Here is a 57,233-nt window from a genome sequence, read left to right as displayed (position 1 = left end):
GTGACGACCAACCCTATCTTGCAACAACTGCACTGTTCCCGTTCCCACGGTGCCTAGTCCCAGTATTCCTAGTTTCACACCCACAATTTCTGCACCCAATTTCACAAATAACAATTGTAGGTAGAGCATTTGCCCTACCTACTGATTATCCTGCTTCCTTTGTCATTTGTCCTTCGTCTTTTGTCATTTGTCCTTTGTCATTGGTATTTACAAATGACTAATGACCAATGACTAATGACCAAAATGGCCAATGACTAACTTTAGTAAGTTTCTACGTGCCAGCGACCACCTTTCTTGAGTTGCTTCTGGTAATCACTCCAGGTTACGCCTTCCTTAGCAGCAGCAGCAGTTAAAGCTGCATCAATACCTTCTTCCATACCTCGCAAACCGCAGATGTAGGTGTGGGTTTTTTCATTTTTAATCAACTGCCACAATTCATCAGCATGTTCTGCTACGCGGTCTTGAATATACATTCTACCGCCTTGGGGATTTTTCTGTTCGCGGCTGATGGCAGCAGTGAGGCGGAAGTTATCAGGATATTTTTGTTGAATTTCTTCCAGTTCTTCCTTATATAACAGGTTTGGAGTTGTTGGTACGCCAAATATCAGCCAAGAGAATCCTTTAAATTGGTATTCTGGGTTAGCGGCTTTTTCAGCATCTTTAAACTGCCGCCACAGATAAGCCCGCATCGGCGCAATACCTGTTCCAGTTGCCATCATGATCACATTAGCTTCAGGATCTTGGGGTAACAACATTTCCTTACCCACTGGCCCTGTAATTTTCACATCTTCCCCTGGCTTGAGGAAACACAGGTGTGTAGAGCAAACACCGTAGACTGTTTCGCTAGTTTCTGGGTGCTTGTATTCCAACTGGCGGACACAGAGTGATACTGTCTTATCATCTACATCATCGCCATGACGAGTTGAGGCGATTGAATATAGTCTGAGTTTTTCTGGTTTACCGTTCTTATCTACTCCTGGTGGAATAATCCCAATACTTTGACCTTCTATATACTTCAAATCACTGCCAGATAGGTCAAATTTAAGGTGTTGAACAATACCAATACCGTCTTCTTTGACTAGCGGTTCATTAGATATTACCTTGCCAATAAACGGAGCATTGGGACGATAAGTGTTTACAGGAACGTCACCGTGGTCTTTTTTGGCTTTCGCTTGAGTCATGGTGTTGCCTTTCTTGTCCTTGTTCTTGAGCTGTTCTTCAGCTGGTGGTTTAGCAAAACCTTTGGTTTCACTATGAGTATTTACAGGTGTGGCTTTACCATTCCCTTCAGTGTTAGCAGTTTCCTCAGATGTAGCTAACTCGCTGACTTCGCTTGTAGCATTCCCAAGTGAGGCTTTACCATTAACTGGCCCTAGAGCAGTTACAGGCTGGATACTAACAATTGTGCCGCCTAGACGAGTGATACGTCGCATTTCTTGATTCATGCGGTTGTAAGGCACTCTGATGAACACACTGCCACTTTTGCGAATTGGGTAGGTAGTTTGATCGGTTTCTTCTCCCTGACGCAAACCCACCACTTCATAAACGAAGACGCGGCTACCTAATTCTATGTTGGCAGCACCCTCAACAGCACCTTGATTGTACATTCGTTCTACCACTCCGATAATTTACTTAACCGTTTTTCAAAAAAAACAATTCCCCTACCTTACCAGCTTTAGTTTACCGGATTTTCGTTTCACAAAACTGGCTCTGAAGGAAAAACGGCATCACTAAATTAATGCCTTGCTAAGTACACTCACCAAAGACATGCAGGCATAGCAAAAAACACACCTGTTCACCTTCTAAGGTAAAGGATAAGTCTTGTGGAGAATGTTAATAATGAGTCAATTTAATCTTTTTTTTGTTAACTACCATCTGCATCAGCGAGATAGTTTTTTACCTGACTACCCAACGAGTAACTCACGATAGCAGATATTCATAAAGAGGACTAGTTTGATTGGTGGAAGCTACCGCTCAATTTACCGCTAGAATTTGCCGTTGTGCTTGCCTACTTCAAGGGCTTAAATCGGAGAATGTCAATCTCGGAAGATTTTCTGACAATTGGTTTTACTTCACAAAATCTACTGCTCTCTCGAAATGTTGTTAGCTATATTTATGACCTGTCTATGGATAATTACATGAGTAGGACAACTTCAGCTACAAACATAATGGCAGAGATAATCGTGATTTAAGCAACTGTAATCAGTTTTACTTGATGTGAAAAATCTGTCAACCTCTATTCAGTAATTTGCTATAAACCAACGCTTCTATTTAAGCCTATCCATAACTTTACAGCCAATAATTTGACTAATGCAAGTTGTTGGCTCATTCGTTGGATAGATTTTTGCTTTGAATATCTTAAGCATTGTCAAACTGGAATTACAATTTAAGAACATCAATAAAATCGCTGCGATCCTAAATTATACCTTATAAACTTAGATTTGTAGAGTCATAAGTAGCAAAATGACAGAGGTGCAACACTCATGAGCAGTGTTGATCCCCATTTTTAAATTAACAACTAAATCACCAAAAAATGATTCATGAACCACGCTAATTCTTCTTGACAGCAATCTTGTATGGGATACCTCCTTCTGTTAAAATCAAATATACCACTAGGATTAAATACTTACCGGCACCAACATTCAGGCTAGTCCGACGAGTAGCAACTTAATTACTTTGTTGTTTACGCGCTTGGTGTCTTATAGATGTGCTAGGTAGCAAGAACGCAGGATAAACCAAAGGGGTAAACTCCTGGCTTCGGAATCTGCTGTGTGAAAAAATATTGACACAATTTTAGTATTTTAGAGGAGATTTATGACAAGTAAGCCGGAACGCGTGGTACTGATTGGAGTAGCCGGAGACTCTGGGTGCGGGAAGTCTACGTTTTTGCGTCGTTTGATAGATTTGTTTGGTGAAGATTTAATGACAGTCATCTGCTTGGATGATTATCACTCCTTAGATCGCAAACAGCGTAAAGAAACTGGGATAACTGCATTAGATCCTAGGGCGAACAATTTTGACCTGATGTATGAGCAAATTAAAGCGCTCAAAAGTGGTCAAGGGATTGATAAGCCGATTTACAACCATGAAACTGGCTTGCTCGATCCGCCAGAGCGGATCGAGCCGAATCGCATTATAGTTGTTGAAGGACTGCATCCTTTATATGATGAGCGGGTGCGATCGCTAATTGACTTCAGTGTTTATTTTGACATTAGTGATGAAGTTAAAATTGCCTGGAAAATCCAGCGAGATATGGCTGAACGCGGTCATCGCTACGAAGATGTCTTAGCGCAAATCAATTCCCGCAAACCTGACTTTGAAAAGTTTATCGAACCACAAAGAGAATTTGCCGATGTAGTTCTCCAAGTATTACCCACAAACTTGATCAAAAACGACACCGAGCGCAGAGTCTTACGGGTACGGATGCTTCAACGAGAAGGGAAGGAAGGCTTTGAACCAACCTACCTATTTGATGAAGGGTCAACAATTAATTGGACTCCTTGTGGACGTAAGCTGACCTGTTCTTACCCTGGTATGCAACTATACTATGGTTCGGATGTTTATTACGGTCGCTATGTCTCAGTGCTAGAGGTAGATGGTCAATTTGATAACTTGGAAGAAGTAATTTACATCGAAACCCATCTCAGCAATACATCCACCAAATATCAGGGTGAATTGACTCACTTGTTACTCCAGCACCGCGAGTATCCAGGTTCCAATAACGGTACTGGTTTCTTCCAAGTACTGACAGGTTTGAAAATGCGTGCTGCTTATGAGCGGTTGACAGCTACGGAAGCAAAGTTAGCGATTCAGGTTTAAAAGTAGCAGTGCTTGTGTCAAAGTTTGTGGGGGCGCTTCTGGGTGTCCCCCTTTTTTTTTGTGTTATTAAACACATTCACCCCAAAAAATAATTAGCATAAATTTATCTTATTTACACATACTTACCTTATGATTGGTGGTTTTTATCAATATCAACAAGATACTAACTACTGAAGTATAAATATTGTTATGATTTCATAAATTAACGTGAGTTCTACAGCTTATGTGGTGTTCGCCTAACAAGCTCAATCAAAAAACCTCTCAGAACCTAAAACTGTCTCTCTCCGAATCTGAGAGGGACGGACTTGAACTTTAGTTCAAGTCAGCTAGAGGTTTATAGAACTCACGTTAAATTTAGGTAGTTGAACTAAATACTCACATTTAGTCAGCGAAAAAACTCAAGTCAGGAGGAATTTGCTGTGTCTCGTCGATATTTATTTACCTCCGAGTCAGTCACTGAAGGTCATCCAGATAAAATCTGCGATCAGATTTCTGATACCATTCTGGATGCCTTACTGACACAAGACCCCACTAGCCGTGTCGCTGCTGAAGTAGTAGTTAATACTGGCTTGGTGCTAATCACTGGTGAAATAACCACCAAAGCCAATGTGAATTTCGTCAATCTCGCTCGTAAAAAAATTGCCGAAATTGGTTATACCAATGCTGATAATGGCTTTTCTGCTAACAGCACCAGCGTTCTGCTGGCTTTAGACGAACAATCACCTGATATTGCTCAAGGCGTTAACACCGCCCAAGAAACCCGCGAGCAAGATAGTGATGAACAATTCGACAAAATTGGTGCAGGCGATCAAGGTATAATGTTTGGCTTTGCCAGCAATGAAACACCAGAACTGATGCCATTACCCATCAGTCTCGCCCACCGCATTGCTCGCCGATTGGCAGCAGTCCGCAAAACAGGTGAATTGTCATACCTGCGTCCTGATGGTAAAACTCAAGTAACTGTAGTCTACGAAGATGGGCAACCAGTAGGTATTGATACTATTCTAATTTCCACCCAGCATACAGCCACTATTGGGGAAATTACGGATGAAGCGGCTGTACAAGCCAAGATTAAACAAGACCTCTGGTCAGCAGTGGTGGAACCTGTTTTTGGCGACATTGACGTTAAGCCTAACGAGCAGACACGTTTTTTAGTCAACCCCACTGGCAAATTTGTCGTTGGTGGCCCTCAAGGAGACTCTGGTCTAACAGGACGGAAAATAATCGTTGACACCTACGGTGGTTATTCACGACATGGTGGCGGCGCTTTTTCTGGTAAAGACCCCACAAAGGTAGACCGTTCTGCTGCTTATGCGGCTCGCTATGTAGCGAAAAATATTGTCGCTGCTGGGTTGGCAGAAAAAGTTGAAATCCAGCTATCCTATGCTATTGGTGTAGCGCGACCAACAAGCATTCTGGTGGACACCTTTGGCACAGGCAAAGTGGATGAAGAAACCTTATTGGAATTAATCAACCAACATTTTGAACTGCGTCCAGCAGGGATTATCCATACCTTCAACTTACGCAACTTACCAAGTGAACGAGGCGGACGTTTTTATCAGGACGTCGCGGCTTACGGTCATTTTGGGCGGACTGATTTAGACTTGCCTTGGGAACAGACCGATAAAGCCGAATTGTTGAAGCAAGCAGCAAAGGATTCACTTTCGGCAGTAGTTGCTCAAGCGTTAACTTAGACTTATACGCGACTGCAAAAACTTAGTTTATTAAAATGAGGATATAAGCAACTTCAAAAATTGCCTATACCCTCATTTATTTTTCAACTGTCACCCGTAAGGTTCAGTTAAGAATTATTAGTGGGAATTTGAGGTCTGTAGAGACGCGAAGTCAAGGCGATCGCACGCATATCGAGTAAAATCTAGAGAAATCCTGTTTAAAACATTAACCACGAACAATATTCTACTAGTTAGCGATCGCATCTTCATCCGCATAATAACATTGATCTCCATTTCTAAGCACAAAACTAGCTCCATCTGCCCCAGTCAACTCACGCGCAGACTTTCGCACAATCTCCATGATTTGCTCTAGCGTCCGTGCTAGTGATAATGCTTGAATAACCTCAATTAAATGCTCCATCCCCTGAACATAGGATATTTCAGCTTTGACATTGACACTATTAGAATCAGAAATGATGACAGGTAAAGCAGAGCTTTGAAAATTCATGTGCTTCCACCAAGAAAAAATGTTGAAGAGGAATTCAGAATAAGAGTATGCTATGGCGCAGACTTTACGCTGCGCTATCCGCTTTTTCGGTCAGAATACTCAACTGAATTCTGACTCCTGAATTCTGTTTGGATCAAAAATCAGTTGAGGTTGCGATCTCGATCGCAGTGTCTTCATTCTAAAAAATTTCCTATTTTTTATATTAGAGATATTACGGATTTATTTGAATATCTATCTAAAGAAAGATTGCAAAATCATCTTGATATCTTTTTTAGATAGCCAGTTAGATTGGCCGACAACTATTTCGAGAGGAAATTTGCAAGATTCTCTGATTTATCAAGATATCCTTCAAAGAGGAAGATAGCAGGAAGCACTAGCACTGACAAGATGCGAACAATTGCAGAAATTAACGAGAAAATTATCCGTCAACGTGCGGTAGTACTGACAACTGAAGAGTTAAAAGCACGAGTTATAGAAATCGGTGTTACTAAAGCTGCTAAAGAAGTTGATGTAATTACCACTGGTACGTTTGAGCCGATGGAATCAAGTGGTGCAATTATTAATCTCGGACACACCGATCCACCGATAAAAATTCGCCGTTGCTGGTTAGATGGCGTACCAGCATACTCTGGTTTTGGGGCAGTAGATTTATATTTGGGTGCGAGTTGTGCTGTGGAGACAACAGATGGCGAAGAAGTCCGAGAACGTGGGGGAGGTCATGTAATCGAAGATTTGATCGCTGGCAAAGCTATACACGTAAAAGCGCAAGGACAAGTAACTGATTGTTACCCCAGAGCAAGTTTTGAAACTACAGTTACTAGTGAAACGATTAATCAGTTTTATTTATTCAATCCGCGCAATCTTTATCAAAATTTTATTGTCGGTGTAAATGGTGGCGATCGCCCCCTCTTCACCTATCTCGGCCCTTTACAACCGCGTCTGGGGAATGCCGTTTACTCTAATCCCGGTGCTATTTCCCCCTTACTCAACGATCCCGATTTGCAACTCGTTGGTATCGGGACTCGAATTTTTTTAGGCGGCGGTGTTGGCTATGTCGCCTGGGAAGGCACTCAGCACTTCCCCTTACAAAAACGTTTAGCTAATCGTACACCGATTGGGCCTTCCGCCACTTTAGCTTTAATTGGTGATGCCAAGCAAATGGATGCTCATTGGGTGCGGGGTTGTTACTTCAAAAGTTATGGCCCCTCATTGATGTTAGGCGTTGGTGTCCCACTCCCTGTATTAAATGAACAAGTAGTTGAACACTGTGCCGTCCAGGATAAAGACTTAGTAGCCCCAATAGTGGATTTTTCTATTCCCCGGCGGGTTCGTCCCACCTTTGGTTTGGTGAGTTACGCCCAACTCAAATCTGGAAGGATCGCTATTGAAGGCAAAGCAGTACGCTCTGCCCCTTTAGCGAGTTTATTTTTTTCTAGACAAGTCGCCCTAGAGTTGAAAAAGTGGATTGAAGCAGGGACGTTTACCCTTACAGAACCAGTTTCGCCAATTCCGATGGAGCGATCTTTTCTACCCCAAGACCGTCGGACGGATTTTTGAGGTTGGGGAATGGGGACTGGGGATTAAAAAAATTAGTTTAACCCTAATATTTAATCTAATCCCCAATCTCCAATCCCCAATCCCTAATCCTACTCTTGAGTCGGTTTTGGTCGCTTGATAATAGGCTTAGGAGCAGGCGTTCTTGGTATAGGTTTTGACACCACAGAGATGTCGCTGCCTGCGCCTGTTTTCTTGATAGGACGAGGGGTTTCGCCACTGCGTCTGGGGGGGAATGGTTTTCTACCACCAGCACTAGCACCACCGCCACCGCCAGCACGAGGGCCACCTCTGAATGGTGGTTTGCGTTTTTTGGGCAAGTCAGCGATCGCTTCAGCTTTTTCTACTATCAAAACGTCAGCTTCTCGCTTGGCTTGAAAGTCCCAGAACTTTCCTACTGCTTTGGTCGTCAGGACACCCCTCAATTTCAATTTGAAATACTTGGGTTTGTCAGTTGGTTTGCGTGCAGCCTGCCTAATTTTGACTACTAAGCTCTTAGCATCAAAAGATTGGTATACTACCTCACCACGAACAGAAAAACCACCATCTGTTACTTCTGATGAGGGGATCGCGGGAATTGTGCTTAATTCAGAACTTTCGGATAAGCCATCATCGGGTGTCTGTGACTCTTGCAACTCTAAATCTAACTCGTCCTCATCTGTTGAGTTTTTAGCCAGATTTTCTGGCTCCCAAACTCCGACGATTTGGATGTGCAAGGTGTCATTTTCTTGTCTGGTACGTGGATATACTACCCACAAGTGTTCTTTTTCTAAATCTAGGTGATTCTTGACTAAGCTCATAATCCGGCCTAGGAGGACGGCATTGAGTTCTACACCATCTGTGGTTAGCAGCGTACCTTGAGTAAATTGTTCGCTGCTAGCATGATAGCGACCCCGGACTAATCCGATCGCTCGATACTGCATCGGTTCGCTGGGAGGCGGAATCGGTTGCTGTCGATTGGCTAAGTTGCCATTTGAGTCAGTCTCACTGGGGTTAACAGGCGAATTTTCAACTTCTTTAGAGGACTTGGCTGCTATGCGAACATTAGCGGCTGCCTCTATATTAGTTGGGCCCTGGTTAGAGGCAGAAGAATTGGAGGATTCAGGCAACGGCATCAGGTCGGAATTCATAAAAACTCCTTGCGGCGGAGACACATCCCATTGTGGGATTTTATAAAGGTAGCTGAAAAGAGCATTTGTGCGACTGATGAAAGTATATTTGCTTTTCACAAAGTCACACTAGGGTACTCTATACAATCCTAAAGGCGCTAAATTTAGTGTTTGTACATTAAACGTGTAATTTAGCGCCCTGACACTAGTTTCGGAAGCATATCATAGCTACAATTCTGACGGCTCCTCCTAAAGTCATCACTTACTTTAGCAGTGTAGATAGTTAATTGTTATAAAATTCACAGGCAATTGGCGGTATTCCGCAAAGTTTTGGAAATTTTTAACTTTACGATTTGTGTAAATGATAATGTCATTAGAGTTCAGGAGGAAGACAAAACTGTGTTTCAAACACGCAATCGCTGGATGGTTCAAGTTGTCTTGGCGCTGGCAGTTCTTGCTTTTGTGGGTGTTTCAGTGATTCCCATAATTGGAGCATTTAATAATACGCCACCCTCAAATCAGAATACCGCTAGCACCAGAGGCACTTTGCCCTCCTCTGACCAAAAATCAAAACTGGAAGACGAAGTACGGGGTTATGAACTGGTTTTGCAAAGGGAACCGGAAAATCAGACTGCACTTAAGGGCTTATTGCAGGCGCGGCTACAACTATTGAGTCAAAAAGAAAAAAGTGAAATTAAACCAGCTGATATCCAAGTTGTTATTGAACCCCTAGAAAAGCTAGCCAAGCTAAATCCCGAACAGTCAGAATATTCAGTGCTACTGGCTCAAGCGAAACAGCAAATAGGCGATCGCGAAGGAGCCGCTCAAGCTTATCGCACGATTTTGTCCACAAAACCGGGCGATTTGAAGGCTTTGCAAGGAATGGTGGCTCTGTTAATCAGTCAGCAACGCCCGGAAGCAGCTATTGGTTTGCTGCAAGAAAGCCTCTCTAAAGCAGCCCAAGCAAATACAATTCAGCCGGGAAGTGTAGATACAGTAGCCGTGCAAGTGCTGTTAGGTTCTGTTCATGCTTCCCAGAAACGCTATGCTCAAGCTAGCTCTGCTTATGACCAGGCAATTAAGAAAGATCCTAAAGATTTTCGCCCTGTTGTGGCAAAAGCGATGCTCCTGAAACAACAGGGCAAAAACGCAGAGGCAAAACCTTTATTTGATAGTGCCGCAGCTTTAGCACCTGCTCAGTACAAAGACGAAATTAAAAAGGCAGCAACTGCTTCCCCCATTCCTAATCGGGCTCCATCTCCCGCACCTTCATTGAAAAGTACTCCGAAGTAGGGAATTGGGAATTGGGAATGGGGAATTGGGAATTGAGTATAGTTATTCTCCTTGTCCCCTTGTCCCCCTGCCCCCTGCCTCTTCCCCTCACGCTCCCTCAATGGCAGCAACGACACCAAAGACTAAAAATAAGCATCCGCCAACAAAGGTGAGTTGACGCTCAGAAATGCGTCCGGCAATCATTTTGCCGCCGATAACTGCGATCGCTGCACAAATGGCATGTCCTAAAATTGCACCTATTGTCACTCCAATTGGATTATTACCTGCGGCTAGGGCAATGGTGGCAATTTGGGTGCGATCGCCCCACTCGGCCATAAATGTCAATATAAAGGCTTCTATGACAATTGCTAAGGGGGTCTTTTGTTTTGGTAACTCCAAATCTGCTTTCTTCACCGCAGCTTCGGCTTCTTCTACAACTTCTGGATTGGAAGTAGCAGACATTTTACTAGCGTCATATAACAGCTTGATACCAAAGGCTATAAATAAAGCTATTTCGGCGTAATGAATATAAACTTTTGGCAACAGAGATACTGCTTGTCCAAATAGCACCGAAAGGATTGTCATCGCAGCTAAAGCAGCTGTCACCCCGACAAACACCAGCCGCCGAGGATGGTGCATTGCCAAAATCACGGCAATAAAAAATGTTTTATCGCCTAGTTCGGAAACTGTAATTAATAATAAAGCTGCGGTAAAAGCTGTTAACACTCTCTCAAGCTCCTGAAGAATCGTTTACCGATGTGAAGCTTGATGAGAACCAAAAGACCTCACCAAGTTTACACTTTTCGGTGTGAACTTAGTGAAGGTCTCGCTTTCAAATATTTACTTGCCATCTGAACCAGGCTCATCGCCAGTATGTTGATTCAGATGTACTGGCTTTTTATGTTTTTTGCCAGCAGCTACTCCCCTTCAATTTGATTCTAATTGTACATCTGTTAAAGGTGCAAGTCAAGGAAACTAGCTACACAGCAAAGTTAGGGAATCAAAGTAATGTTTGCATTAGCAAGCATTACTTTGATTCGAGAAGTGGGCTATCTTAACTTGTGCTGTACCACCAACTCCATCTTTATCAAAGAATAGGTTTCCCGTACTTCGATCGTAGATGAAGCGATCGCCTGTTGTTGTCGCACTAGTCCCAAGTCGGAACAAACCCGAATCGAGTATCGTATCCTGAGATTGGCCCAGTCCGAATTCTGCCTTGGAAATGAAGATAGTACCATTTCCAATAGTAAGATTAGCGATGATATCATGACCTCTGGTGCAGGTATCAGTCAGCTTAAAGCTATCTCGCTCAGTTCCACCGAGGAGTACATCGTCAGCTACGCCACCGAATAAGGTGCCATTGCCCAAACCACCAATCAGATTGTCACTTCCTGTATCACCATTTAATTCGTTTGTAGTGATGCTGTCGTTAAAAGTGGTGGAAGCATCATTGTTATTAACCACTGTCAGGGCGAAAACATCGCTGACATCTGTCGTTCCATCACTAGCGATAACTTTGATGTTGAGGCTACCAACGCTGTCATTTGTGGGAGTACCGCTCAAAGTAGTGCTGTTCCAAGTCAACCAACTAGGAATTGGTTCGCCATTTTCCAGGGTGGCGCTGTAGGTGAGGTTATCTGCCGCATCCTCATCTACAAAGGTGTTTGCTGGTAGGCTGAAGTTGAAGGTGGTGTCTGTTGTCGCTGTTTGGTCAGCAATGGCATTTGCCAGTGTTGGGGCATCATTAATATTGTTAACTGCGATCGCGATCGCTTTCTCATAGAATAAGCCACCCCGATCTGTGGTACGTAAACGGATGTTGTAGCTATTTTTGGTTTCGTAGTCGGGTGAGACGTTGATGTGTAACTCGTTACCTACAATTGTGAAGGCGCTATTATCGGTGCTGTCTGCACCTGAAACTAGGGTGTAGGTGTGGGTGTTATCTGTATCAGCGTCAGTGGTGCTAAAGTTGCCAATTACTGTGTCGGCAGGAACATTCTCGTTAACACTAGTGGCACTCAGGCTCAGGTCAGTGGGAGTACTATTCAGGTCAAGCTTAAAAAGTTCTTGCCCAGTATTTCCGTTGTCTGCAAAAAAATAGAGTTTGTCATTGACATAAGTTAGGTTGTTAGGGTTGGAGCTAGCCGTACCAGAGAAGATATCTTTGACGCGGATAGTGCCAGCCTCAGTGCCATCACTCTTCCACAATTCATTACCCCCACTGCTATCAGTGGCACTGAAGTATAGCGTGCCGTTGACATTGGTCAGATTTTGCGGATTAGAGCTGCCTATGCCAGAGAAGATATCCTTGACGCGAACAGTGCCAGTTTCTGTACCGTCACTCTTCCATAGTTCATTGCCCCCACTACTGTCAGTGGCACTGAAGTACAGCGTGCCGTTGATATTGGTCAGATTTTGCGGATTAGAGCTACCTATACCAGAGAAGATATCCTTGACACGGATGGTTCCAGTTTCTGTGCCATCACTCTTCCAGAGTTCATTGTCTCCACTGCTGTCGGTGGCACTGAAGTACAACGTGCCGTTGACATTGGTCAGATTTTGCGGATTAGAGCTACTTGTACCAGAGAAGATATCCTTGACGCGGATAGTTCCAGTTTCTGTACCGTCACTCTTCCACAGTTCAGAGCCACTACTGCTGTCAGTGGCAACGAAGTACAGCGTGCCATTGACATTTGTCAGATTTTGCGGATAAGAGCTACCTATACCAGAGAAGATATCCTTGACGCGGACAGTGCCAGCATCAGTGCCATCACTCTTCCACAGTTCCCGACCCCCACTGCTGTCGCTAGCACTGAAGTACAGCGTGTTGTTGATATTGGTCAGATTTTGTGGATTAGAGCTACCCGTACCAGAGAAGATATCCTTGACGCGGATAGTACCAGTTTCGGTGCCATCACTCTTCCATAGTTCCCGACCCCCACTGCTGTCGGTGGCAACGAAGTACATCGTGCCGTTGACATTGGTCAGAAAGTTCGGGTCAGAATTACCAGTACCAGAGAAGATATCCTTGACGCGGACAGTACCAGTTTCTGTGCCATCACTCTTCCACAGTTCATTGCCCCCACTACTTTCATAGGCACTGAAGTACAGTGTGCCGTTGACATTGGTCAGGTTTTGCGGATTAGAGTTACCTGTACCGGAGAAGATATCCTTGACACGGACAGTTCCAGCTTCTGTACCGTCACTCTTCCACAATTCATTGCCCCCACTGCTGTCGGTGGCTCTAAAGTACAGCGTGTCGTTGACATTGGTTAGAAAGTACGGTTCAGAGGAAACTGTGGCAGTATTTATATCCTTGACGCGGACAGTACCAGTTTCTGTGCCATCACTCTTCCACAGTTCAGAGCCACTACTGCTGTCAGTAGCTCTGAAATACAGCGTGCCGTTGATATTGGCAAGAGAGTTAGGATTAGAGCTACCCGTACCAGAGAAGATATCCTTGACGCGGACAGTACCAGTTTCTGTGCCATCACTCTTCCACAGTTCATTGCCCCCACTGCTATCGCTAGCACTGAAGTACAGCGTGCCGTTGACATTGGTTAGATTTTGCGGATTAGAGCTACCTGTCCCAGAGAAGATATCCTTGACGCGGACAGTACCAGTTTCTGTGCCATCACTCTTCCACAGTTCATAGCCACCACTGCTATCGCTAGCACTGAAGTACAGCGTGCCGTTGATATTCGTTAGATAGTTAGGGTAAGAGCTACCTGTCCCAGAGAAGATGTCTTTGACGCGGACAGTACCAGTTTCTGTGCCATCACTCTTCCAAAGTTCAATGCCTCCACTGCTATCGGTAGCTCTGAAGTAGAGTATGCCGTTGACATTAGTCAGATTTTGCGGATTAGAACTACCCGTACCAGAGAAGATGTCTTTGACACGGACAGTACCAGCCTCGGTGCCATCACTCTTCCACAGTTCAGTCCCTCCAGTGCTGTCGCTGGCACTGAAGTACAGAGTGCCGTTGATATTCGTTAGATTTTGCGGATTAGAACTACCCGTACCAGAGAAGACATCTTTGACGCGAAAAGTGCCAGCCTCAGTGCCATCACTCTTCCAAAGTTCAGTGCCTCCAGTGCTGTCGCTGGCACTGAAGTACAGAGTGCCGTTGATATTCGTTAGATTTTGCGGATTAGAGCTACCTGTACCAGAGAAGATGTCTTTGACGCGAAAAGTGCCAGCCTCAGTGCCATCACTCTTCCACAGTTCAGTGCCTCCAGTGCTGTCGCTGGCACTGAAGTACAGAGTGCCGTTGATATTCGTTAGATTTTGCGGATTAGAGCTACCTGTACCAGAGAAGATGTCTTTGACGCGGACAGTACCAGCCTCGGTGCCATCACTCTTCCACAGTTCAGAGCCTCCACTGCTGTCGATCGCTCTAAAGTATAGTGTGCCATTGATATTGGTCAGATTTTGCGGATTAGAGCTACCTGTACCAGAGAAGATATCTTTTACAAAAACAGTACCAGTCTCTGTGCCATCACTTTTCCAAAGTTCATAGCCCTCACTGTTGTCGATAGCAACGAAGTACAGCGTGCCGTTGACATTGGTTAGATTTTGCGGGTTAGAGGAAACTCCACCAGTATTTATATCTTTTACCAGGCTAATCGATGCTTCTTCTGTTGCCATAATCGTTTTTCCTTAAACCTTTGGATAAGAATCACAAGCGAAATCAGGCGTTGGTTGATGCTCCAATCTTCTTGCTTGCAGAGATGCGATCGCTGAATGCCCTAGCTTCGCTTTTTTACAATTCAACAGCCTCAGTAAAGATGTTGAATTTTATCAAGAAAGAATTTAGGAGTCAGGAGCCAGAATTCACAAGAAGGTTAAGCAATTAGCAATTAATCAAGGGTTTAACATCCTCCATTAAATATTAAATTTAGTGGACTTTAATGGCGGATCTAAATCCTCACACTAATAGATTCTGAATTATTCCTGGAATTTTCTTTATATAAAAATATAAAGCCAATTTATGAGGTATGCATAGATGTGCCCTTGGGAAACCCGCCCACACGACTTGCTCTCCTACGGATCTTTTCATAAATCAAACCGGATTCCTAATAGTCATAATTCATATTTAATCTTCTCTGCTTTTCCTGAAGATTATTTCAGAGTTATGGCTTATACAAATAAGTTGAAATTAAATAAAGCTATCAATAAATTCAGAGGTGACTTAATAATCACCTCAACCATTTTTCACCAGGACATAATGCCGATTAATTCAAAAAAAGTGGATCGATGAATTAATGAATTATGCTCCAGGATAACGCTAAATCCTATGCCATTATGCAATTCCAACCAACTTGGCGCTTAGTTGCCATAAGCGATCGCCTTTGTCATCATCGCGGGCTTGAGGAGAAACCTTTTGAACAAAGGACTTACCATCTTCTTTCTGGCGATTTCCCCAACTCCAATACACACCAGATTGATTATACTCAGGATCGGCAACCACTGCCGCAACCCGTTCTCCTGCCAACTCCTGAGACACATATCCCTTAGTGATGTACTTCTGGAATAATGGAAAGATTTTCTGAAACAGGGGATAGTGGTTTCTAAATAGCGGTGTTTCTGCAACACATCCCGGATAGAGAGAGTTGAAGACGATACCTGTTGACTCGTGATAGCGCTGATGGAGTTCCCGCATGGTTAGCACGTTACAAACCTTGCTGTCTTTGTAAGCTTTGACTGGTTCAAATTTCTTGCCATCAATCATTGAGATTGGCTCTTTAAATCCTTCTGCAAAGCCCTGCAAATCGCCCAAGTCTGGACGCGGCGGAATCTTCCCACCTAGTTCGTCTGGATTGTGGGTGACAGTTCCCAAAATTACGAGCCTTGGATCTGAAGATGACTTCTTTAGATCCTCTAGCATCAGGTTGCACAAAAGGAAATGTCCCAGGTGATTTGTCGCAACACTTAACTCAAATCCTTCTGGGCTTCGCAGTGGCTCCTTTAGCAAAGGCATATAAATTGCGGCGTTGCACACTAAAGCGTCTAAAGAGTTTCCGCTTGCTCGGAAGTTCTTCACAAATTGTCGAACGCTATCCATTGAGCCAAGATCGATATGCATGATAGTGTAGCTGCCCTGGTGGGGGATTCCTACAGATTGGGCTGCAAGTTGAGCCTTCGCTACATCTCTACAGGCCATCACTACATACCATCCCCTTTCAGCAAGAGCCTTGGCAGCGTACAAACCGACACCTGAAGAAGCACCTGTGATTATAACCGTTGACTTCCTATCCAGTACCATTCTATTCTGACTCTGTTAATCGCCTTTTCCTATCTTCAGGATTTTACATCATTGAGTTATCACCTCTCAGAGGTGATTTTTAAACAGAGGTTACAGCACTCCTGATGGAAAAGTTATGCTTCGAGTGACACTGGTTGTAATTTCATCATAACTTTGCTATCACAGCAAAGTTATGATGAAAAAGGTTTAAGCCAACGGAGTTGAATAGCGATATCAAGAGCGATCGCAGCAAACGCAAACCACAATAAACTTTCTGCTGCTAATACCAAAAAAGGCCAAATTGTACTCTTAGAATTCCACCCAAGCTCTATCTGAGTTAATCCCCGCACCAAGCCAAAGGCTAAAACACCACCAGCTTTGAGTTGAGAATTTTTATCTGAGCGGATGATATAACGATAGGTAACACCAAATAATAAGCCAGTAAAAGTTGCAACTGCACCACCGATCGACCAATGCCAGTTAACATTACTTTGCAGACTTGCAAGGATCTCAAAATACTTTGCTAATCCAAAAGTATTCAAGAGACTGGTAAGTATAAAAGTAAAACACATAGATAAACCTCCAACTATTCCAGCCTTGAGGGATTCTATGCGTTCTACCATTAATTTAGGATCTAAAGTTGAATTCACTCTATATAAATATGAGGGATTGGTATTGGGAAAATACTTCCCCAATATCCAATATAGCGGTTATCGATTGGATGAGAACACCAAAGTCCTTGCTGTCAAATCATTTCAGCAAAGTTTTTGTATCTCACTGAACTGCACACCGCTATATGATAAATGCTACAGCAGCTTTGTAATTAATTAAATGCTGTTATTAGATGGGAATTTTGATGATAAACTCAGTTCCCATACCTGGTTGAGAATTTACATCTAATACACCTTTGTGTTTCTCTACAACTATTTCATAAGCTATCGACAAGCCGAGTCCAGTGCCTTTCCCTACGCTTTTTGTGGTAAACAACGGCTCAAACAAGCGTTTTTTAAGCCGTTCAGGAATACCAATCCCATTGTCAGCAATCCGAATTACAACCAATTTCTCATAATCTATTTCTGTTGCAATTTTAATTTGAGGAATTAGATTGCTCATTTTGCCTTCCATTATAGCTTCATCAAGAGCATCAATTGCATTTGCTAGAATGTTCATAAATACTTGATTCATCTGACCTAGATAGCAGTTTACCTCTGGTAGTACTCCATAACTTTTAATAATTTCAATGCCAGGACGAGCGCCATTAGCCTTGATCCGGTGTTGCAAAATCATTAGTGTACTATCAAGTCCTTGGTGCAAATTAGCAGAAATTTTGGTATCACTATCCGAGCGACAGAAGCTGCGGAGTGAATTAGAAAGGTTGCGAATTCGTTCGCTTCCTATCTGGAGTGAGTTCAAAATTTTTCCCATATCTTCGAGAACAAAATTCAGATCCAAGTTCTCAACAGCATTGGTAATTTTGGCTGTTGGGTAGGGATACTCTTGTTCGTACAGGAAAAGCAACTTGGTGATTCCAGCAATGTATTCTTCCAAGGGTGGAATATTGCTAGAAATAAAGTTAATGGGGTTGTTGATTTCATGGCCAATACCAGCGATTAACTCTCCGAGTGTTGATAGTTTTTCTTGCTGTACTAGTTGGACTTGAGCTTGTTGCAAAGCCTTAGTGCGATCGCTAACTTGTTGTTCCAAAGATTCAGTCAATTGTTTGAGTTGTAAATGCACGCGCACCCTAGCAATAACTTCCTCCTGTGCAAACGGTTTAGGGATATAGTCTACTGCACCGAGAGAAAATCCCTTAGTTTTGCTTTCCGTATCCGCCAAAGCAGTGGTGAAAATAATTGGAATGTTTTCGGTGAGAGGATTGGCTTTGAGGCGACGACAAGTCTCAAATCCGTCAATACCGGGCATTTGGACATCCAGCAAAATCAATTCTGGTTGATTGCGTTCAGCTTGGGCGATCGCAGTTTCTCCATCGACTGCAACACGGAAACGAAAACCCTCACTATTGAGAGCTGCACACAGGACAGATAAATTTGTCGGATTATCATCCACAATCAAAATAAATCCATTATTTTGGGGTTTTCTCATCTTCGGTTAAAAATGCAATTTGATTTAAATTAATTGATATATTCTTCAATAAAACTTTCCAACCGCTTGAGTTGGAAATTATTAGCAAGCTGGATTATCTTCTGGACAAAAGTGTTTAGCCGCTCATCAGATACAGAAAGTTGTTCAACTATTTCTAAAATATTTTGAATATCACCGTCTTGTGCTAGTTCGAGCAACTCTTGTAAAACCTCTTGGGCAGGATAAATCGTTTCAGTCTGTTCTTCAAAACTACCTGTAGAGGTTTTTGCGATCGCCTCTAACTTAACGTCAAAAATCCATTCTAACTGCAAAAATTGTCGTAGCATTTCTAGCAGCGTTTCAGCTTCTACAGGCTTTGGTAAAAATGCATCTGCACCGACATCAATACTTTTGTGCTGGTCGACTGCAAACACACTGGCTGAGGAAGCGATGACAGGAATCTCTTTAAATTGCCCAGACTGACGCAAACGACTTATAAACTCAAATCCATCTAATATCGGCATCACTAAATCAGTAACGATCGTGTCTGGTTTGTGGGTTAAAGACTGTGCCCATGCTTCCTGACCATTACTAGCTTCGACAACAGTAAACCCAACTGGTTCTAGTAAATTTACAATTACCGAGCGGTTTTCCCATTTATCATCCGCAATCAAAATAGTGCGCCTTTGTCCTTGATAACCAATAATAGTTCCTTCCTCAACTACTCTAGAAACCTTTGCCCAGTCTTTAGATTCTAATAATTTTGCCTCAAACCAAAAAGTGCTACCTTTGCCAAATTCACTTTGCACCTGAATTTGACCACCCATCAACAAAACAATTTTTTGGCTGATTGCTAATCCTAAGCCTGTACCTTCAGATTGTCGTTTCTGACTTCCCACTTGCTCAAAGGGCTGAAAGATTTTCTCGGCTTGTTCGGGGGTTATACCCGTGCCAGTATCTACTACCTGAAAGCGAATTTTGTAGTTAGTTTTGCCATTGGAATTTGATTCTTGACCAATGACCTGAACTTTGAAGGTGACACTGCCTTGATGAGTAAATTTCATGGCATTACTAAGCAAGTTAATCAGTACTTGCCGCAAGCGTTTTTCATCAGCATGAATACCCGTTGGTAAATTAGGATCGAGTTCGACGTGAAATGCTATGACTTTTTGTTCTGCCCTAATGCGGCAAATTTCAGTCACGCTATCTATAAAGGCAGGGAAGTAGAAATCAATAGGATATAATTCCAACTTCCGGGCTTCTATCTTGGAAAGATCCAAAACATCATTAATTAAGGTTAAAAGATGAGAACCACATTGATAAATAACGCCGAGTCCTTTGCGTCCTTTTTCACTCAAAGATTCTGTGCGTTGGATAATTTGTGTATAGCCCAGGATGCCGTTAAGGGGTGTGCGTAGTTCATGACTCATATTGGCGAGAAATTCACTCTTGGCTTGGTTGGAGTTTTGAGCTACTTCCTCTGCAAGGCGTAGTTCCTTCTCGATGCGCTTGCGCTCAACAATTTCAGTTGAAAGGATTCGATTAATAGCTTCTAACTGGGCTGGGCTAGGTAGTGTCAGAGCTTGAGGCATGAGGTAAAATAACGCAAATGCCGTATATATGGAAATAATGGCAGTTAGAGCTTTTAAAGCACCTGCAACCCAATAGTCTGGATGCCAAAGCGTCCAAATATCTATCAAGTGTCCAGTACCGCAGGCAATGATAAAAGCACCAAATAATAAAAAGACTCCATTAAAAGGAACGTCTTTACGCTTGGAAATAAAGTAAATTAGTAAGAAGGGAATAGAATAATAGGCAAAGGCAATCGTGGCATCAGAAATAATGTGGAGCCAAACTAATCCAGTTTGCCAGAGATAACAATGCCCGTGGGGAATAAAACCGTTAGATTGGAAAAAATAGCTGAAAAATGTCGGCATAATACTAGGGGTTGTTAGATTTGGAATATCCGTAACCCTAGTATTCCCAAAGTATCTAGTTAAGAAAGCGCGATCGCTATTTTTTCACATTAGTCTTGATTAATGCATGAAGTACTAGCCTACCAAGAAAAGATGGTGTCTGCTTTGCGACACCGAACAGCCCGTTGTAGACATCGCCCGCCAAAGTTACAATGTAATCTATAAAAAAAATCTCAGCCTGCCCAATCCCTGTATGATAAATATTAGAAACCTTTTGTAATTATTTGAAAAGCGGGACTATGGAGATTTTGACACTAGGTTGGGTATCGCTGTTAGTTGTGTTTACTTGGTCAATTGCAATGGTAGTTTGGGGACGTAACGGACTGTAGAAGCACTGTGGAAAGTCCATTTTTGAGTATTTTAACAATAGTTGCCATAGTGCTGCTCGTAGTAGTCACTGGTGGTATTGGTTATTTGACTGTGGCAGATTGGCGCGATCGCCGTCGCCGAGATGAAGAAAAACGCACCAGCCGCAGCGCCACTCCCAAGCGGCGATAATTTTCTCGTGGTTGAAAAATGTTTTTGTAGGGACACGATACTATCGTGTCCCTACAATGTTTTTTTGGTATTCCGAGAAAATACTGTTACCTTTGCGATCGCAACGGGAATCATGAGATAGAAGACTTTCAATATTTTAAAGTCCCACTGGGAATGGAAAACTCCTCTACTAATCAACCCATAGAACCAAATTCAGAACGGCAAGAATCTCATTCAGATGTGACATCCTCTTTGCATCAGAATGAGCAACAAAAAGCCTTGTCTGGAGTTATTGCCCGCATTCGCGAGTCTCTAGATATAGACGCGATCTTCAAAATTACAGTCACTGAAGTCCGCCAACTTCTGAAAAGCGATCGGGTTGGCGTGTTCCGTTTCTATCCTAATTTGGCATGGGAAGGGGAATTTATCTATGAAGATGTGGCAACAGAATGGGGTTCGGCGCTAGCAGCCAAACTGCGCGATCGCTGCTTTAGTGAAGAGTTCGCAGAACTATATCAGCAAGGTAGGATTAAAGCAATAGCTGATATTTATCAAGTTAATATCAGTGATTGCTACATCCAGATTCTAGAAAGATTCCAAGTACGTGCCAATATAACCGCCCCCTTAATCAAAGGTAAAGATTTATGGGGATTGTTGTGTATTCATCAGTGTTGTGGTTCTCGGCAATGGGAAGCATCAGAAATTGAGTTTGTGCAATTAATCGCCGAACATCTAGGAGTTGCTTTACAGCAAGCAGACTATCTGGAACAAGTAAAAATCCAATCGGCACAACTAGCACAAGCAGAAGCCAGAGAAAAAGCAGCCCAATGGCAGAAAACTATAGCGATAACCATTGAAAAAATTCGTCAGTCTCTAGACTTAGAAAGCATTTTCCACACAACCACCGGAGAACTGAGGCAGCTGTTAAATGCCGATCGCGTGGCTATTTATCGCTTCAATCCCAATTGGAGTGGTGAATTCGTGTTTGAATCAGTGGCAGAGGGTTGGATTTCCCTGATCGATGAACAATTGCATCGGCCAGAATTGAGTGAAAACGTTAGTGAATGTAGCGCCAAAGATTTAGCTAAACCCCCAGTTGCTGATACCTACTTACAAGATACGGAAGGTGGTAGCTTTAGCAGTTGTGAAGTATACCGGATTTGTAATGATATTTATAATTCAGGTTTTAGCAACTGCTACATTAAAATTTTAGAAATTTATCAGGCAAGAGCTTATGTAATCATTGCCATTTACCACGGTCAGAAACTCTGGGGCTTGCTAGCTGTGTACCAGAACACTGGAATCCGTGATTGGCAAAAAGATGAGGTTTACTTGCTAACCCAAGTGGGTACGCAATTAGGTGTGGCTTTGCAGCAAGCGGAATTTATCCAACAAATGCAAATCCAAGCAGCAGAGATTAGCAAAGCTGCGGAAAGACAAAGGGCGTTAGCGAACACCGTAGAAAAAATTCGTCAGTCTTTGGAAATTGAAGCCATTTTTAAAACTACAACTCAAGAAGTTCGTGGGCTATTAGAAGTGGAACGAGTCGCAATTTACCGCTTCTATCCAGATTGGAGTGGCGAATTTGTCGCGGATTCTATTGTTGATGGCTGGACACCAATGGTTAAGCCGCAGCCAGTGACAGAAGGCATTCTTGTGCAAGGAAAGCAAGCGGGTAAGTATGCACGGAATGAAGCTTTTGTACCAATTTCTCAAGGCGAGAAGTTGTGGGGATTGTTAGTAGCTTATCAAAACTCCCAGCCCCGTTATTGGCAAGATGAGGAAATCAACTTATTGGCACAAGTTGGCGTTCAATTGGGAGTAGCATTACAGCAAGCTGAGTCATTGAAACAGATGCAGGTGCAGACCCAAAAACTTGCTAAAGCCGCCGAACGAGAACGGAAAGCGGCCGAAAGAGAGAAGGCATTAGCCACAACAGTAGAGAAAATTCGCCAGTCTCTTGATATTCATACCATCTTTGCCACCAGTACAGAAGAAGTTCGGCGATTATTGGAAGTCGATCGAGTGACAATCTATCGATTTCGGGCTGATTGGAGTGGCGAATTTGTTGCTGAATCATTAGCCCAAGGTTGGACACCAGTAAGGGAAATTGTACCTGTAGTTGCAGATGATTACTTACAAGAAACCCAAGCCAGAAACTTTGCTAATGGTAACAATATTGTTATTAAAGATATTTACAGCGCCAATTATTCTATCTGTCATATTGCTCTACTCGAACTAATCGAAGTTAGGGCATATATGATTGTGCCGATTTTCCAAGGCGAGAAACTTTGGGGATTACTGGCAGCTTATCAAAATATCAAACCCCGTGATTGGCAAGAAGATGAGATCGATTTGCTGATGCAGATTGGTACTCAGTTAGGTGTAGGACTTCAGCAAGCAGAATTACTCGAACAAACTCAACGTCAGAAAGAAGAAATCACTCAGACTCTTAAAGAATTACAGCACACTCAGAGCCAGTTAATTCAAAGTGAAAAAATGGCAGGATTAGGGCAGTTAGTTGCTGGGGTAGCACATGAAATTAATAACCCAATTAGTTTCATTTATGGCAACATTACTTATGTTAATGAACATACCGAAAATTTATTTAAATTACTGCGCCTCTATCAAAAACAGTATCCTAAGACAACAGAAGAAATTAAAAAGCAAGTTGCAGCACTTGATTTAGATTTTATTAGTGATGACTTGCCCAAAATTCTTACTTCAATGCAGATTGGGGCAGATCGAATCTCTCAATTAGTCTTATCGTTGCGAAGTTTTTCTCGACTTGACGAAACCGGAATGAAGCCTGTCGATCTTCATGAAGGGATCGACAGTACTTTGTTGATTTTACAACATCGACTGCAACCACAGACTAATTCTTTAGCTATTGAGGTGGTTAAACAATATGGTGAATTGCCTCCAATAGTCTGCTATGCAGCCCAGATGAATCAGGTATTTATGAATATTCTCAGCAATGCGCTCGATGCACTGGAAAACTCAGCAACTAGTGGAAAAATAATTGACAATCCTAAAATTTTGATTCGTACAGAAGTTATTGAAGAGAATACTATTCTAATTTGCATCGCTGACAATGGTTGTGGGATTTCAGAGATGGTGCGATCGCACATTTTTGAACCTTTCTTTACCACCAAACAACCCGGACAAGGTACTGGCTTGGGGTTATCTATTAGTTACCAAATTATTGTAGAAAAACACGGTGGTAATATCAAGTGTGTTTCTGAACCCGGTAACGGCTGTGAGTTCTGGATAGAAATCCCAATGAAACGGATAGTTAGCTAAGAAAAAATCAGGCACTTATGTACAGAGGTTAGGAGGAGCGATCGCATTTCAATAAAAAGCAAGCGATCGCCTTTTTTAACGAACCTTTCTAGGCACAGAGGACACAGAGGAAGAAGGGGAGCGATGCCTACCTACGGCGGGCAACTCTTGGAGACGCTACGCGAACGCCTACGCACGATGGAGATTTCTGTAGGCGATCGCTTTTTTGTTTCGCGCAAAGTCGCAGCGAAGCGATCGCCTACTCCAAATCTTCTATACTTGTACTATGTAAAGGTAATCAAATTCTCTATGATTACAAACACTAATACCCAAATGAAAACCAATCAATATCCATTTGCGGAAGAATTAATCACAGATACTCAAGGTAACATTCGTAAAGTAATTATAGATTTTCAAGACTATCTACGCTTATTAGAAGTGATTGAAGATGAAGGATTGATATTAGCAATCAAGGAAGTACAACAAGAAACCCCATTAAATATTAATGAGGCATTAGCAGAATTAGAAAGAGAGTGATACCCAGTATCTATCCAGTTTTATTAAAGATTTAAAAGCGCTCCAAAGTACACCTTACTATGAGACGATTAAAGTACTTGCTTTTGAAGAAATACCACAAATAGCTAACTTTGAAGAAATTACTAATATCAAAAAGCTGCAAGGATATGATGATATTTATCGGATTCGTATAGGTGATTATCGGATCGGGATTATATTTGACGGTGAAACAGTAATCTTTCAGCGTGTGTTACATCGTAAAGATATTTATCGATATTTTCCAAAGTAAGTCAAATTAGTTATTTTGTGGAATTGTGCGATGCCTGCGGCGGGCTTTGCCTACGCACTGTGGAGTTTTGGCGATGCCTTCTCTACGAGACGCTACGCGAACGCCTACGCTCTTTTTAACAAACCTTTCTAGGCGCAGAGAACACAGAGGAAGGAGAGAGCGATCGCTTGGTAGAATACATATTTTATTGCTGATGTTGCAACGAAGCCACTAAATCAGCTTGCATTGAGAAATCTAGTAAGGCTTCGGCTAAATCCTCTAACAATGTTAAAATTATATATCCATAAAGGAGAAGATTATGAGCAATCAATCTGTTCCTAAAACAAATAGTCTCTATGCACAAGATTATCACTTGTGGTTAGAATACACTGTTGATTTATTAAAAAACAAAAAGTTTTTAGAATTAGAGTTAGAAAATTTAATTGAAGAAATTGAAAGTATGGGAAGAAGTGAGAAAAATGCTTTAAGGAGTAATCTTAGAGTGCTTTTAATGCACCTTCTCAAATACAAATTTCAACCCCAGAACCGATCTAATAGCTGGTTATATAGAATCTATGAACATCGTCAAAGATTACAAGAAGCATTTGTAGATAGTCCTAGCTTAAAATACTATTACACGGAAGTTTTTGAAAGTTATTACCAACACGCTAGAAAAGAAGCATCTATTGAAACAGGTCTTCCTCTGTCTATTTTTCCCAAAGACTATCCTTTTTCTGTTGATGAAACCCTAGATTCTGATTTTTTTCCAAATTAATCATAATCGCACACTGGAGATTTTGCAGGCGCTGAGTCAGCCCTGCAATTAGTTCTTCAAGAAAAACACTCACTTACCAAAGATGGGCAAAAACGCCAATTAACACTAGCGGCAGTGACAGCTATTGCAGATTATAGCGGTTCTCGTTTACGTGAGGTACACCCGTAGGGGCACGGCAGTGCCGTGCCCCTACACCTCGTGATGTAATGTTGTACCGCATCTGAATGGGAACCGCTATATGCACCTGGTAGTGAATTAGATATATTCTCTGACTTAGAGGGAGAAGACTTTTGCGACTATCCAGATTAAGACTTCCACAACTCAGGGAATTAGGATAGAACAAATGACCATACAGCTACAATTGAAACCAGAAATAGAAGCTCGTCTCATTGCTGAAGCTGCTGGACAAGGTTTATCGGTAGAAGCTTATCTTGCATCTCTGATTGAAAACAGTTTAACCAGCCATGAAGAAAGTTTTTTTTATCAAGTATCAACCCAGGAAGAATGGGAAGCTATATTAACAGATTTAATAAATAGTCCTGCTTTTTCATTAGCACCAGCACTTTCAGATGCAGCGATTAGTCGAGAGAGTATTTACACCAGAGAAGATGAAATGTTATGAGCTATTTGGTGGATACTAATATTTTGCTGCGTTTGGTACAGAAGAATAGCCCAATGCACTTTGATACTCAAGAGACAAGGGGAATTATCAGGGCAAACGCATCTAAATTACTCCTGATCACAACGAAGGTTAAGAACCAACGAAAAAATCAGGATTTTGCGTTTGATTATTTTTTAAGCCCCAAAGCGATCGCCTAAATCTCTGTCAATAAGCAGCAATTAATGCGACTATTATTGAGCTTATTGATAATCAGAATATCTTGTTGACATGATGCGGCCGCCCTGGGGGAATTATTATATATAATTCCACAGAATCTCATTGAGTTTTGGGCTGTTGCGACAAGACCAATTAATAGTAATGGTTTAGGGTTATCCACGGCTCAAGCATTAGAAGAAACTGAGAAACTCAAGAAGATATTTATACTACACCTTGATACACCTGCTATTTTTGTTGAGTGGGAATCTCTAATTGTTAAATACCAAGTCATGGGAAAACAGGTGCATGATGCACGTTTAGTTGCGGCGATGCTAACACACCAGATTACACATCTACTTACATTTAATATTGATGACTTTAAACGTTTTTCTGCGATTGTAGTTGTTGATCCGCGCAGTGTTACACCGCAGTCTTAATTATATTGCAGAGCGATCGCTTTTTATCTCACGCAAAGACGCAAAGGAAGAAGAGAGCGATCGCACACTAGAGATTTTGCAGGCGAGCGCTCTTTTTAACGAACCACAGAGGAAGGAGAGAGCGATGCCTTCTCTACGAGACGCTCCGCGAACGGCTGGCTTCGCCTACGCACGATGAAGATTTTGCAGGCGATCGCTTTTCAATGATTCAGTCACCCTGATGTTTATATTGAGTTTTCTTTAAAAATGTTTTCAAACGCTTACCATTTCGATTATATGTAACTACAATTTGTAGTTACAAGGGAATTATGGAGTTTTAATGGGATGAAAATAAAAGACTTGCCAATATCCGTAAGCATGGAATCGATTTTATTGATGTGGAAGAAGTATTTGAGGGTGACACGGTAACGGTTAAAGATGATCGTTTTAATTATGGAGAAGAGCGTTTTATTACATTTGGATTAATTGAGGGACGGGTTATTGCTGTTGTCCATACTGAACGAGACAACCTGATACGTATAATTTCTGCAAGGAAGTCAACAAAAAATGAAGAAATCAGATATTTCCAACAAATCGCAGACTGATTGGGAACGGTTGGATGCTATGAAGGATGAAGATATTAACCTTTCAGATTGCTCAGAAGTAACGCCGGAGATGTTTGCATCCGGTGTTGTGCGTCGTGGTTTAAAGTTTAATCCCAAGAAAGTACAAGTGACATTGCGAATTGATAGTGATGTTTTGGAATGGTTTAAAGCAAGAGGAAGCGGATATCAGACGCAGATGAACGCGCTACTTAGAGCATATATGGAAGCACATCAATAATTAACGCGATCGCATATCCGATAAAGTCAGGTTAGGCGATCGCTTTTTTGTCTCACGCAAAGACGCAAAGACGCGAAGCGGCTTCCCGAAGGGTAGGCGCAAAGGAAGAGAAGAGGGCGATGCCTACGGCGGGCAACTCTTGGAGAGGCTACGCCAACGCCTACGCACAATAGAGATTTTGCAGGCGATGCCTGCGGCGGACTTCGCCTACGCTGTTTTTAACGAACCAGAGAGGTGCAGAGGACACAGAGGAAAAAGAGAGCGATCGCTCACATTGTGGAATACATATCTTATTGCTGTTGTTGCAACCAAGCCACTAAATCAGCTTGCATTGAAAAATCTAGTAAGGCTTCCGCTAAATCCTCTAACTGAGTTAACGATAACCCGCGCAGCCGCTCTTGTAATTCAGCAGTAATTACACCAATTCGCTTTGTTAATTGACGCTGGATTATTTTCAATTCTCCTTGTTGTATCCCTTCCTCCATCCAACTGGTGACGATTTGCATAACTACCTGCTGTTGAGTTGGTTCAAATTGAGCAATTTCAGTCTGGAAAATTTCTTCTTCTTGAGCATTTAGCCGTAGATAGGTGTCAATAAACCCAGAAATCAATTGTGTCCGCGCTGGATCTAGCTGTAAGGTAGCTAATAGGCGCAGACACTCAGATTTTACTCTGGGACGGTCTTTTGGCGCTATGTTCATTTTAGCCATGAGCGCACTAGCTACGGGATTTTGCTGTTGCAGATATTCTCGCCAATTCAGACGATTTAACTGGATGACATCATAGTTGAACTGCAAAACAACTTTATTAGGAAATGCTACTTGATGAAAATTTGTTTCAGCTTTTTTGGGGCTATCGTAAGAAAACAACGCGATGGGATACACTGGTAGAGCGTATTTCTCATACAGTCTTGCAAAATAGCGATACATCCGCAAATCAAAAGCTTCTTGATAATAAGCTTGATGTTCTAGATGTACTAGGAAAAACGACTCTTGTCCTCTAAATCTCGCTTTTACTACTAAGTCAGTTTCATATTTTTCTCCAGCAGTAACATCGGTAAATACCTCTTTGTCAATGAAGGAGATCGTATCCCGTTCCAGATAAGCTGTTATCTCTGGAAAAAATAACTCAATGAATTCCGAGAAGAAGGTTGTTAAGAGTTCTTTGAATAGGCGATCGTGGTCTATCATCTCAAATTTATATCATGTTTTGATGAGCGATCGCCTACGCACTATGGAGATTTAGCGATCGCTTTTTTCTCTCACACGATCGCTCTTTTTAACGAACCACAGAGGCGCAGAGAACACAGAGGAAGGAGAGAGCGATCGCACTGATTTTGCAGGCGATGCCTTCGGCGGGCTTCGCCAACGCTTTTTCTAAACGAACCACAAACTAAGCAAATAATTATTTTTCCGCTATTTTAGCAGCTATTGATCTACCAATATTATGGAAATATTCACTTGTTATACCTCTAGTTACAGGATGTTTAGCTATAACAAACACAGTCTGACTATTTTGACAAATTAAGAAACCTTCTGAAGTTGGTGAAAACTCAACATCAGTTATTTTTTCAGTTATTCTTCTCCAAGAATATTCATATCCCTTACCATAGAAAACAACAGTTTTAGGTTGATGTTCTTTTATTCTTTGACTAATATGATTTATTCGCTTTTCAAGACAATAATTTTCATAAGTATCTCTATTAGATAAAAAAGTAAGCTTAGAATATTCACCATATATCCAATGTTTAAGAGATTGTGAGGGTAAAGGTAATAATTCTAATAAACAAGTCTCTTTATCTTTTCTACCTAGCTCGTTTGTTTGATATTCACGAACATCTTTTATATGAATATTCTCTGTTCCTTTGGCACTTAGTACAATGCGAATTATTGACCTCCATACCGGTACATCTAATTTTGCTTTTGCACCTGGTTGAAAACTCGCCCCATATCCGATAGCTTCATGATATTCTGCAACATCATCTATTTCACATCTGCCCCTGTTTGACCATATATTTATTCTTTTTTCAATATTTTGAAAATCTCCTCCTGCTTCTTCCATACCAATAAACCAATAATTTCCTTTATAATTACCATATCCATAAAATGTATCAACTCTTTCTTCTAGAAACTCATCATTAAAAAAATCTTGACTTAACATAACTCTGTTATTTTACTTGGAAAATTAAAAGTTGTTAGTCAAAAAGAATTGAGTATACATGGAATGTCAAGTAAAATAACCAACCTGAAAATTTTCCTAAATTATCAAGTCTATAATAAATAAACTTTCTATTCTTTGCGCCTTTGTATGAGGTAATTTTCCGACAAAAAAACTTGCCTCAGAAGCATCAAACCCCCAAGGCAAGCAAACTCTCTACATTCTTTCTTTACTCCGCGCTCTCTGCGCCTCTGCGGTTCGTTAAAGTTGCTTCACTTCCGAAACCAACTTCGCCACCATATCCTTAGCACTACCAAAAAGCATCGTAGTTTTATCCTTGTAGAACAACTCATTATCTACACCGGCAAAACCCGTACTCATCCCGCGCTTAATTACAATCGTCTGCTTCGCCCGATCTACTTCCAAAATCGGCATACCATAAATCGGGCTATTTGTATCACTCCGCGCCGCTGGATTTACCACATCATTTGCCCCAATTACTAAAGCCACATCCGCTTGATCAAACTGGGGATTAATATCATCCATGTCGTACAACTGGGTATAAGGCACATTTGCTTCTGCAAGTAACACATTCATGTGCCCCGGCATTCTCCCTGCAACAGGGTGAATGGCATACTTGACATCAACACCCATTTTTTCTAACTGATCTGACAATTCCCGGACGCTATGTTGCGCTTGCGCTACTGCCATACCATAACCAGGTACAATTACCACAGAACGGGCATAACCCAACATCATCGCCCCTTCTTCAGGATCGATACTGCGGACACTTTGATCGGTTGCACCACCACTAGCAGCAGCACCACCAGAACTAGAACCTGTACCAAAAGCGCTGAACAGCACACTAAATAAGGAGCGGTTCATCGCCTTACACATAATCTCGGTGAGGATCAACCCGGAGGCTCCCACCAAAGCACCAGCGATGATTAACATATTGTTCATCACTACGAAACCCGCCGCCGCCGCCGCCACTCCTGACAACGAGTTCAACAGCGAGATTACCACTGGCATATCACCGCCACCAATGGGGATGACGAACATCACGCCTAGCACCAATGAAACGCCAACCACTCCCAAGAATATGGGTAAACTATCTGGTGTGATGATTAAGTAGGCACTGCCTACTAGATAAGCACCCAGAAGCAAGAGGTTAAATGGTTGCTGGAATGGAAATGTAATCGGGGAACCGCTAATTAAACCTTGCAATTTGGCAAAGGCTAAAAAACTACCCGTGAAGGTAACACCACCGATTAACACATCCAATAGCATGGAAATATTGACATCTAGCGGTATCGCCTGAGAACTATCTAATAACCGCCAGAATTCGGCAACAGCTACTAATGCCGAAGCCGCACCGCCCAAACCGTTGAGTAAACCCACCATTTGGGGCATTTCAGTCATTTGGACTTTATAGGCTACGATCGCACCAATTCCCGATCCAATCGCCAAGCCCAACAATATCATCTCGTAGTTCAACACATGCTGATCCAGCATTGTTGCCACGATCGCCAGCAACATCCCCACAGCCGCTACAATATTACCGTTCCTCGCTGTAGCAGGCGATCCCAGCTTTTTCAAGCCCAGAATGAATAACGATGCAGCGACTAAGTACGTCAGCTGAATGCCAGTTGGTAAAAAGTCGCTCACGCCTTAATCTCCTTCTTCTTGAACATTTGCAACATTCTGTCTGTCACTAAAAATCCACCCACAACGTTGACTGTTGCCAATACCACAGCAATCAAACCAAGAATTACTGACACACTGGTGTCTCTCGCACCAGCAGCAACTATTGCTCCCAGTACCGAAATGCCAGAAATCGCGTTTGAGCCTGACATTAAGGGCGTGTGTAAAGTCGGTGGGATTTTATTGATGACTTCAAAGCCGATAAAAGATGCCAAAACAAATACAAACAAAGCAGCAAGTAATGCCTCTGTCATGAAATCAAAACTCCTTAATGTAAGTGGGAATTGGGCATTGGGCATTGGGCATTGGGCATAGTTATTTCTTCTTCATCTCCCCCTGCTTCCCCTGCTTCCCCTGCTCCCTCATCTCCCTCATCCCTAATTAACCGCCGATTGTTGAGTACTCAAAGCTTGTAGCGCATCCCGCACTCGTTGATTGCGAATTTCACCAGCGTGGGTAACGCAAGCTGCATCAACGATGTCGTCGCTAAAGTCTACTTGCAAAACTTTGTCTTTAATTAGCAGTTGCATCAATGATGTTACGTTCTTGGCATACAATTGGCTGGCATGAATTGGCATCGATGATGGGAGATTGATGGGGCCGATAATTGTCACGCCGTTCCACACAATATCTTTACCGGGTTCTGTGCAGGCGCAGTTACCACCTTGGTCAGCAGCCAAATCTACAATCACTGAACCGGGTTTCATTTGTGCTACCATTTCTTCTGTAACTAGCCGTGGTGCTTGTCTCCCAGGAACTTGGGCGGTGGTAATTACAACATCAGAATTTTTGACGTGTTCGGCGACAACTTCTTGAGTGCGTTGTTTGCTAGCTTCAGAAATTTCCTTGGCGTAACCACCAGCGGCGACGGTTTCTTCGTCTAATTTGACTTCAACGAATTTTGCCCCTAAGCTTTGCACTTCTTCTTTAACGGCGGGACGGATATCAAAGGCTTCTACCACTGCACCCAAACGTCTGGCGGTAGCGATCGCTTGCAATCCGGCTACACCAGCGCCCATAATAAATACTTTCGCTGGAGCGATCGTCCCTGCGGCTGTGGTTAACATTGGGAAATATTTTGGTAATGCAGCTGCCGCAATTAATACTGCTTTGTAACCTGCTAATGAAGCTTGCGAGGACAAAGCATCCATACTTTGCGCCCTGGTAGTACGGGGAATCATCTCCATACTCAAGGCTGTGATTTTCCGATTTGCTAGTTGCTGCGCCACAATAGGATTTCCCAAAGGATTAAGGAAACTTACTAATACAGCCCCTTCTTTTAACAAATCAACTTCTGAGCGTCCATCTTCTCGTTCTTGTGGTGGGCTGACTTTCAGCAGAATATCTGTTTCGCCCCATAATTTGGCAGTATCGCGGATTATTGTAGCTCCTGCGGCTTCATAGTCAGGATCGCTGAAAAAAGATCGCTCTCCTGCACCTGTTTCTACCCAAACTTCCAAACCTTGCTTTACCAATCGAGCAACGGTGTCAGGAATTAATGCCACACGACGTTCACAAACTTCAATTTCTTTAGCAACTGCTATTCTCATGAAATCTCCTGAAGATAAATACCTAATCTCTGCCAAGTAAGCGATTGTCTAGATGAGGGAATATCCCGCACTCATAGTACTTAGGCAGGAACATCAACCATGACTTTTACTTGTAGATGGAACCTTGAATCTTTCCTCTCCCACTCTTAGCTCTCCAGGCAAAGCCTGACTTTGCCGCTCGCAGATGTCATATTTTCAGATAGTTGCAAACAGGGTTACGTATTGCACATCCTAAGTTGATTCCCAAATTTTGCATCTTTATCTTTAGCTTGTTTTCGGGATTGAGAAATTTTGGTATTCCTTTCTTATAGAGTAATATTGACCGAATTTTTGAAGCTTGAGAATTTCCAAATCAAATTTTAATGATTACGAATTTCATTCCAACTTATCTTAATCAATTTATCTCAAGTTAACTGGCGATCGCTGATGGCATCCCTCAATTTTTATAACAAAACTCTCAAATTTAGATACACTTGTACATATTTAGAAACACAATCAAATCCCGACTGTATTTATATTTAGTTGAAAATTTGACCAACCTAGTCATCAAATCAGTACTCTGTAAGGGTAATGAAGTAAATTGATTATTGGTTAAATTTACTACTAAGGAATTTTACTGTCGCCCAAACATCAGGGAGAATGGCACTTTTTGTTGTTACGGAACGTCAATTGTCAGGAAGTGAGTAGTAAACTTTAGTAACGAATACTAACACACGGTTATTTTAGATAACAGATTTATTTTTTGGTAGAGGAAGCTCAATTATGCGACGTTTACTTTCCGCTTTAGCCGTGACTAGCTGTTTAGTGACTGCATTTCCAGCCCTGACTTGGGCAGATAGCTTACCAGGATTTACACTCTTTAGCGGTGTTAAAGCCGACAATCAACTGCCCTTTCGGTTAGATTTTGGCGGACAAGCCAATGGTTGGGATCGATACATATTAAAGATTCCAGCCAAAAGAATGAAATTGGCAGTTGGTCAATTTGCCATTACCTACCCCGATTATTACAAAGGAACTTTTGACCAGAAAGAAATTGAAGTCCGAGTCAAAGGCAAAGCAGTTCCACTTTCTGAGGTGAAGTGGGACAAAGAAGGTAAGCTGATTAATATTTATCCTCAAGAGCCGGTGCCAGCAGGTAGTGCAGTTGAGGTAGTCTTTTCTAACGTGAAAAACCCATCCTTCGGCGGAGTTTACTATTTTAATTGTCAAGTTCTCTCCCCTGGCGATGTACCACTACTGCGCTACCTGGGAACATGGATTTTGAGCATCAATTAAGACTGGGGAATGGTTACTGGAGACTGGGCAGATAAGGGAACAAGAGGAACAATCAATTCCCAATTCACTAAAAAAGGTGATACAGTTAGAGATTGTGAGTTTTTATAAAAATCACCTAAGAGGAGAAGAGTATGAAAAGAACACTAGGCGGCACTAGCCGTAAGAGAAAAAGAACCTCTGGTTTTCGCGCCAGGATGCGGACACCAGACGGTAGAAACGTGATTAGCGCTAGGAGAAGAAAGGGTCGTCACCGTTTGAGTGTTTAGGACATATTGAGCTAAAAGAGCATCTGTGGCTTTGCCTAAAGCAAATCGGCTAAAATACCGCAAGGATTTCCAGGCAGTTTTCCGGGAAGGAATTCGGCGTAATGGCTCTTACTTAACATTGAGAGCCTTAAAGCCGTTGTGTTCAAGAAAACCTTCTTTGGACACTGCCACCCAGACTACACCAGCAATTGACTCAGTAAATCTTGCCAGTACGCGAATTGGTATTTCCATAAGCACAAAAGTCAGTAAAAGGGCAGTGGTTCGCAACCGAATCAAACGGCAAATTACCTCTGCTTTATATAACTTGCTACCCAAATTATCACCAGGATGGCGGTTAGTGTTCATTGTCAAACCCACAGCAGCAGAATCTAAGTGCGTAAGCCCACAATTTCTGCAAGAATTAGAGCAGTTGTTGGCACAAGCTGAGGTGTTCGATGGGAATTCGTGAAGATGTTTATTATGAAGGTGGCCCCCATATTGGGGATTTAATTGTCAACCTGCTAATTGGGTTAACTGTTGTTGGAATACCATTAACAGTTGGAGCAATTGTTAGGGCATTGTGGCTGCGTTTCCGCATCACCGATCGCCGAGTTACCGTAATCGGAGGTTGGCAGGGGCGCGATCGCACTGACATAATTTACTCAGAAATTGTCAAAGTTGTTACGATCCCCCGTGGCATTGGTTTGTGGGGAGATATGGTACTAACCCTCAGAAATGGCAGTCGTCTCGAATTGCGTGCAATTCCCAAATTTCGGGAAGTCTATGACTACATTAATGAAAGAATTGCTGCGAAAAATCCCGAATATAGCGCTACTGCTAACAAGTGATCGAAGCAAGGGGAGGGAGAAGAACCAATGCTCAATTCCCAATGCCCTATTAGAATGTGCGGCTATCCGTAGCTAAGGGTAGTCGCACATAATTAATGATTTAGATAAATTAGATTCAGTCAGTTTACAGTACCTCAGGTTGAATTCAGAATAATGGATTTTGGTATCGGCTTTCTCTCGAACAACGTGATGCTGCCAATCATAGATTTCTTCTATGGTATAGTGCCTAGCTACGGATTGGCGATCGTTGCTTTGACATTGATAGTCCGCTTCGCGCTCTATCCCCTGAGTGCTGGCTCAATTCGCAACATGCGGAAGATGCGAATTGTACAACCTCTAATGCAGAAGCGGATAGCAGAAGTTAAAGAGCGTTATAAGGATGAACCGCAAAAGCAGCAGGAGGAAATGGTCAATGTCCAAAAAGAATTTGGCAACCCCTTGGCAGGCTGTTTTCCATTACTAGTACAAATGCCGGTCTTATTAGCGCTGTTTGCTACTTTGCGGGGTTCGCCTTTTGCAAGTGCGAACTACAGCGTTAACTTGCAAATCCTTCCCGCAGAACAAATCGAGCAAATTCAACCGCAAGCCTTTGCTACTGCTCCTCAAAATATTTATGTTGCGGATGGGGAACACGTTAAAGTAGCTGCAATCCTTCCCAGTGGCAACAAACTGGCGGTGGGAGAACAAACTAAGATCCAATATCAGACTGTTGAGGGCAAACCCTTTCAGGTACTTTTAGCAGAACACCCAGAAAATAAGCTAGTTCCTGATTGGAAAGTCACCAAAGGGGAAGAGCGGATAAAAATTGATGCTGATGGCAATGTAGAAGCCTTGCAACCGGGAGAAGTTAGCATTCAAGGAACAATTCCTGGACTAGCAGCAGAAAAAGGTTTTCTATTCATTGATGCTTTAGGCAGGGTTGGCGCACAAGATCCTGATGGCACAATCCACTGGGATATTGTCGCCATGATTGTCTTCTTTGGAATCAGCCTTTATGTTAGCCAAATGCTTTCTGGGCAAAATTCCAGTGGTGGTAATCCCCAGCAGGATACCGTTAACAAAATCACTCCAGTCATCTTCTCTGGGATGTTTTTGTTCTTTCCCCTACCAGCCGGGGTGCTGATGTATATGGTGATTGGTAATATTTTTCAAACCGCACAAACTTATCTTCTTTCCCGCGAACCTCTACCAGAAGAACTGCAAAAAATTGTAGAAACTCAGGAGAAAGAAGCAACAACATCTACTGGACAAAAAGCATTGCCATTTGAACCGAAAAGCTCTAAGAAAAAGGCCACAGGGGGATCATGAGTAACATTTCGATGCAGCGAGGTCAGCAGTGGTTAAAAACCCTGCTGGAACTCACTGGAGTCCCTGCTGAGATTCAGGGTCATTTAGAAACGGCCCAATCTCAAGAAGGCGATTCCCCAGAACCAGATAATTACTGGTTGACAATCGATCAAACTAATCTGACAACAGAACAAATCCAGGTATTAATTGGTACTGATGGTTCTGTGTTAGATGCGATTCAGTATCTAGCAAATTCGGTTTTAAATCTGAGCCAACCCCCAGAAGAACAAGCCTCTTACACTATTGAATTGAATGGCTACCGGGTCAAACGAGAAGCCGAAATTCGCGCATTAGCAGAAGCAGCGGCCGATGAAGTGCGCTTTTCTGGTAGAGAAGTAGAAATCAAATCCCTCAGTTCTGCTGAAAGGCGGCAAATCCATACCTTCTTGAAGGAATTTGGAGATTTGGAAACCTTCAGTCGCGGCAAAGAGCCACATCGTCATCTGGTTGTGCGACCAGTTTCTTCGGAAGAAGAGAGACGCGATTAATCGCGTCTGTACAAGGGTGAGGAGAGACGCGATTAATCGCGTCTGTACAAGGGTTAATTGAAAGCTCAATATAATTTCAAAATTTCTCTTGTTCCTAAAAGCTAAAATAAAGATGTAGTATCAGTATTATTGCTGATAATGACCATTAATTTTCGTGAGGATGTCTCACAAATCCTATGGACGCAATTTATATTCCGCAGCTAACCAAAGCCCCGGAGCGGACAGAGGAAGTTCAAGTTGAGGAATTTCTGCCTGGTCTGGAAACGTTGACACCAGTTCGCGGTCATGTGCGCGTGCAGCATCATGGCAGTTACCTGGAAGTATCCGCTCAGGCAGAAACAATTATTACTTGTACCTGCAATCGCTGCTTGCAGCAATACAATCGACGCTTAGGGCTTGATACAAAAGAAATCATCTGGTTAGACGAAACTGCAAATCAAGTAAATGACTTGCCCCTAGAAAGGGAAGTAGTTTTGGAAGAATTGCTTGAAACCCTACCACCCGATGGTTATTTTTATCCCAACGAATGGCTGTATGAGCAGATGTGCTTGGCAGTACCTCAGCGTCAATTGTGCGATCGCAATTGTCCAGGTATTCCTGTAAGTAGTACTGCTGAGATTTCTGATAGTCCTGATACTCCAGTTGATAACCGTTGGGCTTCTCTAGAAGCTTTGAAAAAGCAACTTCCGAACTAATAGCCTATTGCTTATGCCTAAAATTATATGATTTACCGCCCGTGCGTAGTTTACCGCCGTAGGCATCGCTTTCGGGAATATTAACTCGACAGAGACAGCATGGGTGGTAAATATACGAGGCTTGTAAGTAGTGGGAAAACTTATGGCAACAAATACCACTTTTACAAGGCATCACCGGAAAAATTAGGGTGACTGACCATCAATAACATTTAGAAAATCTTCAGCCGTGATAATCGGGCAAGAAAAATTATCTTTTAGACTGAGTAAATCGCGATCGCCGGTCACGAGATAATCAGCCTCACCGATCGCAGCCAAAAGTAAAAAAGGCACATCAAACGGATCGCGACATTCAGGAATTACAGGCAAGCGGTCGGGCATCGCTACAGCTTCACAAAAGAGTATGTAATCCGATAGTAAATCTTCTTGCTCAGTTGGCGTGAGCTTAAACTTTGGATAAGCCAGCACTCGGATTAACTCAGTTGTTGTCGCTTTAGAAACCAGGGGAGTGAAGAGATTGTCCTGCCATGCCAAACGAAGCCTAGATACTCTGCCCCCAAATATCAGCGCCGAGATGATGATATTAGTATCAATTACCACCCGTGGACAAACCATTACGATTGACGCGCCCAAGCCACTGCATCAGCCACATCCTGCTCACTCAGTCCTAAATCCGCCAGCTTAGATCGAACCGCATCAGCCCGATGAATTTTTACAGGAGTCAGAATAATTTGCCCCCCCTCCACCTTTACCTCAAAATACTCAGCCTCACCGATTTCACGAGTAATACTTTTAGGCAGCGTTAGTTGATTTTTAGAAGTTAACTTGGCGAGCATGACTTGCCTCCTAGTCTTTGCTATCAAATGTAAGGATTCCTTACTTGAGTATATAAATTCTACCTTACTAAATCTAAAACCTCCCAGGTTTGGTAACAGAACATTAAGAGCATCTTAACCAAGGTGATTTCCCGCCCGTGCATAATTTACCGCCGTAGGCATCGCAATTGTCCAGGTATTCCTGTAAGTAGTACTGTTGATAGTTCTGATAGTCCTGAAACGCCAGTTGATAACCGTTGGGCTTCTCTGGAAGCTTTGAAAAAGCAACTTCCGGGATAGTAATTTGATAATTCGTTAGACTGAAATCTGGACTTACAACAATAAGCCTGTGTAGACAAGCTTATTGTTTTGTATTTTATTAAATACTTTTGGTAAGATTTGATAGTCATATTTCTATCTAAAAGATAGCCAAAATTGTTGTATTTCATCAATTACTAAAACTAAGTTAATCATAATGTTCAGAAGCTCTTACTTCAACTAATATTAAATAATCTCCTTTTCAAAAATTACAAAAAATATTTATTTCTCTAAATTATTAGTTTTTTAATTAAGTAAACAATGTTTAACATAAAAATTTATCAATTAATACTATTAAAGCTTTTTTTGTTAAACTACTGATTAGTTAACTTTCAATAAAAAAATCATATAATGAAGACTTTTGACTGGAAAAGTCGTATTAGAGAATGGAGCCGTCAGCGAATAGAAGCACTTGAAGAGTATGAGCAGGAAGAGTTACCTCCAGAAATTATTGAATCTGGATCTCTAGGCTATCCAGGTGCAACTGAAGAGCAAATCTCTGCTGAGGAAGCTAGATTAGGTGTAACCTTTCCGTCTTCTTACAGAGAGTTTCTCAAAGTTTCCAATGGGTTGCATTCTACTTCAGAGTATGGCATCAAATTTTCTTCAGTTGAAGAAATTCAGTGGTATATTTTAGATAGAGAAAGCTATATAGATGAGTTAATAGAACTGCACCAGGATTTGGAACCAATACCAGACGAAGAATATTTTGTTTACGGTAATGAGCAATCTTATATTCGTGTAGAACATCTACAAACGTGTCTAGAAATTAGTAGTGAGGAATATTTTATGATTTTTTTACTTAATCCTAAAGTTATTAGAAGTGATGGTGAGTGGGAAACTTGGTACTTTGATTCTAAATATGGAGATGCACAAAGATATCCATCTTTTGGTCAAATGATGGAAGAAATATTAAACGATCCAGAATTTTTAGGATAAACTACGCGAAACACAACCCCCTGAACCACAAGAGGAGAAGTTTTCCAGATATCGTGAAAAGTCAGACCTATTATTCAGTTTGGTTATTTTCTTCTTTCATTTGTTCTAACAATGGACGAAATGAAGAATACGAAGTATAGCCATTTATATTTATTCCTCTTACTTTTAACGTCCGCAATAGTTTCAAACGAGTACAAAATTCTGCTGTTTTGTCTATATGAATTAAAGCGTCAATTATCTCTTTATTCCACTTAGCAAGATTTGTAAAAGCATCAACGCATAACTTGTAAGTATATTCATCGGAACTTTTATAGATTAAATCAATTAGAGCATTAACAGCCTCTCTATTACCTTTTGCAATAAATCCTAAACTATAAGCAACATACTGCCGAGTATGTTCTTCTTCAGTTATTTGTGCCAAACTTATTAGACTAGTAATTGCATATTGATTACCAACAGCAATTTTTGCCAAATTCTGAGCTGCTATCCTGCGGGTAGGTATACGAGCAGTGTTGATTTGCTCAATCAGAGTTTGGATAACATCATTATTATCAGTACCAATTTCGCTCAAACTTTGAATTACTGCCCAGCGTGTTGGTTCATCAATTGTGGTACGTACTACATGAATCAAGGCAGCTATTACATCCGGGTTATTAGCACCAATAAATCCCAAATGTTTAACAGTCTGTTTGAGAATAGCGTTATCTTGACTTGTGCATAGTTGCTGAACGAGAAAAGCAATATTGTATTGTTCTTGCTGGTTACTCATTGGCTTTCTGAACCAAGAAAGTTGTACATTGCGTTCAAGAGAAACTAACCAATAACAGCTATATATGAACTTCCGTGAAGAGTTTAAACTGCTGCTACGCGCCCGTTACCCCTTAATTTATATTCCCACTTATGAGGAAGAACGGGTAGAAGCAGCAATTCGGGAAGAAGCAACCAACCAGGGTAATCGCCCAGTCTATACTTGGGATTTTGTCGATGGCTACCAGGGAAACCCCAATGATGTTGGGTTTGGGCGACGTAACCCCCTACAAGCTTTAGAATTTATCGAAAAATTACCAGCTTCTGCGCCAGCTGTATTGATTCTCCGAGATTATCATCGCTTTTTAGATGATGTTGCGATCGCTCGCAAACTCCGCAATCTCTCCCGACTTCTAAAGTCGCAACCAAAAAATATTGTCCTATTGTCGCCACGCATCGCCATTCCTGACGATTTAACTGAAGTTTTGACAGTCGTCGAGTTTCCCTTACCCGCCGCCCCAGAAATTAAAACTGAGATAGAACGCTTACTACAAAGTACTGGTAACTCACTTTCTGTCCAAGTTTTAGATGATTTGGTGCGTTCTTGTCAAGGACTTTCGATGGAACGGATTCGCCGGGTTTTGGCAAAAGCGATCGCTACCCACGGCGAATTGCAACCAGAAGACGTGGATCTGGTTTTGGAAGAAAAGCGCCAAACTATCCGCCAAACCCAAATCCTGGACTTCTACCCCGCCACTGAGCAAATTTCTGATATCGGCGGATTGGATAACTTGAAAGACTGGCTAATCCGTCGGGGAGGCTCATTTACTGATAAAGCCCGACAGTACGGATTACCGCACCCCCGTGGTTTAATGTTGGTGGGTATTCAGGGAACTGGTAAATCGTTAACAGCAAAAGCGATCGCTCATCACTGGCATTTACCCTTACTACGTCTGGATGTAGGCAGATTATTTGGTGGTTTGGTGGGTGAATCAGAATCTCGAACTCGGCAAATGATTCAAGTAGCTGAAGCCCTCGCTCCCTGTATATTGTGGATTGATGAAATAGATAAAGCCTTTGCCGGAGTTGGTAGCAAAGGTGATGCTGGAACAGCCAGCCGGGTGTTTGGTACTTTTATTAACTGGCTAGCCGAAAAAAGCTCACCCGTTTTTGTCGTCGCTACCGCCAACGATATCCAAGCCTTACCGCCGGAAATGCTCCGCAAAGGGCGATTTGATGAAATTTTCTTTGTGGGTTTGCCCACCCAAGAAGAGAGAAAAGCAATTTATGATGTTCATTTATCCCGATTGCGCCCCCATAACTTGAAAAGTTATGACATTGAAAGGTTAGCTTATGAAACGCCCGATTTTTCGGGAGCAGAGATTGAGCAAACTTTAATTGAAGCGATGCATATTGGATTTAGCCAAAACCGTGACTTTGCTACTGACGATATTTTAGAAGCAGCGAGTCAGATTATCCCGTTGGCGCGAACTGCTGTAGAGCAAATTCAGCAACTCCAAGAATGGGCGGCGGCTGGGAGAGCGCGTTTAGCATCGAAACACAATCCTTTAAGCGATCGCCTCCGGCGCACTACGTGAACGCTTCAACAGTAGCTACAATAATTGATTAGTTAATAATTGCTAGTTAATAGCCAATAGTTAATCATGAATTACTATTGACTATTGACTATTTACTACTGGCAATCGGGTTTTAATTATGTTGTCTGGCTTAACAAAATTTATACTTGGGTTTTTCTTAGCGATCGCTGTATTGGTAGGTGGCGGCGTTGCAGTTGCACTCTATTTCATGAATCGCACCGGCATACCTCCTGCCAAACCCGTTTTTTCCAACGATAGCCCCTCGGTAAAAGCCCAAGCTCCAAAAGGAACTCAGCCTGGAGAAGGCAAACCCAGCCTTACGCCTGAGACATCGACTAAATCGTCTCCAACCTCCACTCCCACAGAATCGCCAAAGGCTACCCCATCACCAAAACCTTTGCCATCGGGAGCTTACCGAGGGCGTGTTAGTTGGGCTGAAGGCTTGAGTTTGCGATCGCAACCAAATCAAGAAGCTGAAAAAATTGGTGGGGTTGCTTTTAATCAAAAAATTATTATTTTGTCAAAAAGCGAGGACAAAGCTTGGCAAAAGATCCGTTTGGAAGGTAGCGAACAAGAAGGTTGGGTGAAAGCAGGTAATACTGAAAAAGTTGATGAACAACAGCCTGAAAAACCAGAGCAATAAAAATTCTATAAATAAATTTTGTTGCTCTGAAACTAGGATGGCTCTTTTAATTCTTTCTCCCTTCTAAGAGTAGATCCCCTCCCCCTGGCTATTCTGGTGAATTACTTGTAAAGAATCATACAAAAAGCAAGCATAACACAGAGAAACTGGTATAATCCTCCATAGCCATAACTTGAAAAAAGCAAGTGAAAACAGGGGTAAATAGTTATTTAACTAAGCTTGCCTCAGTCTATGAGGCATCCAAAAGTGTCAAGACTGTTCCTAGCGTAGCTAATTTCAAATTTTTGAATTGGAAAAAGTTATCTAGCGGTGCGTCAATGCGTCTTTTATCTGTGGCACTGATTACAGGGCTTCTGAGTATAGCTGGGCAAGCTTTAGCACTTCAGAAAATCGGAAGTAATGGGCCGGAAGTTAGCAGTAGCCAGAGATGTTTAAAAAAATTAGGCTACTTTAACGGCCCTGTTACAGGTAAGTTTGCTGGTTTTACTCAAAATGCTGCGATCAAATTTCAGCAAGCAAACAGAATACCTGCTGATGGGGTTATAGGTGTTAATACGCAACAGGCTTTACAACGAGCATGTCAAAGTAGAACTGCTGGTAGGAATAATAGTACCGCATCGCGTAGGCGCAGCCCACCGCAGGCATCGCCAAGTGGCCAATATCCTGTTCTCTCTCAAGGCAAAACTGGTGCAGCCGTGACAAGGTTACAACAGCGTCTGCGGCAGTTAGGTTACTTGAATGCTAATCCCACTGGAAATTTTGGCCCAAAGACTAGAGATGCTACGATCAAATTCCAGCGAAATTATGGGATAGCTGCTAACGGGATTGTGAATCAACAAACTTGGAACGCACTGCTAGGTTCGTCTCCAACTCAAGCCAGAACCAGTCTCTCTACCCAACAAGTCAGAGAACTACAAGTGCGGTTGCGGCAGTTAGGTTATTTTAATACTAATCCCACTGGGACTATTGGCCCGGTAACTAGAAATGCTGTGAGCAAATTCCAGCAAAATAATCGCCTACCTGTAGATGGCATTGCCAATGCTCAAGTTTTGGAGGCAGTGCGTAGAGTCTCTACAGGCGGATCTGTTACTCAACAACCGAGCAGAGATTATCTGACTGTAGGCGATCGCGGAGATAATGTCACATTAGTTCAAGAGCGTTTATCGCAGTTGGGTTTCTCTAATACCAATCCTGATGGATTTTTCAGCGATTACACCAGAGATACTGTGATTGCATTCCAGCAATATTCTCGAATTAATGCTACTGGAAATGTAGATTGGGCAACTTGGCAAGCATTAGGTTTGAATAGCTCAACTGGGGGCAATTATACTGAACCTAATAGTTATGCATCAACTCCTAATAATGACTATGTAGCACCTCAAACTTATCGCTCTGTATTACCTCCTAGTGGTGGTTATGTAGTACCTGTTACCAATGGCAACACATTAGTTGCTAGTAATCCTTACAGAGTAATAGTGCCAATTTCCAGTAATGATACTCTGATTAAAGTGCAACAATATATACCTGATGCTGTTACAGAGCAATCCCATCTAGGGGATTATGTGAATGCTGGAGCATTTAGCGATCGCGCCCAAGCCGAAACCCTAACGAAAAAGCTCCGCTCATTAGGTCTGGATGCACGGGTAAAATACAATTGAATTAGGGACTGGGGATTGGGGATTGGGGACTGGGAAGATTTGATTAAATTGACAAACTCAGCTGCGAACCTTCCTGAGTTTTATTCACCTCAATTCTGGCTTGGAAAGCTTCTTTGAGGTGGGGCATGTGGGTGACAGTGAGAATGCAGGCAAAATCAGAGGATATCGCATTAATCGCTGCAATCAAGCGATCGCATCCTTCGGCATCTTGTGTACCAAAACCTTCATCCACAATCAACAATTGCAATGCCGCCCCCGCCCGTTGTGCTAATAATTTCGCCAGTGCCAAACGGATGGCAAAGTTAATTCTAAAGGCTTCTCCACCAGAGTAAGTTTCATAAGATCGCGTTCCTCTAGAATCGGCAATTAAAATATCTAGGGTGTCTATCAACTTGGCATTTTTCTTGGTTGATTTAGCACTACGTCCAGCTTTTTGAGTAATAAATTGTACGTGAAACTGATTGCCGCTCAACCGCGAAAGTAGTTGATTTGTCTCGGCTTCCAGTTGTGGTAACACATTCTCAATCATCAGTGCTTGGATACCATTTTTACCAAAAGCCTGCGCTAATTCCTGATAAACACGATATTCTTGCTTGCAAGATTGTAATTGCTGCTGCTGTTGTTCATACTGAATTTGCAGCGTTTCCAGTTGATGCGCCAACTGTTCTAAACGCCCCAATTTTGCTATTTGCTCATCAAGTTGCCGTCTGCGGATTGCTAACTGCTGCTCTAAAGCTTGAATTTGGGCAGATGGGTTAGCTGTTGCTTGTAATTGCTGGATAATGCTTTCGATTTGTCCACCAAGTTTTTGCCGTTCCGTGACTCTGGCGCTTCTGGATTCCTCTAACTCTTGCAATCTCGTCTGGAGTTGGGGATACTGCTGCTGGGCTGATAAGAGTTGTTGATAGCGCAAATGCCAAGATTGAGCTTTCTTTACAGCTATCCGTAGATTATTGTGCTGCTCAGAACTGTAGCCGATTTCGGTAATGTGCCGCTCAAGAGCCGCGATTTGTTTAGCGCATTCAGAATCAGTCTGTTCCTGTTGGATTCTGGCTTGTAATTGGGCAATTTGGGATTGTAATTCTGGTTTTCGGACTAATAGTTGCCCTTGTCGCTTATTTGCATCTTTAATCTGCCCTTGTTTGATTTCTGCCCATCGCCACCGTTCAACTTCGCTGCGGGCGAGGGCGTGGTCTTGTTCATTATAATTAGCTTGTTGCAAATATTGGTCTAACTGCCGGAGTTCGGCTTGTTTATCGACAGCATAATCACCAGCTTGGAGCGATCGCTCTAAATGCTGTTTTTCGGCAGCAATTTGTTGTAACTGTTGTTGGACATCAGTTGTAGCTTCTAACTGTGCTGCCAACTGTCCCCGTTGTTCGCGTAAACCATCGTAGCCTGCCAATTGTTGGGATATATCGCGATATTCCTGCCTGAGTGTCTGAATTTCTTTGTCTGACACAGCCAATTGTTCCCGCAGTACCCAAGACTGCCCTTGAGTATCCTCTAATTCAGTCTGGGTTTTTTCCACCACCCGACTCCAGTGATGTTCGTCTAAAGGACGCTCACATAATGGACAAAGTGCTTCAGGATTTTGGAGCATTTGCAATTTTTGCTCTAATTCTCCCAGCTGTTTTTGATAATCCCGTTGATGAGCTTGTAGACGTTCGATAAAGTGCCGCCTTTCTTGCCCTTTTTCTTGCACTCGTTGCAGATAAACCCGCTTTTTCTCCAGTTCCTCAATCTGGATTCCCACATCCATCACCGCTTGTTGTAGTTGCGGTTGTCGTCGCTGCTGGCGTTGCAATTGATTCTCAGTACTTTGGAGTTGTTCGAGTCGCGCTAATAAACCAGCATGAGTGCGATCGAGTTGGTTTTGTAAAGTTGCTCGTTGTTGCAACAACGGAGTCACTTGCATTTGCAGTTCATCTAAGCGATTAACATAGTGACGGGCTGCGGCTAGTTGTGACAAAGCAGCTTCGACTTCACCTGATTTAGTTAGAGTTTGCTGAATATCTCGCTCTTGTTGCTGCAAAGCTTCGATTTGGGCTTGGGCTTGTTGCAGTTGCCGTTCAATTTCGTGAATTTGTTTGGTAAGCTGTTGTTGCTTTTGTTGGCGAGTCTGCCCAGCGCGGGTGTATTCTTCAAATTTGGCAGCAAAGGCTTCTTCTTGAGATTGGAGACTTTGATATTCGGCGTATCCAGCTTTAATCTCAGCTTCTTGGTGTAATATTTTTTCTAAATCTGATAGCTGAGAGCCAATAGCTGATTGTTCTTGTTGGAGGCGATCGCAATCTTGGGTAAGATTTTGGTATTGCTGCTTTACAAAACTGAGTTGTTGTTCCCAATTTTGGCGCTGGTGCTGGACAACTTGCAAACTTTGTAATTGAATATTATCAAAAGCTTGCACCTGTTGCAGCTGGTTGAGTTCGGCTTCTAACTCGACTCTTTGCGCTTGGGTTGTCTCGCGTTGTTGCAACTGAATTTTAATCGACTCCAAAGAACGCTCTAACTCTAATGCCCGTGCTTTGAACTGACGAGAAGATTCCTTTGCCCGTTCTTCCAAATCATCGTACTGATTGAGTTTCAACAACTCCGCTAAAATTTCTTTGCGTTCCGTCGGGCGCTTGAGCATGAATTCATCTGCACGACCTTGACGTAAGTATGCAGAATTAATAAATGTATCGTAATCGAGCTTGATATGTTCTAAAATCAAATCTTGAGTAGCCCTTACCCCTTTGCCAGTGAGTGAGCGAAACCCAGATGGGATTTCGATTTGAAATTCGAGGACGCTAGTGCCGCCCCGAATTCGGGTACGAATCACCCGATATTTTTGCTGGTTACTTTGGAAAGTAAAATCAACTCGAACTTCTTTTGCGCCAGAATAGATGACATCATCTTCAGCAGTGGCACGGCTTTCACCCCAAATTGCCCAAGTGATTGCTTCTAGAAGCGAAGATTTACCCGCACCATTGGAACCCGAAATACAAGCCGTATGCAAACCGCGAAAATCTAAAGTTGCATCACGGTAACTAAGAAAGTTTTTGAGGATGAGTTGTACTGGGATCATTCAGGCTATAGCGCCACATCTACTTTTAATAATTAACAGTACAGATGCACTGTTTGTTAGTTTAGCTATCTAGATATCAGGTTTCTAGTCTTGAAGACATCAATTTTACAAAATTTAACAATAGGATGAGTAAATTTTTCTTGTTGCCTGAATAACTTTTGCTGTCTTTGGAGAAAAATAAAACTTATGTGGAGGTTTCTTGTTATTTGTGCCTGTTATCTGAGAGAAAAACATTCATAGAAGAGTGGTTACAAGCATTGAGATTATTGGGCTAAATTTCGCGTCAAAGTCAGGACTTACGCAAACAATACCCGAAACCCTTATTTTAATGTAGGGGCAGCCCCTACAGCGTGTACTTTTGCGTAAGTCCTAAAGGTAAAAGAATCAAGGTGATAGGGGAAAAAGCGTTAATATACTCAGTAAAAATGTACATTTCTGAGATAGAGATCATAAACCAATGGATATAGCTCTAATCGTTAAATTTCTCGCTCCCTGTCTGCCATATCTGTTGAATGTGGGTAATAAAGCCGTAGAAGGGGCATCACAGAAAGTAGGTGAAGATGTGTGGAATAAAGCCAAGGCGATTTGGGGAAAGTTATATCCCAAAGTAGAGGCTAACGCAGACGCGAAAAAAGCAGCCGAAGCAGCAACGAAAAATCCAGGGGATGAAGATTACCAAGCAGCGTTCCGGGCGCAATTAAAAGATATTTTAAACTCTGATACAGCATTGGCACAAGAGATAGGCAAGATTTTGCAAGAAACAAAATCTGCTGATAGTTCTGTTAGTCTCAATGCTCAATCTTACGATGAAAGTATACAGATAAATACAGCAGGTAATGTTAATAATCCAAATTATGACTTGAGTAGGAATATCAACAGCCCAAAGTAACCATTACTGTTTTTGGTGCTGCACAGCAAGAAATATTGGAGTTGCTAGAACGCAGTACCAAAATAGAATCGCCGGGGGTTCTCAAAGCAGGGAATCCCGGTAAAAGTTTGGCTTACTGGCAAGGAAGAACAGCAGAAATCGCCCAAATACAGCAATGGTTAACTAATGAAAATACCTTTTTAATTGGTATAGAAGGCATTGGTGGCACAGGTAAATCGATGCTGGCTGCTAAAATTTATGATGAAATTGCGGGTTTCCCCAAACGATTTTGGGCTGATGTCAGTAACAGGGCAGGTTTTAGCGATTTAGCTCGCCAAGTCCTCACAGAGTTTGGCTTTCCCGTTCCAGAACAAGAAGCGCAGTTAGTAGAGGCGCTAATTAGGTGTTTACGTTCTGGGCAATTTTTACTGATTATTGACAACCTGGAGAGTTTATTACAATCTGATAGACTGTGGGGAAGTCTGTTTTACGGTGACTTTTTCAATGCTTGGGTGGAATCTGGCGGTAATAGTAAGATGCTAGTCACCACCAGGGAAAGACCAGAATTAAAAGGCTTTGAGTGGCTATCCTTGAAAGGTTTGCAACTAGATGAAGCAGTAGCAGTGTTAACTGTATTAGGCATTCGGGGAGATTTAACGCAGTTTGTGGAATTAGTAGATGGACATCCCCTACTGTTGAGATTGGTAGCAGACTTATTAAAAGAAGAATATCCCCAAGACCCAGACTTAAGCAGATTAGCAGATTTAGGCTTAGGGAATTTGCGGCAGTTGTTGACAGATTCCCAAGTGGTAGGTATCCATCGCCGGGAAAATGTGGGGATGGTGTTGGTATTGGATGCCAGTTTTAATCGGTTGAATGAGTTACAAAAGGTGTTGTTGCTGAATATTAGTGTTTATCGTGGTGCGATTGACAGTGCAGCAGCAGTGGCTATGTTGCCGGTAAGTTCAGCAGCCGAGATTGAGGGAGAATTGAGGAATCTGGTTAAGCGTTCTTTGTTGGTAGAAAAACTCAATGGTAGGCGGCGGTTTGAGTTTCAGGCAGTGGTGTTGGAGTATGTGCGGTATAAAGCTGGCGATCGGACGGAGGCGCATCAAAAAGCCATTGGTTATTATCGCTCAATCGCTAAACAACCACCTTGGACGACAAAAGACGATATTAAAGAATACTTGGAAATCTTCAATCACTTTTATCAGTTGCAAGATTATAACTCTGCCTTTGATAGCATTTGGGTTTGCGATGATTTTTTAACCTTACAGGGTTATTACATAGACCAAGTAGAATTATATGGGCAGTTGGTAAATAAATGGGAAGAAATTGACGATAGAGAAAATTGTAATTATCGGGCTTCTCTGACTTCATTAGGCAATGCTTACTTTTCCTTGGGGGAGTACCCACGAGCGATTGAGTTCTTCCAGCAGTCTTTGGATATATCCAGGGAGATAGGCGATCGCAATACTGAAAGCAAATCCTTAATGAATTTGGGTCTTGCTTACTTTTCCTTGGAAAAGTACCAACGGGCGATTGAGTTATTCCAGCAGTCTTTGGATATATCCAGGGAGATAGGCGATCGCAATACTGAAAGCAAATCCTTAATGAATTTGGGTCTTGCTTACTTTTCCTTGGAAAAGTACCAACGGGCGATTGAGTTCTTCCAGCAGTCTTTGGATATATCCAGGGAGATAGGCGATCGCAATGGCGAAGGTAATTCCTTGGGCAATTTGGGTAATGCTTACTTTTCCCTGAGACAGTACCAAGGGGCGATTGAGTTCTTCCAGCAGTCTTTGGAAATATTTAGGGAGATAAGCAATCGCAATGGCGAAGGTAATTCCTTAATGGGTTTGGGCAATGCTTACTTTTCCCTGAAACAGTACCAACAAGCGATTGAGTTCTACCAGCAGTCTTTGGAAATATTTAGGAAGATAGTCGATTACAATGGCGAAGGTGCTTCCTTAATCGGTTTGGGCAATACTTACTACTCCATGAGACAGTACCAACGGGCGATTGAATTCCACCAGCAGTCTTTGGAAATCAAAAGAGAGATAGGCGATATTCGAGGGCAAGCAATTGCCTGGTGTAACTTAGGTTTGGAATTGGAAAAAGTTGGCCAAGAATCAAATGCGCTGGGTGCTTATCGTAATGCCAGCGAACTATATAAGACTATGAGACTCGATGCTGATGTGCAAGATTGCAACAACGCAATTGAGCGTCTTTCGCAATCAAAAACGCCAGTAGTTTCTCGCCGTGGGTTTTGGGCGTGGTTGTATCGGTTGTGGCGTTGGGTACGCGCTTGGTTCCGGCAGTGATTTTGTTTTACGCACAGAAGAGGCTTTATAGAGTGCGATATTGTAGGATATCTTAATGAAATGTAACGCACTAACCACACCTAAATCTCTATCAACCCACAACTAAGCTACTTGCAGAGGCTTTGTAGGTAGCATTCTTGGTTCTGGCAATGGTTTATTCTCTTCAGAAAGCATTTCCACAAAAGCCTCGATTACTTCCTGACCATTTTTGGCAGCTTCCTCGTAAGTTCTACCATGTGTATGAAATTGTTGCCAAGGGAACTCAGGCAAGTGAACTAAGAAAAGTTGATCCTCTTGTGACCATTGAATCACCATACTGTAGTGATAGATCATTCTTCACCTTCCTCGTTTACAAGTTTTTCGAGTTCTTCCAGCTTTTTCAGCACCCGTTGAATGCCTCTTTCTAAATATAGCGGAGCATCATCACCATCTTTACCAGGAATAGTAAGGGGTTCTTCCGGTAGTATTGGATGTTTCCAAAATGTATGGCTTCCTTTGCCTCGTCCTGGCTGAAGGATATACCCAACTTTTGCTACCATTGCTTTCAATTCTCTTACTTTCTTTGGCATTGCTCCTTAGTTACCAACTTCTTAATTTATTATAATCATTGGAATATAGTGCGATCGCAAGTTCAACAACCCGTCAGAGCATCAGCATAGTACACAGTAGTTTCTCGCCGTGGGTTTTGGGCGTGGTTGCGTCGGTTGTGGCGTTGGGTTTGCTCTTGGTTTCGGCAATCGCTCTTGTCGATTCCCATCTTAATGATACACTCATCACCTGACCCAACAGCGATCGCAATTGACCAATGCGGTGGGTAACTGAAATAGGGTATTCTGATGCTAAAGAAAAAACTTGCTCCAAACCCATAGCCGCAAACTATATCTGGAAAAATCTGGAAGACCGCTCTTATGGGTTCCTATCAATGATAATTTTAAGTATTGGGAACCCCTAAAAATCAAAGTTTATGAACGTAGCCGACGACAAAACGATTGTTCGCGAATATTTCAATTCCACAGGGTTTGACCGTTGGAAGCGAATCTATGGCGATGGCGAAGTCAACAAAGTTCAACTAGACATCCGCAATGGACACCAGCAAACGGTGGATACAGTTCTCGGTTGGCTGAAGGCTGATAACAATTTACCAGAGCTATCAATCTGTGATGCTGGGTGTGGTGTCGGTGTGCGATTCGTTTAACCTAAATGAGTAGAAATACTCAGGGACGGTTAGCTTGGTTCATAGAACCATGACAACTGAATGACCATGTAGGTGTAAGTCCTACCCTGCAAGTGCAGCAGTGACAGCATCTTCCCTACGGTAGCGACTAGCCATCAATCCGTAAAGCGGGAAAAAAAGGAGTTCTTACTGGCAGCCTAAAGCTGGTATTCCTCCAAGCAAGAATCTATGAGTAGCGCAAGCGAAGATACGTCTGAACCATCGTCACGCATACCCAGCGAAATAAGGCTACACACGCTGGAGCCAAAAGGCAAAGGATAAGGGACTGGCAATACCGATTTGACCAGTATGCACTCCCAACAAACCCGGTGGATAGTATCAACTCTAAAGATTCAACCAATGGTCATTCGGAACGAAGTAACCTATTGTTCTCTCTCAGGCAGGTCGATAACTGAGTAGGTGCTAACCGCATGAGGCAATAGGCAGGATTGAGTCAGAAGCGAAAGCCTCGCTGTAATGGCGAGGATATGCTGACGGACTCACGATGAATTGGATTGTAAAGTCACAAGTAGCAATGAATATGTCTAAAACGCGACGAATCAATCTTAAGCCAGCAGAAAAAGCAATCCGCCCGGATACGCCAATTCCAACGGTAAAGGATGACCAATCGACGGTGGAATGGAAACACATTAACTGGCGAAAACTAGAAAAACGTGTTTACAAGTTGCAAAAAAGAATTTACAGAGCCTCATCTCGTGGTGATGTCAAAGCAATACGCAGACTCCAGAAGACACTGATGAAGTCCTGGTCAGCAAAGGTCTTAGCGGTCAGAAGGGTAACACAAGACAATCAAGGCAAGAAGACTCAGGGTGTAGACGGCATAAAATCGCTGACTCCAAAGCAACGTTTCGCCTTAGTTGCCAAATTAAAACCAAAATCAAAATGTCGCCCAACTAGGCGGGTATGGATTCCCAAACCCGGAGAAGAAGAGAAGCGACCACTGGGTATCCCTACAATGTATGACCGAGCCTTGCAAGCACTTGTCAAGATGGCATTAGAGCCAGAATGGGAAGCGCGATTTGAACCCAACAGTTATGGATTCAGACCAGGACGCTCATGCCATGATGCGATTGAAGCAGTATTTACAGCAATTTGCAATAAGCCAAAATATGTACTGGATGCTGACATTGCAAAATGCTTCGACCGTATCAACCATAAGGCACTGCTAGAAAAAATAAATACATTCCCCACCATTCGCCGTCAAATACGTGCGTGGTTGCAAGCGGGAGTGATGGACAAATTGCAGTACCAACAGACATCTGATAGCGAAGCGGGCGCACGTACCCGTGCGACGGGAACGCCGCAAGGCGGGGTCATTTCTCCACTACTTGCCAACATTGCCCTCCACGGAATGGAAAATCAGATAAAGCAGTATGCTGAAACACTGCCAACCAGAGCCGGCTACGGTAAAAAAGTTAACCGTGCAAGCCTAAGCCTAATCCGATATGCCGACGACTTCGTAATTCTCCACGAAGATGTAACCGTTGTCCAAAGATGCCAGAGTATTATCTCTGAATGGTTAAAAGGCATGGGTCTTGAACTAAAGCCAAGCAAAACACGCCTAACCCACACCTTAAATCAGTGTGAAAATGAAAAACCTGGATTTGAATTTCTTGGTTTTAATATTAGGCAGTTCCATGTGGGTAAAAACCACTCAAAACTAGGCTTTAAGACAATCATCACCCCAAGCAAACAAAAGCAAAAGATACATTACAAACGAATAGCTAGTATCATCGATGACCATAAGGCAACGCCACATACGGCGCTAATCAGCCGACTAAACCCGGTAATCAGAGGATGGTCAAACTACTACTCGACAACGGTAAGCAAGAAAACCTTTGCCGCAATAGATAACTTAATGTATCCAAAGCTAAAAGCTTGGGCAAATCACCGCCACCCCAACCAATCAGCAGAATGGGTGTCAAAGAAATATTGGCAAAGTATTGGCGGAGATAATTGGGTATTCGCAACTAACCAAAAAGGTGAAAATCCAATGCGGTTACATTCACACACGGAAACAAAAATTGTCTGTCATGTGAAAGTTAAAGGCGATGCCAGTCCTTATGATGGCAACCTAATTTACTGGAGTTAAAGAATGAGTAAACACCCTGAATTAAGTACAAGGATGTCCTTACTACTTAAAAAGCAAAAAGGGAAATGTACTCACTGCGGATTGTATTTTCGAGAGTTAGATTTACTGGAGATTGACCACATAATCCTTTTAAGTAAAAAGGGAAAAGACGAATACAAAAATCTCCAGATTCTACACAAACACTGCCACGATACCAAAACAACCGAAGATGATTCGGTTGGAGGTACGCACGACAAGCGCCAAGTCATTGAGGAGCCGGATGAGGTGAAAGTCTCACGTCCGGTTTTGAAGACGAGCGGTACCCGTGAGGGAGTCGCTTAGTTTAACAGTCTCAGCATTCCCCTAGCGGTAGATGGTGCCAAGGTCTATGCCGCCGATATTTCTGAGAAAATGGTGGAAGAAGGCAAGGATAGAGCCAAACAAACCTTGGGAAATGATGAAAATCCCACTTTTGCCGTGCAGGATTTGGAATCGTTAAGTGGGAGTTACCATACCGTTATTTGCTTGGATGTTCTCATCCACTACCCCCAAGAAAAAGCCGATGAGATGATTTCTCATCTCTGTTCTTTGGCACAGTCGCGGATAATTCTCAGTTTTGCGCCCAAGACCTGCGCTCTGACTATACTCAAGAAAATTGGTAGTTTTTTTCCCGGGCCAAGTAAAGCGACTCGTGCATATTTGCATCGTGAGGCTGATGTGGTGAAAATTTTAGAAACTAATGGTTTTTCATTGCAACGAAAGGCGATGACGAAGACTCGCTTCTATTTTTCCCGCCTGCTGGAAGCTACACGCAACTAAGGTGAAAATCGCAGCAAGAGGTCTATTTACCTTTGCTGCGATTTGACAATTTCAAGGCTTAACACTGGCAGGTATTGTAGTTAGCGCTAAGTTCTGATTTTGCTTATCGCTCTGATTGGGAGCATCAGTAAATATTATAAAATAAGCTGATGGCGATCGCCGATGATCCTAAGAAAATAATTCCAGGAAGTAACCAGATTTCCCTTGTATTCCGATAAATTTTATCCTTAGAAGCTTTGATAGAGGATACAGCTGGTTCAAAATTCTGGGATGCTGATTTAAATGGTTGCAGGAATTGTTCAATTTCGGTGTTATCAAATGGTTTAATTTGTCGAAATATTGCATGATTACTGGGTATGTTGTATGTATTTAATACCCTTGCTTCTTCAAGAAAGGCAGGCAAAAAATTTGATGCAAAAGCTAAAAAATCGTCGCTGGGAGTAAATTGATATATTGGAAGCTTTGCGAAAGTAAGGTTAAAATCGCTAGCAAAGTGTAAATCTGAAGTGAAGCTATGAAAACTGCTGAAAAATTGGCTGCTGGTTGGCTACTGACACTCGGATTCATGTTTCTCACGCTATCAGCAACAGCTATAGTGGAAAAAGTTGCTACAGGTAAAGCCATCTTAATACCCACAGACAAGTATGATTTTACTGCGCCAAATGCTACTTACGAAGATGATAATACTGCTGTTGGCGGTCTAATTTTTGGTGTGCCAACTTTAACATTGGGGACATGGTTAGCATTGGGATTGTATCGTCAAAGTCGGCAAGAGAAAAAGGCGCTTAATCAACAAGTTAGCGATCGCCTGCAATCGATTTTTTATGAGATGCTAGAAGAAAATCATGGGCGCGTAACTGTTTTAGGCTTTGCAATGCACTCACAACTGCCCGCAACCCACGCCAGACAATATTTAGATGAAAAAGCTAAAGAATTCAATGCAAACTTTAAGGTGAACGAAGAAGGGGCTGTATCATATCATTTTGATGTCTAATTGTCATTTGTCCTTTATTCTTTCTTATTCACTAATGACCAATGACCAATGACCAATGACCAATGACCAATGACCAATGACTAATAATCAACTTACGGCTAGGTCTAATGACGCAGATTTTTTTGAGCGTAGCTGCCATTTTAGGCGGTTTGTCAGTTGCTGCTGGTGCTTTTGCTTCCCATGCCTTACGGGAAAAAATTAGTGAGCGATCGCTAGAAATTTTTGAAACTGGCGCTCGCTATCAAATGTATCATGCTCTTGCACTTTTTTTAGTAGCAATACTAATTAGTTGTACCGAGTCCCCTCAACCCACTCTCGTAGCCAGTGGATGGCTGTTTCTCGTTGGTATTGCTATTTTTTCAGGTAGCTTGTACGCCCTTAGTTTAACTGGTATTAAATCCTTGGGAGCGATCGCACCACTCGGCGGTGCAGCTTTTCTTGCTGGTTGGGGTACTTTAGCTTTTGCTGCTTGGAATCCCCAGTGAAGTATAAAGGGGAAAATTAGTCACTGAGGCAATATGAAATTTTTAGAATGCGGGAATTCCAATACCTGGTCTACCGTTGCTACCATTTCTACCAGGCTCGCCCTTATCGCCCTTTGCACCTGGGAGGGTGACAACCGTTGTAACGCCGTTCAATCCTGGTAGTCCCCTTTCACCTTTATCGCCCTTGTCACCCTTAATGCCCGGTATTCCTCGTATTCCCGGTATACCTTGCAACCCGCGCAGTGACTTAATCCCCTGATAAAGTGCGATCGCTGTCAGTGCGGTAGTCAGCGCAGTACCTGCTTTCCCTAAAGCATCTCCCGCAATACGTTTTGCCTGTTCTCCAATACTTTCGGCTTCTGTTGCCTTTTTATAAGCAGTAGTGGCAATGTTGTAGAGCGTGCTTCCATCGCTATCCTTAATCACCAAACCTGTAACACCGTCACTAACAAATACGTTGTTAATGACGGTTAGTGCGCCAGAGTTAATTGAGAAGCCAGATTGGATTAGTCGCTCCGTACCGTGACAGTTGCCGTACAGGTAGGGTGTTGACTTTGGGTGTTTTAAGGTGATATTTTTTCATACATATAGCGGTATGCATTTGAATGAGATACGAACTTGTGTACTATAGGTTTGATTTACTGAATTTAAGAGTTACTTGGAAGACTTGATACTGGTTCTACGTATTCAGTGATGCAATAGCAACAATGAGT

At 42.5% G+C, this 57,233-nt stretch carries 57 protein-coding genes and 3 pseudogenes (1 of these 60 running past the window's edge); 36 read left to right on the top strand and 24 right to left on the bottom strand.

Translation table 11 applies throughout. From position 1 onward, the window contains the following. Together CDG79_RS08745 and petH are read right to left on the bottom strand one after the other, a co-directional pair. Positions 1-84 carry the start of a homoserine dehydrogenase gene (locus tag CDG79_RS08745; RefSeq protein ID WP_094341804.1) on the bottom strand. 1,203 nt of this gene lie to the left of the window's left edge, so only the first 84 of its 1,287 coding nucleotides appear in the window; the start codon lies at positions 82-84; its stop codon lies beyond the left edge, outside the window. A gap of 176 nt (positions 85-260) precedes the next feature. Next, a complete protein-coding gene (gene petH, locus CDG79_RS08740) occupies positions 261-1,607 on the bottom strand; it encodes a ferredoxin--NADP reductase (protein WP_094341781.1) in 1,347 nt (448 codons plus the stop codon). A gap of 1,207 nt (positions 1,608-2,814) precedes the next feature. Here petH and CDG79_RS08735 point away from each other — a divergent pair. Beyond that, entirely contained in the window at positions 2,815-3,819 is a 1,005-nt protein-coding gene (locus CDG79_RS08735) for a phosphoribulokinase (protein ID WP_094327608.1), read from the top strand. 419 nt (positions 3,820-4,238) lie between these two features. Then, positions 4,239-5,513 carry a methionine adenosyltransferase gene (metK, locus tag CDG79_RS08730; protein WP_094341780.1) on the top strand — a complete coding sequence of 425 codons (1,275 nt, stop codon included), beginning with the start codon at positions 4,239-4,241 and terminating at the stop codon, positions 5,511-5,513. 226 nt (positions 5,514-5,739) lie between these two features. On the opposite strand, the gene CDG79_RS08725 is transcribed toward metK, so the two are convergent. After that, the gene (locus CDG79_RS08725) at positions 5,740-6,000 is read right to left on the bottom strand and encodes a hypothetical protein (protein ID WP_223278065.1); all 261 of its coding nucleotides are present in this window, start codon (positions 5,998-6,000) and stop codon (positions 5,740-5,742) included. Between the two features lie 387 nt (positions 6,001-6,387). Here CDG79_RS08725 and CDG79_RS08720 point away from each other — a divergent pair, with 387 nt between their 5' ends. Beyond that, positions 6,388-7,557 (top strand): homocysteine biosynthesis protein, encoded by a 1,170-nt coding sequence (locus tag CDG79_RS08720; RefSeq protein ID WP_094341779.1) that lies wholly within the window; start codon positions 6,388-6,390, stop codon positions 7,555-7,557. A gap of 89 nt (positions 7,558-7,646) precedes the next feature. Here the strand turns inward: CDG79_RS08720 and CDG79_RS08715 are convergent, their stop codons facing one another. Then, positions 7,647-8,684, bottom strand: coding sequence for a hypothetical protein (locus CDG79_RS08715; protein WP_094341778.1), 1,038 nt, complete (start codon positions 8,682-8,684; stop codon positions 7,647-7,649). Positions 8,685-9,062: 378 nt separating this feature from the next. On the opposite strand from CDG79_RS08715, the gene CDG79_RS08710 reads away from it, so the two are divergent. Further along, on the top strand, positions 9,063-9,956 hold the full coding sequence (locus CDG79_RS08710; RefSeq protein ID WP_094341803.1) for a tetratricopeptide repeat protein: 894 nt from the start codon (positions 9,063-9,065) through the stop codon (positions 9,954-9,956). 87 nt (positions 9,957-10,043) lie between these two features. Here the strand turns inward: CDG79_RS08710 and CDG79_RS08705 are convergent, their stop codons facing one another. The 6 genes from CDG79_RS08705 to CDG79_RS08675 all read right to left on the bottom strand — a co-directional run bounded on the left by CDG79_RS08705 (position 10,044) and on the right by CDG79_RS08675 (position 20,198). Beyond that, positions 10,044-10,661, bottom strand: coding sequence for a TMEM165/GDT1 family protein (locus tag CDG79_RS08705; RefSeq protein WP_094341777.1), 618 nt, complete (start codon positions 10,659-10,661; stop codon positions 10,044-10,046). 291 nt (positions 10,662-10,952) lie between these two features. Continuing rightward, positions 10,953-14,582, bottom strand: coding sequence for an ELWxxDGT repeat protein (locus CDG79_RS42180; protein ID WP_189524928.1), 3,630 nt, complete (start codon positions 14,580-14,582; stop codon positions 10,953-10,955). A 655-nt stretch (positions 14,583-15,237) separates the two neighbouring features. After that, the gene (locus CDG79_RS08690) at positions 15,238-16,200 is read right to left on the bottom strand and encodes a protochlorophyllide reductase (protein WP_094341776.1); all 963 of its coding nucleotides are present in this window, start codon (positions 16,198-16,200) and stop codon (positions 15,238-15,240) included. Positions 16,201-16,370: 170 nt separating this feature from the next. Continuing rightward, a complete protein-coding gene (locus CDG79_RS08685; protein WP_094341775.1) occupies positions 16,371-16,802 on the bottom strand; it encodes a hypothetical protein in 432 nt (143 codons plus the stop codon). A gap of 217 nt (positions 16,803-17,019) precedes the next feature. Beyond that, positions 17,020-18,282, bottom strand: a complete 1,263-nt coding sequence (locus tag CDG79_RS08680) for a hybrid sensor histidine kinase/response regulator (protein ID WP_094341774.1) — start codon at positions 18,280-18,282, stop codon at positions 17,020-17,022. A gap of 29 nt (positions 18,283-18,311) precedes the next feature. Continuing rightward, entirely contained in the window at positions 18,312-20,198 is a 1,887-nt protein-coding gene (locus CDG79_RS08675; protein ID WP_094341773.1) for an ATP-binding protein, read from the bottom strand. Positions 20,199-20,476: 278 nt separating this feature from the next. Here CDG79_RS08675 and petN point away from each other — a divergent pair, with 278 nt between their 5' ends. The 11 genes from petN (at position 20,477) to CDG79_RS08620 (ending at position 27,631) form a co-directional block, all read left to right on the top strand. Continuing rightward, on the top strand, positions 20,477-20,566 hold the full coding sequence (gene petN, locus CDG79_RS08670) for a cytochrome b6-f complex subunit PetN (protein ID WP_012408302.1): 90 nt from the start codon (positions 20,477-20,479) through the stop codon (positions 20,564-20,566). Between the two features lie 22 nt (positions 20,567-20,588). Continuing rightward, positions 20,589-20,735 (top strand): hypothetical protein, encoded by a 147-nt coding sequence (locus tag CDG79_RS42175; protein ID WP_189524930.1) that lies wholly within the window; start codon positions 20,589-20,591, stop codon positions 20,733-20,735. 153 nt (positions 20,736-20,888) lie between these two features. Further along, positions 20,889-24,017: a GAF domain-containing protein gene (locus tag CDG79_RS08660; RefSeq protein ID WP_094341771.1), complete on the top strand. Its 3,129-nt coding sequence runs from the start codon at positions 20,889-20,891 to the stop codon at positions 24,015-24,017. Positions 24,018-24,140: 123 nt separating this feature from the next. Continuing rightward, on the top strand, positions 24,141-24,533 hold the full coding sequence (locus tag CDG79_RS43550; protein ID WP_223278063.1) for a hypothetical protein: 393 nt from the start codon (positions 24,141-24,143) through the stop codon (positions 24,531-24,533). A gap of 22 nt (positions 24,534-24,555) precedes the next feature. Beyond that, positions 24,556-24,801: a type II toxin-antitoxin system RelE family toxin gene (locus tag CDG79_RS08650; RefSeq protein WP_094341801.1), complete on the top strand. Its 246-nt coding sequence runs from the start codon at positions 24,556-24,558 to the stop codon at positions 24,799-24,801. 298 nt (positions 24,802-25,099) lie between these two features. Next, positions 25,100-25,555 (top strand): DUF29 domain-containing protein, encoded by a 456-nt coding sequence (locus tag CDG79_RS08645; protein ID WP_189524927.1) that lies wholly within the window; start codon positions 25,100-25,102, stop codon positions 25,553-25,555. A gap of 343 nt (positions 25,556-25,898) precedes the next feature. Next, entirely contained in the window at positions 25,899-26,177 is a 279-nt protein-coding gene (locus CDG79_RS08640) for a hypothetical protein (protein ID WP_094341769.1), read from the top strand. Then, complete coding sequence (locus CDG79_RS43545; RefSeq protein ID WP_094341768.1) at positions 26,174-26,374, top strand: hypothetical protein; 201 nt, start codon at positions 26,174-26,176, stop codon at positions 26,372-26,374. The genes CDG79_RS08640 and CDG79_RS43545 overlap by 4 nt, the downstream gene beginning before the upstream one ends. Before the next feature lie 400 nt (positions 26,375-26,774). Beyond that, positions 26,775-26,987 (top strand): hypothetical protein, encoded by a 213-nt coding sequence (locus CDG79_RS40865; protein WP_143855448.1) that lies wholly within the window; start codon positions 26,775-26,777, stop codon positions 26,985-26,987. Between the two features lie 199 nt (positions 26,988-27,186). Continuing rightward, positions 27,187-27,393 carry a BrnT family toxin gene (locus CDG79_RS08625; protein ID WP_262985784.1) on the top strand — a complete coding sequence of 69 codons (207 nt, stop codon included), beginning with the start codon at positions 27,187-27,189 and terminating at the stop codon, positions 27,391-27,393. Next, complete coding sequence (locus CDG79_RS08620) at positions 27,356-27,631, top strand: BrnA antitoxin family protein (RefSeq protein WP_223278062.1); 276 nt, start codon at positions 27,356-27,358, stop codon at positions 27,629-27,631. Before CDG79_RS08625 ends, CDG79_RS08620 begins: the two co-directional genes overlap by 38 nt. 290 nt (positions 27,632-27,921) lie before the next feature. Here CDG79_RS08620 and CDG79_RS08615 read toward each other — a convergent pair whose 3' ends face one another. Continuing rightward, positions 27,922-28,821 carry a DUF4351 domain-containing protein gene (locus CDG79_RS08615; RefSeq protein ID WP_094341767.1) on the bottom strand — a complete coding sequence of 300 codons (900 nt, stop codon included), beginning with the start codon at positions 28,819-28,821 and terminating at the stop codon, positions 27,922-27,924. Here CDG79_RS08615 and CDG79_RS42170 point away from each other — a divergent pair. Beyond that, positions 28,810-28,965, top strand: a complete 156-nt coding sequence (locus tag CDG79_RS42170; protein WP_189524926.1) for a hypothetical protein — start codon at positions 28,810-28,812, stop codon at positions 28,963-28,965. The genes CDG79_RS08615 and CDG79_RS42170 overlap by 12 nt on opposite strands. 70 nt (positions 28,966-29,035) lie before the next feature. Here the strand turns inward: CDG79_RS42170 and CDG79_RS08610 are convergent, their stop codons facing one another. The 4 genes from CDG79_RS08610 to CDG79_RS08595 all read right to left on the bottom strand — a co-directional run bounded on the left by CDG79_RS08610 (position 29,036) and on the right by CDG79_RS08595 (position 33,042). After that, the gene (locus tag CDG79_RS08610) at positions 29,036-29,791 is read right to left on the bottom strand and encodes a hypothetical protein (protein WP_094341766.1); all 756 of its coding nucleotides are present in this window, start codon (positions 29,789-29,791) and stop codon (positions 29,036-29,038) included. 258 nt (positions 29,792-30,049) lie between these two features. Further along, on the bottom strand, positions 30,050-31,456 hold the full coding sequence (locus CDG79_RS08605) for an NAD(P)(+) transhydrogenase (Re/Si-specific) subunit beta (protein ID WP_094341765.1): 1,407 nt from the start codon (positions 31,454-31,456) through the stop codon (positions 30,050-30,052). Further along, the gene (locus CDG79_RS08600) at positions 31,453-31,746 is read right to left on the bottom strand and encodes an NAD(P) transhydrogenase subunit alpha (protein WP_094327626.1); all 294 of its coding nucleotides are present in this window, start codon (positions 31,744-31,746) and stop codon (positions 31,453-31,455) included. The genes CDG79_RS08605 and CDG79_RS08600 overlap by 4 nt, the downstream gene beginning before the upstream one ends. Positions 31,747-31,869: 123 nt before the next feature. Continuing rightward, positions 31,870-33,042, bottom strand: a complete 1,173-nt coding sequence (locus CDG79_RS08595) for a Re/Si-specific NAD(P)(+) transhydrogenase subunit alpha (protein ID WP_094341764.1) — start codon at positions 33,040-33,042, stop codon at positions 31,870-31,872. Between the two features lie 762 nt (positions 33,043-33,804). Here CDG79_RS08595 and CDG79_RS08590 point away from each other — a divergent pair. The 7 genes from CDG79_RS08590 to CDG79_RS08560 all read left to right on the top strand — a co-directional run bounded on the left by CDG79_RS08590 (position 33,805) and on the right by CDG79_RS08560 (position 37,940). Further along, positions 33,805-34,317: a DUF2808 domain-containing protein gene (locus CDG79_RS08590; protein ID WP_094341763.1), complete on the top strand. Its 513-nt coding sequence runs from the start codon at positions 33,805-33,807 to the stop codon at positions 34,315-34,317. Between the two features lie 131 nt (positions 34,318-34,448). Next, positions 34,449-34,583: a 50S ribosomal protein L34 gene (gene rpmH / locus CDG79_RS08585; protein ID WP_094327629.1), complete on the top strand. Its 135-nt coding sequence runs from the start codon at positions 34,449-34,451 to the stop codon at positions 34,581-34,583. Positions 34,584-34,608: 25 nt separating this feature from the next. After that, positions 34,609-35,031 carry a ribonuclease P protein component gene (rnpA, locus tag CDG79_RS08580; protein ID WP_094341762.1) on the top strand — a complete coding sequence of 141 codons (423 nt, stop codon included), beginning with the start codon at positions 34,609-34,611 and terminating at the stop codon, positions 35,029-35,031. Next, complete coding sequence (locus CDG79_RS08575) at positions 35,018-35,410, top strand: PH domain-containing protein (RefSeq protein WP_094327631.1); 393 nt, start codon at positions 35,018-35,020, stop codon at positions 35,408-35,410. The genes rnpA and CDG79_RS08575 overlap by 14 nt, the downstream gene beginning before the upstream one ends. Before the next feature lie 153 nt (positions 35,411-35,563). Then, on the top strand, positions 35,564-36,718 hold the full coding sequence (yidC, locus tag CDG79_RS08570) for a membrane protein insertase YidC (RefSeq protein ID WP_094341761.1): 1,155 nt from the start codon (positions 35,564-35,566) through the stop codon (positions 36,716-36,718). Then, positions 36,715-37,245 (top strand): Jag family protein, encoded by a 531-nt coding sequence (locus tag CDG79_RS08565; RefSeq protein WP_094341760.1) that lies wholly within the window; start codon positions 36,715-36,717, stop codon positions 37,243-37,245. The genes yidC and CDG79_RS08565 overlap by 4 nt, the downstream gene beginning before the upstream one ends. Positions 37,246-37,421: 176 nt before the next feature. Further along, entirely contained in the window at positions 37,422-37,940 is a 519-nt protein-coding gene (locus CDG79_RS08560) for a YceD family protein (protein WP_094341759.1), read from the top strand. Positions 37,941-38,123: 183 nt separating this feature from the next. Here CDG79_RS08560 and CDG79_RS08555 read toward each other — a convergent pair whose 3' ends face one another. Both CDG79_RS08555 and CDG79_RS08550 read right to left on the bottom strand, forming a co-directional pair. Beyond that, positions 38,124-38,552: a putative toxin-antitoxin system toxin component, PIN family gene (locus CDG79_RS08555; protein ID WP_094341758.1), complete on the bottom strand. Its 429-nt coding sequence runs from the start codon at positions 38,550-38,552 to the stop codon at positions 38,124-38,126. Continuing rightward, entirely contained in the window at positions 38,552-38,773 is a 222-nt protein-coding gene (locus CDG79_RS08550) for an AbrB/MazE/SpoVT family DNA-binding domain-containing protein (RefSeq protein ID WP_094327679.1), read from the bottom strand. The genes CDG79_RS08555 and CDG79_RS08550 overlap by 1 nt, the downstream gene beginning before the upstream one ends. A gap of 162 nt (positions 38,774-38,935) precedes the next feature. Between CDG79_RS08550 and CDG79_RS08545 the strand changes: the two are divergent. Both CDG79_RS08545 and CDG79_RS08540 read left to right on the top strand, forming a co-directional pair. Beyond that, positions 38,936-39,052: pseudogene (locus CDG79_RS08545) on the top strand (YceD family protein); the annotation flags it as partial. 369 nt (positions 39,053-39,421) lie between these two features. After that, positions 39,422-40,009 carry an SMI1/KNR4 family protein gene (locus CDG79_RS08540; RefSeq protein ID WP_094341757.1) on the top strand — a complete coding sequence of 196 codons (588 nt, stop codon included), beginning with the start codon at positions 39,422-39,424 and terminating at the stop codon, positions 40,007-40,009. A 70-nt stretch (positions 40,010-40,079) separates the two neighbouring features. Here the strand turns inward: CDG79_RS08540 and CDG79_RS08535 are convergent, their stop codons facing one another. Next, positions 40,080-40,778 carry a HEAT repeat domain-containing protein gene (locus CDG79_RS08535; RefSeq protein WP_094341756.1) on the bottom strand — a complete coding sequence of 233 codons (699 nt, stop codon included), beginning with the start codon at positions 40,776-40,778 and terminating at the stop codon, positions 40,080-40,082. Positions 40,779-40,842: 64 nt separating this feature from the next. Here CDG79_RS08535 and CDG79_RS08530 point away from each other — a divergent pair, with 64 nt between their 5' ends. The 3 genes from CDG79_RS08530 to CDG79_RS08520 all read left to right on the top strand — a co-directional run bounded on the left by CDG79_RS08530 (position 40,843) and on the right by CDG79_RS08520 (position 44,655). Further along, a complete protein-coding gene (locus CDG79_RS08530) occupies positions 40,843-42,354 on the top strand; it encodes an AAA family ATPase (protein WP_094341755.1) in 1,512 nt (503 codons plus the stop codon). Positions 42,355-42,472: 118 nt separating this feature from the next. Next, on the top strand, positions 42,473-42,997 hold the full coding sequence (locus CDG79_RS08525; RefSeq protein ID WP_094341754.1) for an SH3 domain-containing protein: 525 nt from the start codon (positions 42,473-42,475) through the stop codon (positions 42,995-42,997). 317 nt (positions 42,998-43,314) lie between these two features. Next, entirely contained in the window at positions 43,315-44,655 is a 1,341-nt protein-coding gene (locus CDG79_RS08520; protein WP_223278061.1) for a peptidoglycan-binding domain-containing protein, read from the top strand. 43 nt (positions 44,656-44,698) lie between these two features. On the opposite strand, the gene sbcC is transcribed toward CDG79_RS08520, so the two are convergent. Beyond that, entirely contained in the window at positions 44,699-47,725 is a 3,027-nt protein-coding gene (gene sbcC / locus CDG79_RS08515) for an exonuclease subunit SbcC (RefSeq protein ID WP_094341752.1), read from the bottom strand. A gap of 457 nt (positions 47,726-48,182) precedes the next feature. Here sbcC and CDG79_RS08510 point away from each other — a divergent pair, with 457 nt between their 5' ends. Together CDG79_RS08510 and CDG79_RS08505 are read left to right on the top strand one after the other, a co-directional pair. Beyond that, complete coding sequence (locus tag CDG79_RS08510; protein WP_094341751.1) at positions 48,183-48,614, top strand: hypothetical protein; 432 nt, start codon at positions 48,183-48,185, stop codon at positions 48,612-48,614. A 41-nt stretch (positions 48,615-48,655) separates the two neighbouring features. Then, a complete protein-coding gene (locus CDG79_RS08505; protein ID WP_223278060.1) occupies positions 48,656-50,917 on the top strand; it encodes a tetratricopeptide repeat protein in 2,262 nt (753 codons plus the stop codon). 102 nt (positions 50,918-51,019) lie between these two features. Here the strand turns inward: CDG79_RS08505 and CDG79_RS08500 are convergent, their stop codons facing one another. The 3 genes from CDG79_RS08500 to CDG79_RS08490 all read right to left on the bottom strand — a co-directional run bounded on the left by CDG79_RS08500 (position 51,020) and on the right by CDG79_RS08490 (position 51,778). Further along, on the bottom strand, positions 51,020-51,250 hold the full coding sequence (locus CDG79_RS08500; protein ID WP_094341749.1) for a type II toxin-antitoxin system HicB family antitoxin: 231 nt from the start codon (positions 51,248-51,250) through the stop codon (positions 51,020-51,022). After that, on the bottom strand, positions 51,247-51,486 hold the full coding sequence (locus CDG79_RS08495; protein WP_094341748.1) for a type II toxin-antitoxin system HicA family toxin: 240 nt from the start codon (positions 51,484-51,486) through the stop codon (positions 51,247-51,249). The genes CDG79_RS08500 and CDG79_RS08495 overlap by 4 nt, the downstream gene beginning before the upstream one ends. Before the next feature lie 73 nt (positions 51,487-51,559). Continuing rightward, on the bottom strand, positions 51,560-51,778 hold the full coding sequence (locus CDG79_RS08490; RefSeq protein WP_189524925.1) for a hypothetical protein: 219 nt from the start codon (positions 51,776-51,778) through the stop codon (positions 51,560-51,562). Positions 51,779-51,881: 103 nt separating this feature from the next. On the opposite strand from CDG79_RS08490, the pseudogene CDG79_RS08485 reads away from it, so the two are divergent. The 4 genes and pseudogenes from CDG79_RS08485 to bchM all read left to right on the top strand — a co-directional run. Then, positions 51,882-52,097: pseudogene (locus CDG79_RS08485) on the top strand (magnesium protoporphyrin IX methyltransferase); the annotation flags it as partial. Positions 52,098-52,671: 574 nt separating this feature from the next. Further along, complete coding sequence (ltrA, locus tag CDG79_RS08480; protein ID WP_223278059.1) at positions 52,672-54,243, top strand: group II intron reverse transcriptase/maturase; 1,572 nt, start codon at positions 52,672-52,674, stop codon at positions 54,241-54,243. A 33-nt stretch (positions 54,244-54,276) separates the two neighbouring features. Continuing rightward, positions 54,277-54,564 carry an HNH endonuclease gene (locus CDG79_RS43540; protein WP_223278058.1) on the top strand — a complete coding sequence of 96 codons (288 nt, stop codon included), beginning with the start codon at positions 54,277-54,279 and terminating at the stop codon, positions 54,562-54,564. A 6-nt stretch (positions 54,565-54,570) separates the two neighbouring features. Next, positions 54,571-55,041 (top strand): annotated as a pseudogene (gene bchM, locus CDG79_RS08475) (magnesium protoporphyrin IX methyltransferase); the annotation flags it as partial. A gap of 124 nt (positions 55,042-55,165) precedes the next feature. On the opposite strand, the gene CDG79_RS08470 reads toward bchM, so the two are convergent. After that, the gene (locus CDG79_RS08470; RefSeq protein ID WP_094341746.1) at positions 55,166-55,444 is read right to left on the bottom strand and encodes a hypothetical protein; all 279 of its coding nucleotides are present in this window, start codon (positions 55,442-55,444) and stop codon (positions 55,166-55,168) included. A 111-nt stretch (positions 55,445-55,555) separates the two neighbouring features. On the opposite strand from CDG79_RS08470, the gene CDG79_RS08465 reads away from it, so the two are divergent. Further along, positions 55,556-56,035, top strand: a complete 480-nt coding sequence (locus CDG79_RS08465) for a hypothetical protein (RefSeq protein WP_094341745.1) — start codon at positions 55,556-55,558, stop codon at positions 56,033-56,035. Between the two features lie 107 nt (positions 56,036-56,142). Next, the gene (locus tag CDG79_RS08460; protein WP_094341744.1) at positions 56,143-56,520 is read left to right on the top strand and encodes a DUF423 domain-containing protein; all 378 of its coding nucleotides are present in this window, start codon (positions 56,143-56,145) and stop codon (positions 56,518-56,520) included. Positions 56,521-56,562: 42 nt separating this feature from the next. On the opposite strand, the gene CDG79_RS08455 is transcribed toward CDG79_RS08460, so the two are convergent. Continuing rightward, positions 56,563-56,949, bottom strand: coding sequence for a collagen-like triple helix repeat-containing protein (locus CDG79_RS08455; RefSeq protein ID WP_143855447.1), 387 nt, complete (start codon positions 56,947-56,949; stop codon positions 56,563-56,565). Positions 56,950-57,233 lie beyond the last annotated feature (284 nt).

It is taken from the genome of Nostoc sp. 'Peltigera membranacea cyanobiont' 232 (assembly GCF_002245985.1).
Lineage (GTDB): Bacteria > Cyanobacteriota > Cyanobacteriia > Cyanobacteriales > Nostocaceae > Nostoc.
The sequence above is the reverse complement of the archived record's forward strand: the minus strand, read 5'-3'. Positions and strand labels throughout refer to the sequence as shown.

What these genes read in the sequence shown, in the direction of transcription:
- CDG79_RS08685 (WP_094341775.1), bottom strand. Translation starts at nt 16,802, where the DNA reads ATGGTAGAACGCATAGAATCCCTCAAGGCTGGAATAGTTGGAGGTTTA.
- CDG79_RS43545 (WP_094341768.1), top strand. Translation starts at nt 26,174, where the DNA reads ATGAGCTATTTGGTGGATACTAATATTTTGCTGCGTTTGGTACAGAAG.
- CDG79_RS08460 (WP_094341744.1), top strand. Translation starts at nt 56,143, where the DNA reads ATGACGCAGATTTTTTTGAGCGTAGCTGCCATTTTAGGCGGTTTGTCA.
- rpmH (WP_094327629.1), top strand. Translation starts at nt 34,449, where the DNA reads ATGAAAAGAACACTAGGCGGCACTAGCCGTAAGAGAAAAAGAACCTCT.
- CDG79_RS08590 (WP_094341763.1), top strand. Translation starts at nt 33,805, where the DNA reads ATGCGACGTTTACTTTCCGCTTTAGCCGTGACTAGCTGTTTAGTGACT.
- CDG79_RS08620 (WP_223278062.1), top strand. Translation starts at nt 27,356, where the DNA reads ATGAAGAAATCAGATATTTCCAACAAATCGCAGACTGATTGGGAACGG.
- CDG79_RS08735 (WP_094327608.1), top strand. Translation starts at nt 2,815, where the DNA reads ATGACAAGTAAGCCGGAACGCGTGGTACTGATTGGAGTAGCCGGAGAC.
- CDG79_RS08540 (WP_094341757.1), top strand. Translation starts at nt 39,422, where the DNA reads ATGAAGACTTTTGACTGGAAAAGTCGTATTAGAGAATGGAGCCGTCAG.
- CDG79_RS43540 (WP_223278058.1), top strand. Translation starts at nt 54,277, where the DNA reads ATGTCCTTACTACTTAAAAAGCAAAAAGGGAAATGTACTCACTGCGGA.
- CDG79_RS08560 (WP_094341759.1), top strand. Translation starts at nt 37,422, where the DNA reads ATGGACGCAATTTATATTCCGCAGCTAACCAAAGCCCCGGAGCGGACA.
- petN (WP_012408302.1), top strand. Translation starts at nt 20,477, where the DNA reads ATGGAGATTTTGACACTAGGTTGGGTATCGCTGTTAGTTGTGTTTACT.
- CDG79_RS08535 (WP_094341756.1), bottom strand. Translation starts at nt 40,778, where the DNA reads ATGAGTAACCAGCAAGAACAATACAATATTGCTTTTCTCGTTCAGCAA.
- CDG79_RS08610 (WP_094341766.1), bottom strand. Translation starts at nt 29,791, where the DNA reads ATGTTAAGTCAAGATTTTTTTAATGATGAGTTTCTAGAAGAAAGAGTT.
- CDG79_RS08690 (WP_094341776.1), bottom strand. Translation starts at nt 16,200, where the DNA reads ATGGTACTGGATAGGAAGTCAACGGTTATAATCACAGGTGCTTCTTCA.
- CDG79_RS42180 (WP_189524928.1), bottom strand. Translation starts at nt 14,582, where the DNA reads ATGGCAACAGAAGAAGCATCGATTAGCCTGGTAAAAGATATAAATACT.
- CDG79_RS08645 (WP_189524927.1), top strand. Translation starts at nt 25,100, where the DNA reads ATGAGCAATCAATCTGTTCCTAAAACAAATAGTCTCTATGCACAAGAT.
- CDG79_RS08530 (WP_094341755.1), top strand. Translation starts at nt 40,843, where the DNA reads ATGAACTTCCGTGAAGAGTTTAAACTGCTGCTACGCGCCCGTTACCCC.
- CDG79_RS43550 (WP_223278063.1), top strand. Translation starts at nt 24,141, where the DNA reads ATGCCTACCTACGGCGGGCAACTCTTGGAGACGCTACGCGAACGCCTA.
- CDG79_RS08555 (WP_094341758.1), bottom strand. Translation starts at nt 38,552, where the DNA reads ATGGTTTGTCCACGGGTGGTAATTGATACTAATATCATCATCTCGGCG.
- yidC (WP_094341761.1), top strand. Translation starts at nt 35,564, where the DNA reads ATGGATTTTGGTATCGGCTTTCTCTCGAACAACGTGATGCTGCCAATC.
- CDG79_RS08675 (WP_094341773.1), bottom strand. Translation starts at nt 20,198, where the DNA reads ATGCCGACATTTTTCAGCTATTTTTTCCAATCTAACGGTTTTATTCCC.
- sbcC (WP_094341752.1), bottom strand. Translation starts at nt 47,725, where the DNA reads ATGATCCCAGTACAACTCATCCTCAAAAACTTTCTTAGTTACCGTGAT.
- CDG79_RS08525 (WP_094341754.1), top strand. Translation starts at nt 42,473, where the DNA reads ATGTTGTCTGGCTTAACAAAATTTATACTTGGGTTTTTCTTAGCGATC.
- CDG79_RS08640 (WP_094341769.1), top strand. Translation starts at nt 25,899, where the DNA reads ATGACCATACAGCTACAATTGAAACCAGAAATAGAAGCTCGTCTCATT.
- CDG79_RS08595 (WP_094341764.1), bottom strand. Translation starts at nt 33,042, where the DNA reads ATGAGAATAGCAGTTGCTAAAGAAATTGAAGTTTGTGAACGTCGTGTG.
- CDG79_RS08500 (WP_094341749.1), bottom strand. Translation starts at nt 51,250, where the DNA reads ATGATCTATCACTACAGTATGGTGATTCAATGGTCACAAGAGGATCAA.
- CDG79_RS08565 (WP_094341760.1), top strand. Translation starts at nt 36,715, where the DNA reads ATGAGTAACATTTCGATGCAGCGAGGTCAGCAGTGGTTAAAAACCCTG.
- CDG79_RS08550 (WP_094327679.1), bottom strand. Translation starts at nt 38,773, where the DNA reads ATGCTCGCCAAGTTAACTTCTAAAAATCAACTAACGCTGCCTAAAAGT.
- CDG79_RS08715 (WP_094341778.1), bottom strand. Translation starts at nt 8,684, where the DNA reads ATGAATTCCGACCTGATGCCGTTGCCTGAATCCTCCAATTCTTCTGCC.
- CDG79_RS08725 (WP_223278065.1), bottom strand. Translation starts at nt 6,000, where the DNA reads ATGAATTTTCAAAGCTCTGCTTTACCTGTCATCATTTCTGATTCTAAT.
- CDG79_RS08600 (WP_094327626.1), bottom strand. Translation starts at nt 31,746, where the DNA reads ATGACAGAGGCATTACTTGCTGCTTTGTTTGTATTTGTTTTGGCATCT.
- CDG79_RS08520 (WP_223278061.1), top strand. Translation starts at nt 43,315, where the DNA reads ATGCGTCTTTTATCTGTGGCACTGATTACAGGGCTTCTGAGTATAGCT.
- CDG79_RS08510 (WP_094341751.1), top strand. Translation starts at nt 48,183, where the DNA reads ATGGATATAGCTCTAATCGTTAAATTTCTCGCTCCCTGTCTGCCATAT.
- CDG79_RS08680 (WP_094341774.1), bottom strand. Translation starts at nt 18,282, where the DNA reads ATGAGAAAACCCCAAAATAATGGATTTATTTTGATTGTGGATGATAAT.
- ltrA (WP_223278059.1), top strand. Translation starts at nt 52,672, where the DNA reads ATGTCTAAAACGCGACGAATCAATCTTAAGCCAGCAGAAAAAGCAATC.
- petH (WP_094341781.1), bottom strand. Translation starts at nt 1,607, where the DNA reads ATGTACAATCAAGGTGCTGTTGAGGGTGCTGCCAACATAGAATTAGGT.
- CDG79_RS08615 (WP_094341767.1), bottom strand. Translation starts at nt 28,821, where the DNA reads ATGATAGACCACGATCGCCTATTCAAAGAACTCTTAACAACCTTCTTC.
- CDG79_RS08575 (WP_094327631.1), top strand. Translation starts at nt 35,018, where the DNA reads ATGGGAATTCGTGAAGATGTTTATTATGAAGGTGGCCCCCATATTGGG.
- CDG79_RS08465 (WP_094341745.1), top strand. Translation starts at nt 55,556, where the DNA reads ATGAAAACTGCTGAAAAATTGGCTGCTGGTTGGCTACTGACACTCGGA.
- CDG79_RS08660 (WP_094341771.1), top strand. Translation starts at nt 20,889, where the DNA reads ATGGAAAACTCCTCTACTAATCAACCCATAGAACCAAATTCAGAACGG.
- CDG79_RS08720 (WP_094341779.1), top strand. Translation starts at nt 6,388, where the DNA reads ATGCGAACAATTGCAGAAATTAACGAGAAAATTATCCGTCAACGTGCG.
- CDG79_RS08495 (WP_094341748.1), bottom strand. Translation starts at nt 51,486, where the DNA reads ATGCCAAAGAAAGTAAGAGAATTGAAAGCAATGGTAGCAAAAGTTGGG.